This window comes from Photobacterium angustum, assembly GCF_003026365.1.
Taxonomy (GTDB): domain Bacteria; phylum Pseudomonadota; class Gammaproteobacteria; order Enterobacterales; family Vibrionaceae; genus Photobacterium; species Photobacterium angustum.
On sequence record NZ_PYOM01000006.1, the window covers coordinates 173015 to 230685 of the forward strand.

61 protein-coding genes (2 of these 61 running past the window's edge) are annotated in these 57671 nt (G+C 39.3%); 31 read left to right on the forward strand and 30 right to left on the reverse strand.

Annotated features, from left to right (window positions below):
• The 5 genes from CTN01_RS08280 to CTN01_RS08300 all read left to right on the forward strand — a co-directional run.
• Nucleotides 1-140 carry the 3' portion of a quaternary amine ABC transporter ATP-binding protein gene (locus CTN01_RS08280; protein WP_045149940.1) on the forward strand. It extends 1120 nt beyond the left edge of the window, so 140 of the gene's 1260 nt are visible here — the last part of the coding sequence; the start codon falls outside the window, past its left edge; it ends in the stop codon at nucleotides 138-140.
• Nucleotides 141-409: 269 nt separating this feature from the next.
• Nucleotides 410-1141, forward strand: a complete 732-nt coding sequence (locus CTN01_RS08285) for a response regulator (protein ID WP_006644202.1) — start codon at nucleotides 410-412, stop codon at nucleotides 1139-1141.
• Nucleotides 1142-1225: 84 nt separating this feature from the next.
• Nucleotides 1226-2671: an ATP-binding protein gene (locus tag CTN01_RS08290; protein ID WP_045149939.1), complete on the forward strand. Its 1446-nt coding sequence runs from the start codon at nucleotides 1226-1228 to the stop codon at nucleotides 2669-2671.
• A 25-nt stretch (nucleotides 2672-2696) separates the two neighbouring features.
• On the forward strand, nucleotides 2697-3968 hold the full coding sequence (locus CTN01_RS08295; protein WP_052666706.1) for an ABC transporter substrate-binding protein: 1272 nt from the start codon (nucleotides 2697-2699) through the stop codon (nucleotides 3966-3968).
• A 38-nt stretch (nucleotides 3969-4006) separates the two neighbouring features.
• On the forward strand, nucleotides 4007-4666 hold the full coding sequence (locus CTN01_RS08300; RefSeq protein ID WP_045149938.1) for an alpha/beta hydrolase: 660 nt from the start codon (nucleotides 4007-4009) through the stop codon (nucleotides 4664-4666).
• A gap of 98 nt (nucleotides 4667-4764) precedes the next feature.
• On the opposite strand, the gene CTN01_RS08305 is transcribed toward CTN01_RS08300, so the two are convergent.
• Nucleotides 4765-6141: an MATE family efflux transporter gene (locus CTN01_RS08305; RefSeq protein WP_045149937.1), complete on the reverse strand. Its 1377-nt coding sequence runs from the start codon at nucleotides 6139-6141 to the stop codon at nucleotides 4765-4767.
• A gap of 118 nt (nucleotides 6142-6259) precedes the next feature.
• Here CTN01_RS08305 and CTN01_RS08310 point away from each other — a divergent pair, with 118 nt between their 5' ends.
• The 7 genes from CTN01_RS08310 (at nucleotide 6260) to CTN01_RS08340 (ending at nucleotide 13136) form a co-directional block, all read left to right on the forward strand.
• Entirely contained in the window at nucleotides 6260-7138 is an 879-nt protein-coding gene (locus tag CTN01_RS08310; protein ID WP_045082470.1) for a LysR family transcriptional regulator, read from the forward strand.
• 80 nt (nucleotides 7139-7218) lie between these two features.
• The gene (locus CTN01_RS08315; RefSeq protein ID WP_107342136.1) at nucleotides 7219-9129 is read left to right on the forward strand and encodes an alkaline phosphatase D family protein; all 1911 of its coding nucleotides are present in this window, start codon (nucleotides 7219-7221) and stop codon (nucleotides 9127-9129) included.
• A 228-nt stretch (nucleotides 9130-9357) separates the two neighbouring features.
• Nucleotides 9358-9696 carry a hypothetical protein gene (locus CTN01_RS08320; protein WP_045130214.1) on the forward strand — a complete coding sequence of 113 codons (339 nt, stop codon included), beginning with the start codon at nucleotides 9358-9360 and terminating at the stop codon, nucleotides 9694-9696.
• A 652-nt stretch (nucleotides 9697-10348) separates the two neighbouring features.
• Nucleotides 10349-10924 (forward strand): hypothetical protein, encoded by a 576-nt coding sequence (locus CTN01_RS08325; protein WP_045149936.1) that lies wholly within the window; start codon nucleotides 10349-10351, stop codon nucleotides 10922-10924.
• A 414-nt stretch (nucleotides 10925-11338) separates the two neighbouring features.
• The gene (locus CTN01_RS08330; protein WP_045149934.1) at nucleotides 11339-12127 is read left to right on the forward strand and encodes a hypothetical protein; all 789 of its coding nucleotides are present in this window, start codon (nucleotides 11339-11341) and stop codon (nucleotides 12125-12127) included.
• A 90-nt stretch (nucleotides 12128-12217) separates the two neighbouring features.
• Nucleotides 12218-12589: a hypothetical protein gene (locus CTN01_RS08335; protein ID WP_045149932.1), complete on the forward strand. Its 372-nt coding sequence runs from the start codon at nucleotides 12218-12220 to the stop codon at nucleotides 12587-12589.
• An 82-nt stretch (nucleotides 12590-12671) separates the two neighbouring features.
• The gene (locus CTN01_RS08340) at nucleotides 12672-13136 is read left to right on the forward strand and encodes a copper resistance protein NlpE (RefSeq protein WP_005364248.1); all 465 of its coding nucleotides are present in this window, start codon (nucleotides 12672-12674) and stop codon (nucleotides 13134-13136) included.
• 102 nt (nucleotides 13137-13238) lie between these two features.
• Here the strand turns inward: CTN01_RS08340 and CTN01_RS08345 are convergent, their stop codons facing one another.
• A complete protein-coding gene (locus tag CTN01_RS08345) occupies nucleotides 13239-14144 on the reverse strand; it encodes a LysR family transcriptional regulator (RefSeq protein ID WP_005364250.1) in 906 nt (301 codons plus the stop codon).
• A gap of 179 nt (nucleotides 14145-14323) precedes the next feature.
• On the opposite strand from CTN01_RS08345, the gene CTN01_RS08350 reads away from it, so the two are divergent.
• Entirely contained in the window at nucleotides 14324-15580 is a 1257-nt protein-coding gene (locus CTN01_RS08350) for an adenylosuccinate synthase (RefSeq protein ID WP_005364252.1), read from the forward strand.
• A 73-nt stretch (nucleotides 15581-15653) separates the two neighbouring features.
• Here CTN01_RS08350 and dtpA (CTN01_RS08355) read toward each other — a convergent pair whose 3' ends face one another.
• The 6 genes from dtpA (CTN01_RS08355) to CTN01_RS08380 form a co-directional block, all read right to left on the reverse strand.
• The gene (gene dtpA / locus CTN01_RS08355; protein WP_107342137.1) at nucleotides 15654-17141 is read right to left on the reverse strand and encodes a dipeptide/tripeptide permease DtpA; all 1488 of its coding nucleotides are present in this window, start codon (nucleotides 17139-17141) and stop codon (nucleotides 15654-15656) included.
• A 700-nt stretch (nucleotides 17142-17841) separates the two neighbouring features.
• Entirely contained in the window at nucleotides 17842-18045 is a 204-nt protein-coding gene (locus CTN01_RS23010) for a SemiSWEET transporter (RefSeq protein ID WP_341844137.1), read from the reverse strand.
• A gap of 181 nt (nucleotides 18046-18226) precedes the next feature.
• Nucleotides 18227-19705: a dipeptide/tripeptide permease DtpA gene (gene dtpA / locus CTN01_RS08365; protein WP_045150638.1), complete on the reverse strand. Its 1479-nt coding sequence runs from the start codon at nucleotides 19703-19705 to the stop codon at nucleotides 18227-18229.
• 614 nt (nucleotides 19706-20319) lie between these two features.
• Entirely contained in the window at nucleotides 20320-21807 is a 1488-nt protein-coding gene (gene dtpA, locus CTN01_RS08370; RefSeq protein ID WP_107342138.1) for a dipeptide/tripeptide permease DtpA, read from the reverse strand.
• Between the two features lie 508 nt (nucleotides 21808-22315).
• Nucleotides 22316-22729, reverse strand: a complete 414-nt coding sequence (locus tag CTN01_RS08375; RefSeq protein ID WP_045150244.1) for an NUDIX hydrolase — start codon at nucleotides 22727-22729, stop codon at nucleotides 22316-22318.
• A 22-nt stretch (nucleotides 22730-22751) separates the two neighbouring features.
• Entirely contained in the window at nucleotides 22752-23447 is a 696-nt protein-coding gene (locus CTN01_RS08380) for a pseudouridine synthase (RefSeq protein WP_045150243.1), read from the reverse strand.
• Between the two features lie 252 nt (nucleotides 23448-23699).
• On the opposite strand from CTN01_RS08380, the gene CTN01_RS08385 reads away from it, so the two are divergent.
• Together CTN01_RS08385 and CTN01_RS08390 are read left to right on the forward strand one after the other, a co-directional pair.
• Complete coding sequence (locus tag CTN01_RS08385) at nucleotides 23700-24245, forward strand: cytochrome b (protein ID WP_045150254.1); 546 nt, start codon at nucleotides 23700-23702, stop codon at nucleotides 24243-24245.
• A 44-nt stretch (nucleotides 24246-24289) separates the two neighbouring features.
• Complete coding sequence (locus tag CTN01_RS08390) at nucleotides 24290-24877, forward strand: YceI family protein (RefSeq protein WP_045150242.1); 588 nt, start codon at nucleotides 24290-24292, stop codon at nucleotides 24875-24877.
• Between the two features lie 69 nt (nucleotides 24878-24946).
• Here CTN01_RS08390 and CTN01_RS08395 read toward each other — a convergent pair whose 3' ends face one another.
• Nucleotides 24947-25237, reverse strand: coding sequence for a YkgJ family cysteine cluster protein (locus CTN01_RS08395; RefSeq protein ID WP_006644183.1), 291 nt, complete (start codon nucleotides 25235-25237; stop codon nucleotides 24947-24949).
• Nucleotides 25238-25358: 121 nt separating this feature from the next.
• A complete protein-coding gene (locus CTN01_RS08400; protein ID WP_045150241.1) occupies nucleotides 25359-26168 on the reverse strand; it encodes a PhzF family phenazine biosynthesis protein in 810 nt (269 codons plus the stop codon).
• Between the two features lie 326 nt (nucleotides 26169-26494).
• On the opposite strand from CTN01_RS08400, the gene CTN01_RS22760 reads away from it, so the two are divergent.
• The gene (locus CTN01_RS22760; RefSeq protein ID WP_167335204.1) at nucleotides 26495-26647 is read left to right on the forward strand and encodes a hypothetical protein; all 153 of its coding nucleotides are present in this window, start codon (nucleotides 26495-26497) and stop codon (nucleotides 26645-26647) included.
• A gap of 272 nt (nucleotides 26648-26919) precedes the next feature.
• Here the strand turns inward: CTN01_RS22760 and CTN01_RS08410 are convergent, their stop codons facing one another.
• From CTN01_RS08410 to flgA, 5 genes are all read right to left on the reverse strand, one after another.
• Nucleotides 26920-27657, reverse strand: a complete 738-nt coding sequence (locus CTN01_RS08410; protein ID WP_045150253.1) for a lytic transglycosylase domain-containing protein — start codon at nucleotides 27655-27657, stop codon at nucleotides 26920-26922.
• Nucleotides 27658-27726: 69 nt separating this feature from the next.
• Nucleotides 27727-28194, reverse strand: a complete 468-nt coding sequence (gene flgN, locus CTN01_RS08415) for a flagellar protein FlgN (RefSeq protein WP_045150237.1) — start codon at nucleotides 28192-28194, stop codon at nucleotides 27727-27729.
• 30 nt (nucleotides 28195-28224) lie between these two features.
• Entirely contained in the window at nucleotides 28225-28506 is a 282-nt protein-coding gene (flgM, locus tag CTN01_RS08420) for a flagellar biosynthesis anti-sigma factor FlgM (RefSeq protein WP_045150252.1), read from the reverse strand.
• 392 nt (nucleotides 28507-28898) lie between these two features.
• Nucleotides 28899-33497 (reverse strand): SslE/AcfD family lipoprotein zinc metalloprotease, encoded by a 4599-nt coding sequence (locus CTN01_RS08425; protein WP_080896238.1) that lies wholly within the window; start codon nucleotides 33495-33497, stop codon nucleotides 28899-28901.
• Nucleotides 33498-33711: 214 nt separating this feature from the next.
• Nucleotides 33712-34455: a flagellar basal body P-ring formation chaperone FlgA gene (flgA, locus tag CTN01_RS08430; RefSeq protein ID WP_045150236.1), complete on the reverse strand. Its 744-nt coding sequence runs from the start codon at nucleotides 34453-34455 to the stop codon at nucleotides 33712-33714.
• 151 nt (nucleotides 34456-34606) lie between these two features.
• Here flgA and flgB point away from each other — a divergent pair, with 151 nt between their 5' ends.
• From flgB to CTN01_RS08490, 12 genes are all read left to right on the forward strand, one after another.
• The gene (flgB, locus tag CTN01_RS08435) at nucleotides 34607-34969 is read left to right on the forward strand and encodes a flagellar basal body rod protein FlgB (protein WP_005364287.1); all 363 of its coding nucleotides are present in this window, start codon (nucleotides 34607-34609) and stop codon (nucleotides 34967-34969) included.
• 2 nt (nucleotides 34970-34971) lie between these two features.
• Nucleotides 34972-35406, forward strand: a complete 435-nt coding sequence (gene flgC / locus CTN01_RS08440; RefSeq protein ID WP_005364289.1) for a flagellar basal body rod protein FlgC — start codon at nucleotides 34972-34974, stop codon at nucleotides 35404-35406.
• A complete protein-coding gene (gene flgD, locus CTN01_RS08445) occupies nucleotides 35406-36083 on the forward strand; it encodes a flagellar hook assembly protein FlgD (RefSeq protein ID WP_045150235.1) in 678 nt (225 codons plus the stop codon). Before flgC ends, flgD begins: the two co-directional genes overlap by 1 nt.
• Nucleotides 36084-36153: 70 nt before the next feature.
• Nucleotides 36154-37350 carry a flagellar hook protein FlgE gene (gene flgE / locus CTN01_RS08450; RefSeq protein WP_045082422.1) on the forward strand — a complete coding sequence of 399 codons (1197 nt, stop codon included), beginning with the start codon at nucleotides 36154-36156 and terminating at the stop codon, nucleotides 37348-37350.
• Between the two features lie 12 nt (nucleotides 37351-37362).
• A complete protein-coding gene (locus tag CTN01_RS08455) occupies nucleotides 37363-38094 on the forward strand; it encodes a flagellar basal body rod protein FlgF (protein ID WP_045082421.1) in 732 nt (243 codons plus the stop codon).
• A gap of 35 nt (nucleotides 38095-38129) precedes the next feature.
• Nucleotides 38130-38915: a flagellar basal-body rod protein FlgG gene (gene flgG / locus CTN01_RS08460; RefSeq protein WP_045082420.1), complete on the forward strand. Its 786-nt coding sequence runs from the start codon at nucleotides 38130-38132 to the stop codon at nucleotides 38913-38915.
• Nucleotides 38916-38924: 9 nt separating this feature from the next.
• Nucleotides 38925-39593, forward strand: coding sequence for a flagellar basal body L-ring protein FlgH (gene flgH, locus CTN01_RS08465; protein WP_005364296.1), 669 nt, complete (start codon nucleotides 38925-38927; stop codon nucleotides 39591-39593).
• A 53-nt stretch (nucleotides 39594-39646) separates the two neighbouring features.
• Nucleotides 39647-40714, forward strand: a complete 1068-nt coding sequence (locus tag CTN01_RS08470) for a flagellar basal body P-ring protein FlgI (protein WP_230627007.1) — start codon at nucleotides 39647-39649, stop codon at nucleotides 40712-40714.
• A 9-nt stretch (nucleotides 40715-40723) separates the two neighbouring features.
• Nucleotides 40724-41206, forward strand: a complete 483-nt coding sequence (locus CTN01_RS08475; protein WP_045128046.1) for a rod-binding protein — start codon at nucleotides 40724-40726, stop codon at nucleotides 41204-41206.
• Between the two features lie 5 nt (nucleotides 41207-41211).
• Nucleotides 41212-42579, forward strand: coding sequence for a flagellar hook-associated protein FlgK (gene flgK, locus CTN01_RS08480; RefSeq protein WP_045150234.1), 1368 nt, complete (start codon nucleotides 41212-41214; stop codon nucleotides 42577-42579).
• A gap of 10 nt (nucleotides 42580-42589) precedes the next feature.
• A complete protein-coding gene (flgL, locus tag CTN01_RS08485; RefSeq protein WP_045082418.1) occupies nucleotides 42590-43489 on the forward strand; it encodes a flagellar hook-associated protein FlgL in 900 nt (299 codons plus the stop codon).
• Between the two features lie 14 nt (nucleotides 43490-43503).
• Nucleotides 43504-44553, forward strand: a complete 1050-nt coding sequence (locus CTN01_RS08490) for a flagellin (RefSeq protein WP_107342139.1) — start codon at nucleotides 43504-43506, stop codon at nucleotides 44551-44553.
• A 17-nt stretch (nucleotides 44554-44570) separates the two neighbouring features.
• On the opposite strand, the gene CTN01_RS08495 is transcribed toward CTN01_RS08490, so the two are convergent.
• Nucleotides 44571-44867 (reverse strand): ArsR/SmtB family transcription factor, encoded by a 297-nt coding sequence (locus tag CTN01_RS08495; protein WP_005364307.1) that lies wholly within the window; start codon nucleotides 44865-44867, stop codon nucleotides 44571-44573.
• A gap of 110 nt (nucleotides 44868-44977) precedes the next feature.
• Between CTN01_RS08495 and CTN01_RS08500 the strand changes: the two genes are divergently transcribed.
• Nucleotides 44978-45874 (forward strand): permease, encoded by an 897-nt coding sequence (locus CTN01_RS08500; protein WP_005364309.1) that lies wholly within the window; start codon nucleotides 44978-44980, stop codon nucleotides 45872-45874.
• A gap of 3 nt (nucleotides 45875-45877) precedes the next feature.
• Here CTN01_RS08500 and CTN01_RS08505 read toward each other — a convergent pair whose 3' ends face one another.
• The gene (locus CTN01_RS08505; protein ID WP_045130202.1) at nucleotides 45878-46585 is read right to left on the reverse strand and encodes an SDR family NAD(P)-dependent oxidoreductase; all 708 of its coding nucleotides are present in this window, start codon (nucleotides 46583-46585) and stop codon (nucleotides 45878-45880) included.
• A 71-nt stretch (nucleotides 46586-46656) separates the two neighbouring features.
• The gene (locus CTN01_RS08510; RefSeq protein ID WP_045082415.1) at nucleotides 46657-46938 is read right to left on the reverse strand and encodes a hypothetical protein; all 282 of its coding nucleotides are present in this window, start codon (nucleotides 46936-46938) and stop codon (nucleotides 46657-46659) included.
• Between the two features lie 452 nt (nucleotides 46939-47390).
• On the opposite strand from CTN01_RS08510, the gene CTN01_RS08515 reads away from it, so the two are divergent.
• Together CTN01_RS08515 and CTN01_RS08520 are read left to right on the forward strand one after the other, a co-directional pair.
• Complete coding sequence (locus tag CTN01_RS08515) at nucleotides 47391-48086, forward strand: class I SAM-dependent DNA methyltransferase (RefSeq protein ID WP_196296835.1); 696 nt, start codon at nucleotides 47391-47393, stop codon at nucleotides 48084-48086.
• A gap of 172 nt (nucleotides 48087-48258) precedes the next feature.
• The gene (locus CTN01_RS08520; RefSeq protein ID WP_080896237.1) at nucleotides 48259-48534 is read left to right on the forward strand and encodes a hypothetical protein; all 276 of its coding nucleotides are present in this window, start codon (nucleotides 48259-48261) and stop codon (nucleotides 48532-48534) included.
• Here the strand turns inward: CTN01_RS08520 and CTN01_RS23015 are convergent.
• The 12 genes from CTN01_RS23015 to flhA all read right to left on the reverse strand — a co-directional run.
• Entirely contained in the window at nucleotides 48531-48824 is a 294-nt protein-coding gene (locus CTN01_RS23015) for a hypothetical protein (RefSeq protein WP_039871957.1), read from the reverse strand. The two genes, CTN01_RS08520 and CTN01_RS23015, sit on opposite strands and share 4 nt — an antisense overlap.
• A 65-nt stretch (nucleotides 48825-48889) precedes the next feature.
• On the reverse strand, nucleotides 48890-49888 hold the full coding sequence (locus tag CTN01_RS08530) for a flagellar motor protein MotB (protein WP_045150232.1): 999 nt from the start codon (nucleotides 49886-49888) through the stop codon (nucleotides 48890-48892).
• Nucleotides 49888-50745: a flagellar motor stator protein MotA gene (gene motA, locus CTN01_RS08535; protein ID WP_005364325.1), complete on the reverse strand. Its 858-nt coding sequence runs from the start codon at nucleotides 50743-50745 to the stop codon at nucleotides 49888-49890. Before motA ends, CTN01_RS08530 begins: the two co-directional genes overlap by 1 nt.
• 9 nt (nucleotides 50746-50754) lie before the next feature.
• Complete coding sequence (locus CTN01_RS08540; RefSeq protein ID WP_045130199.1) at nucleotides 50755-51483, reverse strand: FliA/WhiG family RNA polymerase sigma factor; 729 nt, start codon at nucleotides 51481-51483, stop codon at nucleotides 50755-50757.
• Nucleotides 51484-51493: 10 nt separating this feature from the next.
• Nucleotides 51494-51979 carry a flagellar basal body-associated FliL family protein gene (locus CTN01_RS08545; protein ID WP_045150229.1) on the reverse strand — a complete coding sequence of 162 codons (486 nt, stop codon included), beginning with the start codon at nucleotides 51977-51979 and terminating at the stop codon, nucleotides 51494-51496.
• A gap of 24 nt (nucleotides 51980-52003) precedes the next feature.
• Nucleotides 52004-53092, reverse strand: a complete 1089-nt coding sequence (locus tag CTN01_RS08550; protein WP_045150227.1) for a flagellar hook-length control protein FliK — start codon at nucleotides 53090-53092, stop codon at nucleotides 52004-52006.
• A 3-nt stretch (nucleotides 53093-53095) separates the two neighbouring features.
• Complete coding sequence (locus CTN01_RS08555; protein ID WP_045082407.1) at nucleotides 53096-53398, reverse strand: hypothetical protein; 303 nt, start codon at nucleotides 53396-53398, stop codon at nucleotides 53096-53098.
• Complete coding sequence (gene fliS / locus CTN01_RS08560) at nucleotides 53385-53780, reverse strand: flagellar export chaperone FliS (RefSeq protein ID WP_045082406.1); 396 nt, start codon at nucleotides 53778-53780, stop codon at nucleotides 53385-53387. Before fliS ends, CTN01_RS08555 begins: the two co-directional genes overlap by 14 nt.
• Nucleotides 53781-53793: 13 nt before the next feature.
• The gene (gene fliD, locus CTN01_RS08565; protein ID WP_045130195.1) at nucleotides 53794-55128 is read right to left on the reverse strand and encodes a flagellar filament capping protein FliD; all 1335 of its coding nucleotides are present in this window, start codon (nucleotides 55126-55128) and stop codon (nucleotides 53794-53796) included.
• Nucleotides 55129-55379: 251 nt separating this feature from the next.
• Entirely contained in the window at nucleotides 55380-56249 is an 870-nt protein-coding gene (lafA, locus tag CTN01_RS08570; RefSeq protein ID WP_045130194.1) for a lateral flagellin LafA, read from the reverse strand.
• Between the two features lie 239 nt (nucleotides 56250-56488).
• On the reverse strand, nucleotides 56489-57313 hold the full coding sequence (locus tag CTN01_RS08575) for an EAL domain-containing protein (protein ID WP_052957928.1): 825 nt from the start codon (nucleotides 57311-57313) through the stop codon (nucleotides 56489-56491).
• A gap of 32 nt (nucleotides 57314-57345) precedes the next feature.
• Nucleotides 57346-57671 carry the 3' portion of a flagellar biosynthesis protein FlhA gene (gene flhA / locus CTN01_RS08580; RefSeq protein ID WP_045150226.1) on the reverse strand. The gene runs 1768 nt beyond the window's last position, so only the last 326 of its 2094 coding nucleotides appear in the window; the start codon falls outside the window, past its right edge; it ends in the stop codon at nucleotides 57346-57348.

Genomic DNA, 57671 nt, shown 5'->3' on the forward strand with positions numbered 1-57671 from the left:
CAGTAGTGGATGCTGATGGACAGGTAACAGGGCGATTGTCTCGTTCAACATTGGCTGAAGTATTGAGTGATCATGCAAATGACGCGGCGTCAGAGAAAAATGTTGAAGTCATTAAAAAAGTAGAATCTAAAGTCGCTTAAGTAAGGTTTTCTTACCATTGCTTGGCGATAAAAATATAACCAGTGTGTTATTGCTTTTATTAGTAATTACCACTGGTTTTTTCGTTGTAAGGTATTAAATATGTTAACAAGGTACCGATAATGCGTCATGGATAGCGCAAATTGCTGACATTTTTTTTAAATAGTGGTCAAATACACGAAATAGTAAATAGCCTATATTCGCTCTATTTCTTAATGTATTCGCTGATTAAGAGCGAGAAATAGTCTAATGTCGTATGGTGAGCAAATACATGAGTATCTCTAAACAAATCCTCGTCGTTGATGATGATAAAGAAATCCGTGAACTACTGGAAGAGTACTTAACCAAGAACGGTTTTGAAGTCCAAACTGCCGCGGAAGGCGAGGAAATGAAACGTTGCCTTGCTGGTGGATATCCAGATTTGATTCTACTCGATATCATGATGCCGGGAGATGATGGGTTTACCTTATGTCAGCATATTCGCAAAACGTCAGATGTCCCTATTATTATGCTGACGGCTGTTTCTGAAGAGATGGATCAAATCATAGGACTTGAGATTGGGGCCGACGATTATATCGCAAAACCCTTTAGTCCTAGACAGCTGTTAGCTCGTATTAAAGCGATATTACGTCGTAGCAAAGTGTCAGATAACCAGCACTCTAACCCTAGTGCAAAATTTATTAGTTTTTCTAATTGGCGTTTAGATACCACAGCACATCGTTTAGTGAATGTACTGAATAATGAAGCGTTCGAGCTAACAAGTGGTGATTATTCATTGTTGATGCTGTTTCTATCGAGACCAAATCAAATTTTAGATCGCGATACTATTTCATGTGCGACTCGTGGAAGAGATGCGCAACCGTCAGAGCGTGGTATTGATGTCGCTTTAAGTCGTTTACGTAACCGTTTAGGCGACAAAGGTCGTACTCAGCGTTTAATTAAAACCAGTCGTGGTAACGGTTATATATTTACTGCCGATGTTCGTTATGACGACCATGTGTAAAGTTAGCAACATTATAGATAAACAAGATGAAGTGTGGTGACAGCCACACTTTTTTATTATCTTGAGATAGGTAGATATTGAATTATGAAATGGAAATCATTGTGGCCTAAGTCATTGGTTTCACGTACTTTATGGTTAACTTTGTTGGCCGTCTTTCTTGCTCAAGTGATCGCAACTGGCATTTGGTACACCCAATCAAAAAAACGAGATTTAGAGGGGTTGCAATCAACATCTGCGAGCATGGCAACCATGTTTGCATCGACAGTGAATTTCTTCCAATCATTGCCGCTAGAATATCGCCATATTGTATTAGAGCAGTTGCGCAATATGGGTGGGACACGTTTTTTTGTGTCGTTTAATGATCAAGAAATCAATATTAAGCCAATAAAAAATACTGAACAAAAAGAAATGGCAGTGTCAGTTTTTAAAACGGTGTTACATGAAAAATTACCTACCCTTAGTAATATTCATGTTGAGTTTTCACGTCCAGAAACGCTGCATGTATTAAAAAATGATATTTTGCTGTCAGATCTACCGCGTTCTTGGGTACATAATACGTTAAGTTTAGAGCCGCTTAATCCCCCCATTTTAGTGGTGCAAATAGAGCTTGATAAAGATCAGTGGTTATATATTGCAGCGCTATTGCCTGCCCCTTATATGATGTTAAAAGATGAGATTATTACGCGTCAGCAAATTATATTTCTCACCTTTAGTACCGTTTTATTACTGCTGTTTACTTACATCATGGTTAGACGACAAACACGACCATTAAAACAATTGGCGGATGCTGCTAACGCGTTAAGTCTTGATATTTACCAGCCGCCATTAAAAGAGCAAGGTGCGAGTGAACTAGTGATGGCAACACAAGCATTTAATCGAATGCAGTTGCGTTTAAGAAAATATATTGAAGATCGTGAACAACTATTTTCCGCTATATCACATGATTTAAAAACGCCAATTACTCGCTTACGCTTACGTGCAGAATTAATCGATGATGATGAAAAAATAGATAAATTTAATCACGATCTAGATGAACTCGAAATCATGGTGAAAGGGGCGTTACAGTGTGTAAAGGATACCGATTTACATGAGAATTTAGTGACCATTGATGTTGAACAGTTACTAAATAGTATTGCTGAACATCATAACCACAAAGATACAAAAGTTCGTTTACCTCAGCATCCTATTTTGCCGATTATGGCAAAACCGTTAGCCTTAAAACGCTGTTTAAGTAACTTAATTGATAATGGGGTGAAATATGGACATAGCGTGACGCTAAATGTCATTGATAGCCCAGATAAGCTGATCATCACTATTAGTGATAAGGGGCAAGGGATCCCTGATGCGAAGCTAAAAACGGTATTTGAACCCTATGTTCGCTTAGCAACGGATAATACGGGACATGGGCTTGGGATGGGGATTTCGCGTAATATAGTACGAGCTCACGGTGGTCAGTTAACGATCAAAAACAGCATTAAAGGTGGATTGTTAGTGATTGTTGTACTCCCTAGGTTATTAAAAAATGCTTAATGTTATTGTCGGATCTAAGGTGAAAATGAATATCAAGCTATGGAGTCTCTACGCCTTATTACTGCTTGTTTGTCAGCCAACTTTTGCTGTAGGGACTGTTGAAGTGCTGCATTGGTGGACATCAAAAGGCGAATCTAAAGCGGTTCAAGTTTTAAAAGATAAAATGGAAGCGAAAGGGCATCACTGGAAAGATTTCGCCATTGCTGGTGGTGGTGGTCAAAGTGCGATGACAGTGTTAAAAATGCGCGCAATATCGGGGAATCCACCTACAGCGGCACAGTTAAAAGGACAAGACATTCAAGAGTGGGGACGCTTAGGTTTTCTGACATCACTTAATAAGGTTGCAGAACAAGAGCACTGGGATAACGTACTGTTGCCTGAAGTGGAACAAATCGTTAATGATCTTCAATTGATAAAATATGACGGTCATTATGTGGCGGTACCTGTAACATTACATCGGGTCAATTGGTTATGGATCAATCCACATATCTTTAAACTTGCAGGCGCAAAAGTACCCACAACCTTAGCTGAATTTTATGTGGCGGCTGACAAAATCAAAGCGGCAGGTTATATCCCATTAGCTCACGGTGGGGAGTCTTGGCAAGATGCGACTTTGTTCGAAGCGGTGGCGCTAAGCGTACTGGGTGCAAAAGATTACGCGAAAGCGTTTGTTGATTTAGATTTAACCGAGCTTAGTAGCGATAAAATGGTTGAGGTTTTTCGTCAGTTCAAAAAGATGCGGCAGTATATAGATCCAAATGCCAAAGGGCGTCGTTGGAACCAAGCAACCGAAATGCTGATGCATGATCAGGCCGCAATGCAAATAATGGGAGATTGGGCAAAAGGTGAGTTTACTAGCGAGCACAAAGTCGCAGGTAAAGATTATTTATGTGTGCCTGTACCGGGAACCCAAGGTATGTTCTCTTATAATCTTGATACTATTACTTTTTTCAAATTAAAAAGTAATGAAGAAGATAAAAGAGCGCAACAAGATTTAGCGCAAATACTCTTAACTAAGCCATTTCAACGAGAATTTAGTTTAGATAAAGGCTCGATTCCGATCCGTAAGGATGTATCGTTAAAGGGATTTGACTCTTGTTCATTAGCCTCAATGAAAGCATTTAAGTTTGCAGCAAAAAACAATGCGCTTGTCCCCAGTTTTTCACATAATTTAGCTACATCCAGTGATGTTCAAAGTGCAATCATTGATGTTGTAAGTCGTTTCTTTGATGATCCAAGCGCGGATCCAAAAATGGCAGCTGTTCGCTTATCTCGCGCAGTAAAATCAGCAATGTAATAAGACGTATGTATTTGGAAAAGAATAAGGATAGGAAAATGGATTATTTAGCGAGTGTTGAAATAGAACCCAATGTCCCCGCGACAGCCAGTGTTATTTGGTTACATGGTTTAGGCTCAAATGGCCATGATTTTGAGGCATTGTTACCGCATTTACAGTTAGAAGAAACATCGCCAATACGTTTTATATTTCCTCATTCACCGACGTTGAATGTCACCATTAATGGTAATGCCTTAATGCCTGCATGGTATGACATCATTTCATTAGATACATCTCGTAAAATTAATGAAGCACAACTGATGGAATCTGCTCAAAAGGTAATAGATCTTGTCGAGCGTGAAATTAGTCGTGGCATTCCTTCTGAACGTATTGTTCTTGCGGGATTTTCACAAGGTGGTGCGGTAGTTTATCAAGCAGGATTAAGCTACTCCAAGCCATTAGCGGGAATATTAGCACTATCAACCTATTTCCCAACCGCAGAGATTATCCAATATAGCGATGTGAATCGTAATATGCCGATAGAAATTATGCATGGCTCTTATGATCCCGTTGTTATTCCTAAATTAGGTGAAATGGCACGAGATGATGTCATTAAAGCGGGATTTAAACCGCACTGGCGTACATACCCAATGGAGCATCAGGTTTGCATGCCTCAAATTGAAGATATTTCAGCATGGATAAAACAAACACTATCTTAAATCTAACCTTAAATGGGTTTAAAAATTTGTAGTTAAAAATAAAACGCATCAGAGCGGTTATCGATCTGATGCGTTTTTTATTGGCGATTACTTACTAATTAATCGATTAAGGGATCTTGATTATCAAGTGAATTGAGTGGCTTACAACGCTTATTGATATCACGCCAAACAATAACCGCAACAATACAGCTCAATACCATAGTAGATACTGGCATGGTTAGCCATACACCGACAACGCCAAGTAATTTCGGTAAGAAATACAAAAACGGCAGTTGTATTAGCATGTTACTAATTGAAATTACCAATGCTTTTGACGCTTGATTCACCGACATAAAGTACATTGTAGCCAAGACAATAAAGCCATCTAAAAACATTGCAAATAGGTGTAAACGAATACCTTGGGTTGCCTCTAACGTCAGTGCGCTGTTGCTGCTATTAAACAAACTGATCAAGGTTGATGGGAAGCTCGTCAGTAACAAGAACCAAGCGATACCAGCAATCACCGTCGTTTTCATTGCTAAAATTAATGTTTGTCGTATATGTTGAGGTTGTTTCGCCCCGTAATAGTAACTCACTGGTGGTTGTAAACCTTCACCAATACCTTCTGCTACCAAGTAGTACATTGTCATCATGTAGCCGACAATAGCAAAAGCGCCAACGGTTAATTCTGTGCCATATATAATGAATTGATAATTGTGTAATGCGACAACAAAACTACCATAGAGGTACATGATCAGTGCTGATGAGCCTAGCACCATGATCTTTTTACTTTCTGACAATGAAAAATCAGGCAGTGAAATTTTTAGCTTTAAAGTTGAGTATTGAGAGCAAAAATAGATTAAGCCACCAACACAGCTAATACCTTGTGCGATCAACGTTGCAATTGCGGCACCTTTTAATTCCCAACCCATTAACCCCAAAAACACATAATCAAGAAGAATATTGGTCAGTGCGCCTATTACTAATAACGTTGTTGCGATTTTCGGGCTGTCATCATTTCGGATCAACATTGGCATTGCGCCTGCTAAGACAGTAATAAAGGCAGCATTACCAAAAGTAGAAACATAGTCTAAAGCAAGGTGCTTAATGTTTTGTTGGGCACCTTGAAGTTGTAAAAAATAGTCGCCAAAAAATGTAAACGCAGTAAATGAAAGGCAGCTAATAATAAAAGTTAGGATCAAACCTGTATTAAAAGCGCGCTGAGCATTAATCTGATTTTGCTCACCGCGGGCGATTGAAATTAGCGTCCCGCTACCAATACCAATCATCAAGCCTAAACCTGATAATACGAATGTTATCGGCCATGCCATATTAATTGCGGCTAAGCCTTGGTAGCCAACGTAGTGGCCAACAAAGATCCCATCTACAATTTGATAGAGTCCATTAACCATCATTGCCGCAATAGAAGGGATGGTATAACGCCAAAAATTTTTAGATATATTGCTCGACGACGGCATAGGTTCATTACTGTGCATAAATATTCTCATAAAATGGTCGACCCACGACTATTCAGTTGGTGGGAATCGCTGTATTATCTCCGAATATTAGATTGCTCAAAGATATTATATATCTGATTATCGGATGGATTGATTTATGGATTGGACATTAGATCAACTCAATGCTTTTGTTATTTCAGTACAACAAGGCTCTTTTTCGGCAGCCGCTCGGCGGTTAGGAAAAGCACAGTCACGGATCAGTACTGCAATTAGTAACCTAGAAGCAGATTTAGGGTTTGAATTATTCGATCGAAGTGCAAGGTTACCGATCCTGACCCCCGAAGGTCAGCAAATGTATGAAGAAGCAAAGGTCGTATTAGCTCAATGTGAACGGTTACAATCTCGGGCATTGACGTTAACGCAAGGTGAAGAAGTAACCCTGACCATAGCAATGGATGAAGCATCACCATTAACCGCTTTTGAAGATTTCTTTCAACGCGTCTCTGAGACATTTCCATTATTGAAATTAACCATTATTAATGGCTCGAAAGATGATATAGCGACCCGCGTAGATGAAAAAATGGCAGATATCGGTATTTTATTTTTCAGTAAAACCTTGCCTAGTAGTTTAGAATTTACACCTATTTGTGAATTTAACTCATCACTGATTGTGGGTAAAAATCATCCATTAGCGCAAATTTCAGCGCCCACAGTGCAGCAGTTAAGCCAGCACCGTCAGCTATTAATTTGCGATCGAAGTGGACGCCACCACAGTGAAGCGTTATCAGCTAATTATTGGCAAATTGACAGCTACTATTCAATCACCTCCTTTGTGTTGAGAAATATGGGATGGGCATTTGTGCCTGATCATGTTTTTACGTATGACTTTTTCTCCGAAGGTGTTGTAAAACTGTCGATGGAAAATATTCCCGCTTCGCAATGGATTGAAATGGGCGTTGTTAAACGCCGTGATCGAGCGACAGGACCCGTTATAAAATGGATTCAGCAAGAACTAAAGAAAATGTTTACTCAATAGGTTAAGTCTGATTATCTATTGTTGTTTTGATGGTATCGCAGTGAGTGACACTGAATTATTACGCGCGAGTTGAGAAGTAAATGTCTAAAGAAGCACCAGCATCATCCTTACCACTTATTATTGCCGGTCCTATTTTACGTAAAGCGACAGCAACGCAATTAGTACTATGGTTTGTGACCACGGAACGATTGAATGCTACTTTTTACTTATATCAACAAGGTGATGATATCCCGTGCTATCAAGCCACTATTGCAGATGAACATCAAATTCAAATCGGTAAAAATGCTTGGGTTGTACTCGCACAGTTTGAGGGTGAATTTGCAGTTAATACTCCACTTGCTTATCAACTTGACACCCAGCAAGGGCTTTTAACCGATTTAATACCGTCACTGACCTACGATAATGAATCCATGATTAGCATTGTGATCAACACTAAAGCCGATTATGTGTTACATGGCTCTTGTCGTAACCCTCATTATCCAAGTAAAGACAGCTTAGTGATTGCAGATAGAAAAGTAGCTGAGCAACCTATTCTTGAACGCCCAAGTCTATTAATGATGAGTGGTGATCAAATTTACGCTGATCATGTTGCAGGCCCAACACTTGATGCTATTGAGCAAGTAATCCAACTGCTAGGCCTACCTACTGAAACGTTCGAACAGTCTAGCATTGCAGATACAGATGCCTTGTATCATAGTCCTTATCATTTATATGGACGAGATAAATTATTACCGACGTATATTGATACTCAAACGTGGTTAGGTAAATTATTGCCTGATCGTGTTGTGCCTATTTTTAGCTCGCGAGAATGTGAAAATCATCTGATCAGTTTTAGTGAATTTTTTGCGATGTATTTACTGGTATGGTCACCAACATTATGGGAATGGGTTGATCGTGAGCGTTTCGAGAAACAGAAATTCACCTGTGGTGGGGTACAAATTGCGCCTAAATGGCAGCAACAGTGGCACGAAGAAAGCCATATTATGGATGATTTCGTTCAAGGCCTGCCGCAAGTTCAACGTTTGTTTGCACATATTCCGACGTATATGATTTTCGATGATCATGATGTGACGGATGACTATATGCTTAATCGTCGCTGGGAAACCGCAGCGTTTAATAACTTATTTTCGCGTCGAATTATTGGTAATGCACTTATAAGCTACTGGCTATGTCAGGCTTGGGGCAATGCTCCCGAGAAATTTGAACAGCCTTTCCTTGATGACGCCAAGCGATACTTTGCTGAGCCCTGTAATCAAACACAAGATGCATTTATCGCGCGGTTAAATCAGTTTGAGCAATGGCACTATACCATTTCAACCACACCTAAAATGGTAGTATTAGATACGCGTACTCGACGTTGGCGTTCAGAATCGAATGATAACCGTCCATCAGGGTTAATGGATTGGGAAGCCATGATTGAGTTTCAGCAGGAATTACTCCATGAACCAGCGGTGATTATTGTTTCTGCTGCACCAATGTTCGGTGTAAAGTTTATTGAAACATTGCAACGAATGATGACATGGATAGGGCAACCATTACTCGTTGATGCAGAAAACTGGATGGCGCATCCGGGCTCTGCCAATACATTACTGAGTATTTTTACCCATACCAAAACACCGACCCAATTTATTATTTTATCTGGCGATGTCCATTATTCTTTTGCTTATGACATCACACTTCGTAACCATAAAGGTAAATTCCATATTTATCAGATCACTTGTAGTGGTTTAAAAAATGAATTCCCAAATCGCTTATTACGCTTTTGTGATGCAATGGATAGAGCACTATATAGTCCTCATTCTCCGTTAAACTGGTTTACCAAGCGTAAGAAATTGCTGATTGAAAAGCGTGATCCTGACATTGTAGGTGCACATCGATTGGTGAATCGAAGTGCAATAGGAGAGTTATATCTTGCATCAGATGGCACGCCGAAAGTGATAGAAATCTTAACTGCTGAAGGTGAAACTATCCATTTCCCAGTAAAAAAGTAAGGGTTATGTCAAACTGTGTTAACTTGGTGTAATTATTTTTTATCCTAGTTATAACAATGGGTTAAAGTAATGATGCTGATAGCTTTTGAGTGTTTTTTTCATTTATTTTCATTTTTTATAAGATCCTATACATAAAATAGCTTAATTTGAGGGCTCTAAAGTGCTAAATTATAGGGCATTGCTCAAAGTGAGTTTGCTATAGGATTAGGTATTTTGAGAAAACGATTGATGAGTCAGTTATACAATGAAAAGGTATTTGTTGCCTTTTTATTTTTATCTTTTACAGGTTTGGCTGGGGCTCTTTTTTTCGTTGGTGAAAAGACTTATGACATTGATTCTGTTGCAGGCGAAGTAACAGAAACGTTCTCAAAGTTTGAAACAGGAGAGCGAGAATTAGTTTTAAAAGTTATACCAGAAGACAGTGAAAAAGCAGTGAGTGTTCCTATCAAGTCGAGTGTTTTTTGTCCGGTAGGTTCTGATGTTATACTGTTTAAAAAAGAATGTAAGTTATTTGGACCTACAGAATATGAACTTATTTCATGTGGCTGTGATATTAATACTTATTAATATAAAATAAAGTAATAAATATTTATTTACATTAAAAAATTAACCTCTATTTTCCTATCAATAATACAATTTAGTTTTCCTTAGTGGTCCTTCACTTATTCAGGGTTTATAGTTAGATAGTTTTAAGTTTATCTATTAGCCTTTTGTTATAAGTCTCTATTAGATGTTTTTTATTCTGATTTTCTAGCAAGGACGATAAAAAGTCGTTAGCAAAATATTTAAAATATAGCGCTGAATACCCTTATCCACGCCACACATGGGCGTTTTTTATGCCTGTCGATAAAACATGGAACAGTAATAAATTATCTAACCACGAAGCGCACAGCCTCCCAAGGAATCTGTTACTGTGAGGTAAACACCACTATTCCTTCCCTCCCGCGCGCTGCATTTTAAAAAATATTTCAGTTTAATGATCTGTCGTTATTGCTAACCACGTGATTTTGTTGGTTGCTGTGTGTTTTTCGTGGCGTTTTTTATCAATTTAATGATCTCGTTAATGAATAACCACGGCAAGACAAAACCAGTAACGGCAAGGCTTGCAGCGGTATTTGGTTAAAAGAATAAACTGAAACGAAACAAGTAGTTGCGAGGTGTTGGTAGTAACGATATAAAGTGATAGATTTTTACTTTTATTAACCAAATTTGGGGCTTTATGGACAGTATTACTTTGATAACCAGTTTTGGAACTTTCCTATTGGGAGCCGCAAGTGCAGGTTTTATCTCATATATAACGTCAAGAAATAAAGAGGCTGGAAAAATTGATGCAATAGATGAGAAGTTAGAAAAAGTTGTAAGTCAGCAAAAATCACTAACAATCGTTACAGAAAAAATAAAATCTGATGTGGATATAAAAAATTGGATAAGTAAAGAAAATAGAATATTACGAAGAGAAAAAATAGAGCTTTTATATTCAAAGTTAGAAGAATTATATTTTCATAGAGGAGTCTATATATTTGAAAGAGAACAGGAAAATGCATTTCTTTTTCATAGGTTGGTTACTGATATAAAAGTAATAATTGAGTTATATTTTAATCATGACAATGAATTTGATTCAGATTTGGATGAATTTTTTAAAATTTATGAAGAAACAGTTGAAATAGCCTCAATAACTTGTGAGGAAGAAAAAGAAAAAGCAGCAATTTTATTTATGGAAAGATATAAAATACCACATTTAATTTTAATAAAGAAAATTCAAGGTTTAATGAGGGATGAACTGGAAGAATCATAGGTCATTAGTGATAATTATCATAAATACCTCATGTGCGCTAAAAGAGAAATTATTATTTGTTTTGGGTTTGAAATATAAAATTTAGTATTAATTGTAATAATTATTATGAATAATATTTTTATGCTGAATCAGCAATAACACTGAAAAATGATGTTGCCGCATGTTTTTTGTCGCCATTTTTAATGGTTGCTTTTTTAAGTTATTGTATTTATGTGTTTTTTATTTGATCTGTAATAATGTTACGTTATTTTCCATTTTTTATATTTTCCATCTTGAATTTAAAGAGATTTAATACCTAAAAGTAATAAATTGACCTATTATTGACTTGGAAATGACGTCGTTAAGACATAGGTTTATCTGGTAGATAGATACTGTCAGGGTCATATTAAAACAGTATTCGTTACAGGGGTTTGTATGAAAAAAACAATTATCGCGATGGCTATCGCAGGTTTATTTTTAGTTGGTTGTGATCAGGCAAAACAAGATACAGCTACAGATAGTACATCTGCTGCCCAACATTCAACCGTTGAAATGAAAGACAAAGTGACGGAACAATCTAGTACGGCGTTAGATGCAACTAAAGATACGGTGTCCGATGCTGCTGATGTAGTCAAAGATAAAACCAATAAAATGGTTGATAAAGCGTCTGAATTAAGTGATTCAGCGGTTCAAAAAGCGTCGGAGATGACAGACTCTGTAAAAGAGAAGACTGCTGATGTGGTTGATAAGTCAAAGCAAGCTGTTGATAATTCAGTTGATTCTATGAAAGAGAAAGCAAATGAATTGAAAGATTCTTTAACAAATTCATCAGCTGATGAAAAGACTTCTGCGGCAGTTGCAGAAATGAATAGTTCAGTATCAGAAGTAAAAGATACTGTTGCTGATGATTCAAAAGCGTTAATGGATGCGACAAAAGAAAAAGCAACTGAAGCGTCTGATGCAGTCAATAGCGCTAAAGGTGCCGCAGATCATTCAATGGATGAAATGAAACATTCAGCAACGGAAATGAAAGATGCTGCTATGGATAAAACAGCAGAGGCAGAAGATAACGTAAAAAGTGCCGCAAATGATGCAATGAAATCTGTCGATGACTCAGCTGAAGCTGCGCAAGACAAAGCCGCTGAAATGACCGATTCTGCCGTTGATAAAACAGAAAATGCTGCTGGTGATATAGAGAATAAAGCATCCGATTTATTAAATTAAACGCGCTAAAATTTCGAATTTTATAGCAAGATACCGTGAAACTCTTAGTTGTGAGTTTCAAGGTATCTTGTTTCTTCTAAGGAGATTAAGATGAAAAAAACACTATTAGTTGCTGCAATTCTTGGTTTAGCACTTGTTGGCTGTGACCAAAGCACAGATAAAACTGCGACAGATATGCAAAACAAGGCATCAGATACCGCAACACAAGTAATTGATTCAACCAAAGAAGCTGCCACTGATGCTGTTGATTCAACCAAAGCAGTTGCCAATGATGCTGTTGATTCAACTAAAGCAGCTGCCAATGACGCTGTTGATGCCACAAAGCAAGCGGCTGACGATACAGCAAAAGCGGCGAATGATGTTGCAGATAAAGCAGTTGATGCCACAAAAGAGATGGCTGATGATGCAGGTAAAGCTGCGGACAATATGAAAGACGCAGTTAAGGATGCAACTGCTGAGTAATTGATAACATAGTTTATTATGGTGTTCTGTTTTATGACGTGTACATATCCATAATATTTTGTGTTATTTCAAGGAGATTAAGATGAAAAAAACGCTTTTAGCTACAGCCCTTCTTGGTTTAGTGCTTGTGGGTTGTGATCAAGCTTCAGATAAAACCTCATCAACATCATCTGCGGCGAATGATCAAGTTACAGAATTATCACAGGCTGCTGATAATGCGAAGAACTCACTTGATTGGATGGGTGAGTATACAGGTATTGAGCCTTGTGCTGATTGTTCTGGGATTGAAACAAGCTTAACGCTAAAAGACGATGGCTCTTACATTTTAGATCAAACCTATCAAGGTAAAGAAACCAAACCTTTAACCACAGAAGGTAAGTTTGACTGGAATGATAAAGGCGATACGATCACCTTGAATTTAGGTGGTGGTCAAACAGCGCAGTATTTCGTGGGTGAACAACGTATCTTCCATCTAGATAAAGATGGTAAACGTGTCCAAGGTGATCTTGCTGATGCGTATACATTAAAAAAACAAGATCACAAATAACCCATTATGCTGGGAACACTTTGCTGTTAGCATATATATTAAGCCCTGATCACAGGGCTTAATTATATCTATTACTAGGATAGGCGATGCAGATAGCTAGCATTACTGAGAGCGTTGGATTTCATCATCTACCCAGCGTAAGAGTTGCTTAATGGCTCGTGAAAGCACTTGGTTTTGACGCACGATATAGCCCAAGCTGGTTGTCGGGAAATCAGGCAGTGGTGTTATTTGTGTTTGTAAGTGTGGTTTTGAATGTAAAGAAAAACTCGGTACTATCGCGACACCAAATCCTGCTTCTGCCCAATCAATCTGCGCATCTACACTGCCTACTTCCATCACATGGTACTTCTTTAAATTTAATAAAGGTAATGCCATATCAATTAATTCACGGGTTCGGGTATCGTGACCGAGCAAAATCAAGGTGGGTTCTTCTGCTGCGAGAGGTTCGACTGGAATGATCTGCGAAGGGTTAGCCGACAGTGCTTGCCAGCGTGATAAGCCATTACCTAATGCGCACCACTTCACTTGTCTTAATTCAGTAAAATGCAGTGGTTGACTCTCTTTCTGTGCAATAACGAATCCCAGATCCGCTTTCGCGCTTTTGACTAACTCGGTTGCTTGAGATGAAGTGGTATTAAAAAGAGACAGATCAATCCCCGGATATTCTTTCTTGAAAGACTGAAAAGGGCTAATTAATAACAAACGAGAAATAATATCACTGGCTGCTATGGTTAAAGTACCGCGATTAAGCTCATTAATAGCATTCAGATCGGCCTGACAGATTTGCAGTTCCATTAAAGTATTTTCTGCACTTTGTAACAGACGTTCACCGGCTTGAGTCAAACGAAAAGGGTTACGCTCAATTAACTTAACCCGTGTGGTTTGTTCTAATTGCTTGAGATGAAGGCTTACATTAGGTTGCGTCATATGTAGCGCAGCTGCAGTTTTACCAAAGTGTTGGTGCTTTGCCAAAGCGACAAAGGTATTGAGCCAGTGGATATCAATCATATTCGCAATGATTCCCTAAGCAGTAGATGATACTAATCATCATACATAACATATTGAGTAGATAAGATTAACCATACTCCAGATATGATATTCTTATCAAGTTAATAACGATTATTAATTATTCTTATTAATTGGATGAGCATAGGATAGTCGTCATTGCTTTTGAGGAGATTCAAATTATGTCGTCTATTGTTGTTGTTGGTGCTAACTGGGGTGATGAAGGTAAAGGTCGTATTGTTGATTATTTAGCAGACCAAGCTTCAGCAAGTATCCGTTTCCAAGGTGGTAATAACGCAGGTCACACTGTTGTTAACGATTTTGGTACGTTCAAATTGCACCAATTACCTAGCGGCGTATTTAATCCTGATTGTATTGCTGTGTTAGGCCCTGGCATGGTGATCAGCCCTGAAAAACTATCTTTAGAAATCGAAGAAGTGGCAACATCAGGGGTTGAAGTTAAACTTTGTATCTCAGATCGCGCAACACTATGCCTACCGCTTCACGCACTGGAAGATACCTTAGAAGAACAACGTCTAGGTGATGGTGCTTACGGTTCAACACGTCAAGGTATCGCACCTGCATACGGCGACCGTGTAATGAAAAAAGGTATTCTTGTTGGTTGGTTAAAACAACCTGCAGTGTTACGTGAGCGCATTCAATTCATGATGGATTGGAAACTTCCTCAACTTAAAGCGCTATACCCATCATTTGAATTCACGCAAACAGCGGAAGAAATGACAGAGTGGCTATTAGAGGTTTCTCAGCCTTGGCGTGATAGCATTTGTAACGTAACAGAGCCACTTAAAGCACTACAAAAAGAAGATAAAACGTTGTTGTTTGAAGCACAACTAGGTGCGGGTCGTGACTTAGTTTACGGTGAATACCCATGGACAACATCTTCTAACGTAACAGCAGCTTATGCTGGTATCGGTAGTGGTTTACCTGCTCTTCATCCTGAGCGTGTTATTGCAGTAGCAAAAGCATTCAGCTCTTCAGTAGGTACCGGTACGTTGATCACTGCAATGGAAGATCAAGACCAATTCCGTGAAGATGCAAAAGAATTCGGTGCAACAACCGGTCGCCCACGTGATATGGGTTACTTCGATGCAGTAGCGACTCGTAACGGTGTTGAACTACAAGCAGCAACTGAAATTGCACTAACTAAGATCGACTGCCTAACGGGTATGAAAGATCTGAAAATCTGTGTTGCTTACAACGGTGAGCATACTGAAAACCCAATTTGGCCTCAAACGGCATCACTAACGGCTGTATATGAGCAAATGACTGGTTGGGAAGAAGACATTACTGGTTGTCGTACATTTGAATCGCTACCTAAAGGTGCACAAGAGTACGTACTTCGCATTGAAGAGCTAATGGGCGTGCCAGTTAAAATGGTTTCTGTTGGTCCTGAGCGTGATCAAATGATCCTTCGCTAATATGCTTTAAAAGTAAAAAATAAAAACAGCGGGCGTGTTAATCATTAACACGCCCGCTGTTGTATTTGTTATTTTAAGCCGTAGCTGTTGCTGTTACTTTTTCTGTTGTATCTTTCGCATAAATAATACGCGTTAATTTAGGCGCAATAAGTAATGTGATCAATGCTATTGCGGCGGTACCAAAACCAATTTCATTAAACACTTTGCTGTAAATAATGAGTGTTTGGTGTGGGTCATCAATATTACTCGGTACTGCTGTTAATGATGCTACCCAGCCACCGATAACAGCCGCTGTTGCTGAGGTTAAGAACCACATACCCATAGCAAAGCCCATCATACGTTGTGGCACAAGCTGTGCCACCATAGCTAAACCAAGACCTGATACCAGCAATTCACCTAGAGACTGGAATAGGTAAGAGGCGACTAACCAACCTGAATTAATAATGCTTTGGCTGTTGGCAAACTTAGCACCTACAGGAAGGATTAAGAAAGCAAGACTACATAACACCATACCGAATGCGAATTTGAAAGGCATTGAAAAGCGTTCGCCTAACTTGTTGTAAAGAATAGCAAGGAGTGGGCTTGCAAGCATGATCCACATTGGGTTAAGTGCTTGGAATTGCTCTGGAGCAACGGATACTCCGAATATGCTATGTTCAACATTATGAATGGCAAAGAAGTTCAATGATGTCGGCATCTGGAAGTAAAGTACGAAGAACACAACACCTTGTAGCATAAGTATAAAAGCGACAAGCATTTTTGCTCGTTCGTTGCCTGATGTTGAAAAAGCTTCTTTAAAATACAACGAAACAATAGCAATACCTGCAACGACTAGAATGGCATGTGCGTAAAACAGGTGCTGTAGTAAGAATGAACTCACAAAGCTTAAAGCGAGCGTACCAATAACAACACATAAAAGGTAAAAGCTATTAATAGGCTTCATATCTGCTGGAGAACCAACATCCTGAACGGTTTTTTTGCTTACAATAAAGTTTGCAATGGTAATGATTAACCCGATAGCACTTACTGAAAACGCAAAGTCATAACCAAATTTGTCAGCAATCCATGGTGTTAAAAGCATTGAGAAAAATGAGCCTAAATTTACCGCCATGTAATACATGGTGAAAGCACCATCTAAGCGAGGGTCATTTTCACCGTATACTTTCGCCAATAAACTTGAAGGGTTAGCTTTAAATAAGCCATTACCCATAGCAATGAACCCCATCGCGATATAAATCATTGATGGACTGCCGTTACCATGACTCGCTGAAAGGCCAAGCAATACATAACCTATTGTCAGGACGATTGCACCAAGCGTAATTGTACGTTTGGTCCCTAAAACTTTATCACCAACCCAGCCGCCAAGTGCTACTGAACCATATATCAATGCTGTAAAAGCACCAAATAATGTAAATGAAGCAGACTCAGGCATATTAAGAATTTTGACCATATAAACAGTCAAAATTGCATTCATTCCATAAAAGCCAAAGCGCTCCCAAAATTCGATGGAAAATATCAAATAGAAGGGTTTCGGTTGTTTAAATATATTAACGTCAGACATTACATTCCCTTAGTTTGTATTGTTATTTTATTGTTTATTTGTTGTGATAAGGTTGCATTCTTAACGAAACTACTATTTTGAATAGTTATCATCAATTAGGTAAATATAAGTTATTATTTTTGGTTGGTTGCAGTTAATCGCCACCTACTTTTGTTTTGGGTTATAAAAACAATAGGTTATCTTTATTTTGGGTGGCTTTTTTATTTTGAAATACAATCACGAAAAAAAATTATAAATATCTATTGACTGAAAAATATTAATTTTACGATATTTAATCGATTGCGTATTACTTAAAAATTCAGCCAAAATGAATAAATATAAAACTTTGTTTTATATTGGGAGCGAGAGGAAAAGAAGGATAAGTGATAAGTTAAATATAGGTTAATTATAGGTTAAAATAATGGTGGGCTGATTTACTAATTAATGATTGCGATTAGCTAATATAAAGATATTTGTTTATTGCAACAAAGTTTGAATCGTTAGCAGTAATGGTACAAGAATATATTCTTCGCATTGAAGAGCCAATGGGCGTGTTAATTAGTTAAACAAGCGTTTTTCGTTATACCAATGAAAAGAAGGTAATATATTTCTTTCATTTTTATGAATAGCTAAAAGGTGATACCAGCCTTCATCACTATGCCTACTATCATGACAAAGTAAGCAAGAAACCCTAAAAAATTACCTATCCAAATTGTCGGGTTTATTTATGGTAGAGACCATAAATAAACCAGAGCAAAGAAATAAGTGCATACATAGACCACGTGGTTAACAATAGGCCATGGGCGTGATTGGGATGGGATATAAAAAGCTTATATAACTGAGGCATTGTTGCGATTGGGATTACTAACCCCATAAACAACATGAGCGGCTCAAGTTTCTTCCCTAGACTCTCCAATAGCGACATATGAATTCAACTCCAAAACAACGAATATTTTGATGAATAACATATTTAAAAGTTGGAATAGCATATAAAAATATACCCAAGTCACTTAAAACTACAGGGCTGTCGTATTATTAAAACCTGTTGTTTAAAGTTTCTTGGGTATATTGTTTTAACTTTAGTTAAAAGAAAACGTTAGAAAATATTATGCTGTAACGGTTTCTTTTGTTGTCTCTTTAGCGTAGATCACGCGTGTTAGTTTAGGCGCAATAATCAGAGTAAGTAGAGCAATAGCGGCAGTAACATAGCCAATTACCCCAAATACATGGCTATAAATGGCCAATGTTTGTTGTGGATCCACAATATTGCTTGAATCTGTTGTTAGTGTTGCTACCCAGCCAGCAAGAACTGCTGCCGTTGCTGATGTTAAGAACCACATACCCATTGCAAATCCCATCATACGTTGAGGAACAAGCTGAGCTACCATCGCTAATCCAAGACCAGATACCAGTAGTTCACCAATAGATTGGAAGAAGTAAGACAACACCAACCAGTTAGAGCTGATAACACTTTGACTATTGGCAAAATGCGCACCAAAAGTCAGTATCAAGAAAGAAAGGCTACAGAGCACCATGCCGAGTGCAAACTTAAACGGCATAGAGAAACGATCACCAAACTTATTATAAATAATGGCAAGGATAGGGCTAGCAATCATGATCCACAGTGGATTCAACGCTTGAAATTGTTCTGGCGCAACACTAATACCAAACAGATCATGAGAGATATTATGGATAGCAAAGAAATTAAGCGAGGTTGGCATTTGGAAATATAGTACGAAGAAAACAATGCCCTGTAACATTAATAAAAATGCCACCAACATTTTAGCGCGTTCAATATCAGATGTTTGTAATGCTTCTTTAAAATACAACACGACAATAGTGACCCCAACTACCACTAAAATAGCGTGTGCATAGAATAAATGTTGTAGCAAAATAGCGCTAACGAAGCTCAGAATAATAGCACCTACTACTACACTGATATAATGCATAACATTAACAGGTTTCATATCTGGTTTTGAACCAACATGTTTCACGGTAGAGTGACTGATTATAAAGTTCACAATCGTGATCACCAAACCAATAGCACTAACGGAGAATGCAAAGTCATAACCAAATTTTTCTGCAATCCAAGGTGTTAATAACATTGAGAAAAAAGAGCCTAAGTTAATCGCCATGTAATACAGGGTGAACGCACCGTCTAATCGGGGATCATTCTCTCCATACACTTTAGCTAATAAGCTCGATGGGTTTGCTTTAAATAAACCATTACCCATAGTAATAAAGCCCATTGCCATGTAAATCAGCATCGGACTGCTATTATCATGGCTTGCAGAAAGTCCAAGTAAAACATAACCTGCAGTAAGGATTATGGCACCAAGCGTAATTGTGCGCTTAGTTCCTAATATTTTATCACCTACCCAACCGCCAATTGCGACAGATCCATACACTAGTGCAGAAAAGGCACCAAATAAAGTAAATGATGCAGATTCCGACATACCAAGAATTTTAACCATATACACAGTTAAAATTGATTGCATGCCATAAAAGCCAAAGCGTTCCCAAAATTCAATTGAAAATATTAAATAGAAAGGTTTTGGTTGTTTAAATATATTCACTTCGGACATTGCGTTCCCTTAAATATTATAATTATTTTATTTTCTGTATTTTCTGTATTTTCTGTATTTTCTGTATTTTCTGTATTTTCTGTATTTTTAGCTATTTAGTGTTAGAAAAAGACACCTTTTTGGAAAAACTACTAGCATTATTTGGTATCAGCAATTGCTTAAATATAAGTAATTAATTTTGACTAGTTACCATTAATTGCTTTATGGGTTTATATTTAATCTAATCAATGTCTTATGTTTTATTGGTTCTTTATTTATTGTGAAAATACAATAAATAAAAAAGTTATAAATATTTAATGATTGATAGATATAAGAAAATAAATTGTGAAAAATAATAGCATGGTGATAGCGATTAGCTAATAGTGGATAAGAATCACCTAGGGTATTTACTTATATTTTCGAATATAAAGTTACTTGTTTTTTAACAAAGCTTGGTGAGCGACTAGTAGGTGTACAAGAATATATTCCTCGCATTGAAGAGCTAATGGACGCACCAGTTAACATGGCTTTTTAGAATCATAGCGGGACCAAGTGTTTATTGTTAATGTGCGTTAAAAGTTAAAAATACAATAGCGACGTGTTAATCATTAACACGCCGCTATTAAATTTTTACTTTAAGCCAAAGCTGTCTCTGTTACTTTTTCTGTTGTGTTTTTCGCATAAATAATACGAGTTAATGCCGGCGCAATAAGTAGTGTAATCAATGCTATTGCGGCGGTACCTACACCAATTTCATTAAACACTTTACTGTAAATGATGAGTGTTTGATGTGGATCGACAATATTACTCGGTACTGCTGTTAATGACGCTACCCAGCCAGCAATAACAGCCGCTGTTGCTGACGTTAAAAACCACATCCCCATAGTAAAGCCCATCATACGTTGTGGTACAAGCTTCGCCACCATGGCTAAACCAAGACCTGATATCAATAATTCACCAAGAGACTGGAATAGATAAGAGAGTACTAACCAACCAGAATTAATAATACTTTGGGTATTGGCAAACTTAGCACCTATTGGAAGAATTAAGAAAGCGAAACTACATAGCACCATACCGACTGCAAATTTGAAGGGCATTGAAAAGCGTTCGCCTAACTTGTTGTAAAGAATAGCAAGGAGTGGGCTTGTAAGCATGATCCACATTGGGTCTAGTGCTTGGAATTGCTCTGGAGCAACGGATACTCCGAATATGTTATCTTCAACATTGTGAAGTGCGAAAAAGTTCAGTGATGTCGGCATCTGGAAGTAAAGTACATAGAACACAACACCCTGCAGCATAAGTACAAATGCCACTAGCATTTTTGCTCGTTCGTTACCTGATGTTGACAAAGCTTCTTTAAAATACAACGAAACAATAGCAATACCAGTAACGACTAGAATGGCATGTGCGTAAAACAGATGCTGTAGTAAGAATGAACTCACAAAACTCAAAGCGAGCGTACCAATAACAACAGATAAAAGGTAAAAGCGATTAACAGGCTTCATATCTGCTGGAGAACCAACATTCTTAACTATTTTCTTACTCACAATAAAATTAGCAACGGTAATGATTAAGCCGATAGCACTTACTGAAAACGCAAAGCCATAACCGAATTTGTTAGCAATCCATGGTGTTAAAATCATTGAAAAGACCGCACCTAGGTTCATTGCCATGTAATACATGGTGAAAGCACCATCTAAGCGAGGGTCATTATCACCGTATACTTTCGACAGTAAGCTTGAAGGGTTGGCTTTAAATAAGCCATTACCCATAGCAATGAACCCCATCGCGATATAAATCATAGATGGACTACCGTTACCATGGCTAGCTGAAAGACCAAGTAACACATAACCTATCGTCAGGACGATTGCACCAAGTGTAATTGTGCGTTTAGTCCCTAGAATTTTATCGCCAACCCAACCGCCAATCGACACAGAAGCATACATTAATGCTGTAAAGGCACCATATAATGTAAATGAAGCAGACTCTGGCATATTAAGAATTTTGACCATATAAACAGTCAAAATTGCATTCATTCCATAAAAGCCAAAGCGCTCCCAAAATTCGATGGATAATACTAAATAGAAGGGTTTCGGTTGTTTAAATATATTTACTTCAGACATAACACTCCCAATGTTTGAATTATTTATGATTTTTGTATTTTTGCTGTGATAGGTTTGTATTCTTAACGAAACTACTATTTTGAATGGTTATCATCAATTAGGTAAATGTAAGTTTTTAATTTTGTCTAGTTGCAATTATTTGATTTTTGTTTTTCTTGTTAAAACAATACTTTACTTTGACACTTTTTGTGTCGTTAAAAAACAATAAGAAAAAAGAGTTTTAAATATCAAGTGACTACAAAATTTCAGGAGAGAAAATAGCAAGAAATATTAATTTTATAACGTATGATTTGTTGCATATTGATTAAAAAGCTAACGAAATGAGTAAATATACAAACCTTTTATATTAGCAGCCATGAATAAAGGAGGGGAGATAACAATTTTGAATATAGATTTAAAATAATAGCATAGTGATTTACTCTTCAATGATGGCGATTAGTTAATATAACAGTGATTGTTTATTTCAACATTTTAGAAAGATGCCGACTGAGCGACATCTATTTTTTTGTTAGACAAGTTTGCCTGTAATCAGTGACGTTTTTTCTAGCCACTTTAATACGGATAATGCTGCGGTAGAGCACAGGCTTTCATCATTACTATCAATGAATTTCTGCTCTTCGATTTCAGCGGCAGGGATGAGATCCCCTGAGTAATCAGAAAAGTAACACGTTAGTTTTACTGAGATACCTTCCGCCTTACCATCGGCCTGAGCCGTAAATGTTTTCATGTACTTAATACTACTTGGTATAAGATCAACGGATACCTCTTCTTTGATTTCACGAGTTAGTGCTTCAATGTCACTTTCACCAGCTTCACGTTTACCGCCAGGAAGGTAAAACAGTGCTTTGCCTTGAGATCTTACTACTAAAAATTTGCCGTCTTTAATTAAAACCCAAGCAAGCTTATCAATTACTTTATTCATTTATTTACTCTGTATTTTTTGATTAATTAGCTTTTATAAAAGAGGCGACTTCGTCTTTGGTTAGGTAACGCCATTGCCCGACTTCAAGATCAAGCCTCACCTCGCCAATCGCTTCGCGGTGAAGAGACACTACACGATTACCAACGGCGGCAAACATGCGCTTAACCTGATGAAACTTGCCTTCAGTAATCGTTAGTAATACTTCTTTCGCTGAAATAACTGTTAATAAGGCTGGTGCGGTTAGCTTTTGTTCGCCTTGTAATTTTATTCCCGCTTTAAATTTTTCGGCCACGTCTGCCGCAATCTCTCGAGATAAACTAACTCGATAAACTTTACTGCATTTTTGATTCGGTGATGTGATGTTAAATGACCAACGTCCATTATCAGTGATCAGTACCATTCCTGTGGTATCCGCATCTAGACGTCCTACAATATGTAATTCAGCGATATTTTCAATATCAAGATAGTTAAATAAAGAAGGGTAAACTTCATCAATATTTGAGCAGATAGTTCCCGCTGGTTTATGCATTAGGATATAGCGAAACTCACGCGCAATAAGCCTTTTGCCATCCATGATAACGGTATTACTCTCATGCACTTGTGTTGCTTCTTTGAAAATTACTGCATCGTTGACGCTAATATCACCATCGTGTATTCGCTCAATGGCCTCTGCTTTAGTGAGTTGGGTACTTTTACAAATAAATTTATCAAGGCGCATAACACTGAATACGAGTAAGGAAACAAGCGCGTTATTATCCGTTATCACTCATATTTAGCAATCATGAATACTGGTTTCGTGAGTGTTAGCTATGCGAAATAGCATTATCACTGTGTGGGGAAGTGTTTGTTTTTATCTTCTATGAGAATAAATATAGAGGTGTCATACACAATCCCTTACAAACTAAGTTAATAAATTGTTGTCGATATGTTTATTATGCTGATAGCAGATTTTGTTATCGAGTGTATCACCATGAAAAAAACACCAAATAAAAATTGGAATCCCATGATTATTTTACTTCACTGGTTGGTTGCGCTGGTTGTGGTTGGATTATTTGCGCTTGGCTGGTGGATGGTTGATTTAAATTATTATCATGCTTGGTATAAAACGGCACCTGATACCCATAAAAGCATCGGTTTGATCTTATTCTTTGTATTGATCGTAAGGTTGATATTAAAAACATTAACTGCTGCACCATCTCCCCTTTCTAGTCATGCTAAATGGGAGAAATGGCTCGCACAAAAAACACATTGGCTATTGTATCTGTTGTTATTTGTGGTGATGTTCAGTGGTTACTTGATCTCAACTGCAGATGGAAGAGCGATCAGTATTTTTGGTGTATTTGATATTCCAGCAACGCTTACAAGTATTCCAAATCAAGAAGATATTGCCGGTACTATCCACTTGTATGGCGCTTGTGTGTTGATTGGCTTTAGTCTTTTACATGCCATTGGCGCGTTAAAACATCACTTTATAGATAAAGATAACACGCTAAAACGCATGCTAGGCAAAGCATAATGACAAATTTGATAAGACGTATTACGACATAAACGGAGATTATGATGAAAAAACGCCTATTAAGATCTTTTATTCCTTGCACACTTTTAGCTGCGGCTAGTATGTCATCAGTAGCGCTAGCAGACGATTATAAAATCGATACTAATGGCTCACATGCATCGATTCAATTTCGGATCCAGCATCTTGGTTACAGTTGGTTGGTAGGGCGTTTTAACACCTTTGATGGTGAGTTTAGTTATGATGAAAAGCAGCCTGAAGCATCAAAAGTTAAAGTGAATATAGCAACGGCAAGTGTAGATTCAAACCATGCTGAACGTGATAAACATTTACGCAGCAGTGATTTTTTAAATGTTGATAAGTTTCCACAAGCAACGTTTGTTAGCAGCTCTTTTAAAGAGTTGGGTGATGGCAACGCTATTATGACAGGGGATTTAACGTTAAACGGCGTTACAAAGCCGGTTACGATTGATGTTAAACATGTTGGAGCCGGTAATGATCCGTGGGGCGGTTATCGTCGAGGGTTTGTTGGTACCACAATGATTACATTAAAAGATTATGATATTAAAACAAACTTAGGTCCCGCTTCTACAGAAGTAGAGTTAGAGCTCAATGTTGAAGGAATCCGTATTTAATTGAGTAAGATAGACGAGTTAGCATTTATAAAAGGTAAGGGCTAACTCGTTAGTGATAAATATTTAGGGCTATAGAAATTCAGTACGCTCATCAACACATTCGTAAGAGCCCATTTCAAATTCACGGCAAATCCAAGGACGGTTTTCATAAATCGTACACATGAAGGTCTCTCTATCAAGAGCAGAGCACCAACCATCAGCAAGTCGAAGCATAGTTTCACTTCCCCACATATCTCGTTTGATATGTCTTTCTGGTACTCCTGTATCTGAGATTATCATCACCTCTAAACGGCAGCAACATGCTTTACAGTTAGAGCAAGAGACTTCAGGCGTGGTTTCATTTTTAATCGGGATGTTCATAGCTTGAAAAACACAGTTATCTTTAAGTAACTCAATACCGCATCATACCTCAAAACGGCATTGCTATCTTATGTTTTCCAATCGTGTGCCGCCTACTAAATACCGTACATATCAGATATCGTTATATCTTAGGTAATTGCATTGTGCCTTTTATGGTAGTAATAGCAGAGCCGATGAGTTTTATACGTCCATTTGGTAATAACTCGGTGCTGACATATCCACCACGCGCTGATGCTTGATAGCCATTAAGTTTTACTTTATTGAGCTTTTCTGACCAGTAAAGTGTTAGGGCACAGTGCGCTGAACCTGTGACAGGATCTTCATTAACGCCAACCCAAGGGGCAAAAAAGCGAGAGATAAAATCAAGATCATCATGCTGGGTTGGTGCGGTAATTAACACGCCACGACCATCAATTTTTGTTAGGCGATCAAAGTTTGGAGCAAGATTTAATACAATCTCTTCGTCATCTACTTCAATGAATATTTTTGAATCAAAAATACCATAAGCAATAACATGTGTAGCTTCAATGCCTAAAGATGTTAATAGTTCTGTGGATGGTGTGATATTAAAATCAAGTATTGGCGCCGGAAAATCGAGTTCTATGGTTGATGGCCTTATTAAGGCGGTTAATGGTCCTGATAGAGTATTAAATGTCACGGTATCATTCACATTAAAAAGGTTTTTTTCTTTTAAAATGTGCGTAGCAGAAAGAGTACCATGACCGCATAACTTTACTTCCGCTTGTGGTGTAAACCATTTTAAGTTCATGTTATTTAATGATAAAAAAGCGGTTTCGGATACTGCCATTTCCGCTGCAATAGATAGCATTAAATCTTCTGATAATGTTTCTTTTGTAATGCAAACCCCCGCTGGGTTGCCTTTAAACGTTTCATTGGTAAAAGCATCTACTTGATAGATCTCGATATCCATTTATTACCTACTCTTCTTTATTTGATTTTTATTATTCACATAAGAGAACTACAAGAAACGAACCATATGATATTTTGTTAGAAAAATCAGTTTACAAATCCGAATGAAAATGTTTGTGTGGAAGTTATGCAATAATTTTGGTAATATGTAAACAAGTCTTTATATTACTTTTAATAAATTAAACAATTTTACTATCAATCCATATATTGACCTCGCAGTTTATCTATACCTTTCCATATCATGCACTTTTATTGCTTGATAACTGAAACATTTTAATTATCTACCGATATAGCTATTTACGATTATGTATTAACAGAGAGATATTCATGACAAAGCAAACTGACGACAAACGTACAACTACAGCGGCTAAAGCAAAGAAAAAAGTAGCACCAAAGACAACAGAAAGAAAAGTGAGTGTTCGTGAGCGAATTGAAAACTTAAAAATGCAGCGCGAGTGGGATAAAGAGTGGGAGCTATGATTAATAGCTCATTAATTGCTCAGAAGATTAATGATGCATTATTACTCTACTCTGAAAAATTAAGTAATCGGGAACGAGATTACCTTAGCAACTTATATCAAAGCCTCATAAATTTTGACCAAGTATCTGAGAAACAAATAACGTTATGCGCTCAGATTTTTGGGCGCCGCAAACTTCCTCTATTATTACCGTAATTTTATTATTTTTTTACTTTCTCATAACATTTGATTGCAACTAGACAAATTACTGATTAAGTATGTTTTATCTTTAGATTAGTTGGATAAAGATTTAAGCGTAATGATTGGCTTTATGGGTTTCATATTAATCACTGTTTTGGTTTCAAATAATTGTTTTAGAAACACAACATCATTATTAATAGATACTGCACTGATTGCGAAGGGAGAGTGAGTACTCGGTATTGAGCTTGCTAAAGCATTAAGATCGACTAATTTTTCTAAAGCATAAAACTTATGCACGTAATCAACGGTTTCATTCGGTAAGCGTAGAGCTGAAAAATGTTTATCCACGACCCGTTTTAATGCCCGTTGTACACGTCCTTCCCCTGAGTTATAAGCGGCTAAAGTTAGCTTTAAATCTTGATCAAATTTGTTATAGAGAAAGATCAGATATTGCATTGCAGCCTCGGTACTACGGGCAATATTGAATCTTTCATCTTTAGTCTTTGATACCGTTAAACCAAAACGCTTTGCTGTTGCGGGCATAAGCTGCCAAAGGCCAGCCGCCTTTGCATGAGAGACTGCATGGCGATCGAATGTCGATTCAATCATTGGTATTAATACCAGACTGCGCGGCAGCTTTTTAGCATCAAGCTGTTTGATGATATGTTGAACGGTGGTTTTATGGCGGGTGAACTGTTTATCGATCACTTTTTTATGGGGTGATAACCGTTGGTAGTGTTTGCTGACCTGTTGTTCAAACTTCGCTTTGTACTTGGTCGGTATTGGCGTGGCTGCTTGGTTAGGATTAGCAAACAATAACAAAATCAGCATGATTAACATACTGAGAGGTAGAGAGAGGATAGTGCATTTTTTATTGCCCAGATGATACCTCATTAGCTTTTAATACTGCATTAAATGCGGTGTGCTATAAGCGTTATTGTCATTTTGTTGGGGGATTTGAGCATACACTTGATTGAGTAATTCGCTGAAGTTAGCTGATAAGATCCCGTTACGCTGATTTAAGTCATGACACTGTTTTACTAGCGTTTCTAAGGTCTGCCATTGTTGCTGAAGTTTGCTTTGTATTGTATTTGGTAAAGCGTGGATCAGTTTATTCATGCTTTGATTATTAATCGGTAAGCCGAGATTGTGTAGTTGTTGTGCGCGTTGTTGGCTTCGTTGTGTAAGTTGACTTATCAGTGGCAGTTGTTGTGCCGTTAGTTGCGAAAGTAATACGCCATCAAATTTCAAATAGCATTGGTGCTGTTTTAGCATCAGTTGATAAAGCTGGCGGTAATCAACGATATCGCACTGAATGTCTTTTATAAGCACAGTGATCATTTGCTGTTTATTGGGTTTGTTAGGCATATTTTACTCCATATAACATTAGCAATGTGCTTATTCATGACCAGTATGAAATTGCAAAATCGCGCTTGAAAGCGCTTCGATATCTAAGTTTATCTCTCCACGATTTAGGGCGCTTTTGATCTGTTCAACTTTTGCCATATCAACATCAGGTAAGGCACTTAGCGGTTGCTGTGCTTGTGCTAAGCGTTGACTATCGATGGTGCTGGGTGAATTGATAGCGTTGTTTTTAACGCTGTGAGAGCTTGGCTGTTGCTCTGCTGATTTTAACTGGGCATGGGGAAACTGCGAAGTTGCAACTTTATCTATTTTCATCATTTTTATTCCTACACAAGACGCTTAATTTACTTGGGCGACCAGTCACATAGGAAGATTAAATAAAAAATAAGGATTTTATCGTTTTTATCAAAAATTGATTATTTAATATCAAAATGTTGCGAGCGTAGCAATATTGGCTTTCGGTTTTACTAAGTCTTATCCTAAACGGGAGACTATTGGTATTAGCATTAACAAAAATAGTGCTAGACCGTATGCGATAGATCAAATTCGTGGATATAGTAAGAGCATTGCCTCCGAAGAAACCTTAAAAAAGATTTTTCAGTGGTTCGATAAAGAAGTGAAAAAGTACAGGCCGTTATAATTATTTGAAAATAGAGGCCGCTATAGAGTATGACTTATAGCGGCTTTGTTATGATTAATATTTAAGCTTATCGATTTGTAATAGTGATTGCATTAATCGATAGTGGATCTAATGTTGGCTTTGGTAGCTTTAGTGCTTGTACTGCGCTTAAGCCTGTTGAAGTGATCCCACCTTCATATTGAGGCTTAGACTCACCTGGAACAAGGTAGGCTTTTGAACCTGGGTTCCATGCAGCAAAGAAATCCGACAGATCTTTTTGTGCAGCGTAAGAGGCACATAACATCAGTTGATCACCTTTGCTTAATCCACTTTGATCACGACAAACGTTATTGGTTGGTAATAGCGTGTTGTCTTCTTCATTGTTACGCGTTAAACGATGCATTAGCTTGATCAAATCCCAGCCTTTTAGCCCGGTTACAGTATTCGCGTAGTAAGATGGCAAAGGTGCTTTGATAGCGTTATTGATATCAAACTCTTGCTCTGCCCATTCTTTTAATTGAGCAAACATCAGTAAACGTTCACCGTTACCGCCAGCAGCCCATGCATGTCCTTGCTCTAGGCGGACAAAGTTAGGTGCCATTTTTATATCAGCTTCGACACGGGTCATTTTACCGAGGTATTTATCCTGCATGTAAAGTGCCAGCATGTTGTTCACCACTTCTGTAGCACCTTCCACATTAAATGGTGCTTCAGCGGCATTGTGACCAACCTCGTGCCATAACAACCAGTCATTTAGTGGCGTAGTTGATAGTGATGTTGATGTTTTATTAAAGCTGCCGTTCATCACTGGGTAGCCGGAGTGGGCTGCGCCAATAGAAATAGCGATATCGTTTACAAAGTGGTGCTTGTTATTCGATCGCGTGCTATCTGTCGCTTTGCCATTACGACCATTTCCTTCTCCGACCGCTTCATCACGAGCGTAGAAATCATTGACATCTGCGGAGAACATATCAAGTTCTGCTGCAAATTTGGTTCTATCCCCACCGTAATTGCTTGCTGTTAAATTCTCAGCGGCAGCGGTGTAAATAAAGGTATTCGATTCAATTTCACCAATAGGTGCTGGTGAGCTTTGAGCGTTAATCCATTTATCGACCTTAAACCAAGGGGCGTTCACTGTACCTGAGAAGTTTAATGTCACAGGATTGGTTTCATTACCTTGCACATATATGAGGCCACCATAAGGCGCTGTAAAATTAGCTGTTGCATTGGGTTGTAGAGTAAAAGTCTTGGTCATACGAGGCGGACGTTTTAAACCTAACTCATGTTTTTCACGACCCGTTAAATCATCTGCCAGTGCAACGGTTACTGTGATCGGATTACTATTACCTGATGCTGTGATTGTCATTGGTTCATGTGCAATTGCCCATTGACCCGTAGCTTGACGGCTTCCTGCAAACCAAGCGGCAGTGTTATTGCTTAAATCAACAGTGATGCTAGTGCTACCACCACTTGTTGTCACTTCACCTGGGTATTGGCGAACATCTGCTTTAATATCAAGATCGAAGTAAGTTCGACCCAACATCAAACGTGTTAGCGGTTTTTCCATGTAATTTAATGGGTAGCTTGGGTTCATCCAGCCAGCGTATTTACCTACGTTTTCTGAATCCACGCCATAAACCATGTTATTGGCTTCAAGACTTTGCTTTAGCGCATCACTACAGGTGGTTTGCCCTGCAGCGGTATCACCATAACAGTTTAGGAATTCAGTAAAGCGTTCAAAGCCAAGTTCGTCTTCTTTACCAGATTCAAAGCGATAATCGAGATCGTTCCATAACCATACTGTCATGTTTTGGTAGATCCGGTTAAGATCAACACTGCTTAAGCGTTCACCTTGGCTGCCTCTAGTTCTAAAATATAGCTCGTGTTGATATAAACGCTCGATATTAGTACCAAGATCTGCCGCTTTAATCATGGCCTTTGCTGTCGCTTCATCAAGTGGTAATTCTTTATAAAGCGCGCGATGCATACCACCAGATAGACGTATATCATTCCCCGGACGATACTCTAGGCAGTTAATCTCATAGTGATAATCCGTTAGCGTACATTCTTTAACATTGAACTCTTTAAGAATACGTTGTTTGTCTACTTCAATAGCTTCTGGCGCTCGTTCCTTACCTTCTTGGAAGGTATCAACGAAAGCTAACAGCTTAACGTTTTCACCGTGCTCGTTTTTAATTAGCTTATGTGCGACTTCTAAGTTTGGTTTATCGTCAGGCTTTTCGTTAGTAATAAAGTCCCAACTAACAGAACCATCAGAGTTAATGGTATAAGGCAGTTTAATATTACCTGTTGTTTCGTCTTTGCTACCAGCATAGCGCTCTAAGACCCAGTAACCGTGTTGACGTTGAGAACGTACGCGATCAGGGTAGCCATAACTTGGGCCATTACCACCTGCGATTGATTGACCATTAATTGCTAATCCTGCACCATCCAGTAGACGAGTAAAGTCATCGTTCACACGTTTAGTAATACTTTCCATGATCAAGATATTACCGCCACGCTCTACATAATTGAGTAGATCAGAAACATCTTGTTGAGTTAGTTTAGGTTGTTCGGTGTTGGCTAAAGAAGGGATCTCACCACTGATTGATACACTATTTTCGTAGCCATTTAGAATTAACAACGGCATATCAGCAGGATCGATACCACTAAAGCTTGAAAGCTGTTGAGCTGTCATATTAAAGCGAGGATCAATTACAAATGGTGCTTTATTACCAATGACTAGATGTCCTGAACGGCGGAAATAAACATCAGGAATATTGGTACCAATGTTGATTGGTTCTGCTGATGTAGTGTATTTATCACCAATTAAATAACGGAAGGTATTGGAGAAGAAATTCTCCATATCTTCGGAGTCTTGGGTGTTATTCCAACATGCCCCTTTGTCACTTACGCCGTTATCCCAACTATAGCTTTCAGGACACACCAGAATCGTGTTGTATTTACTGTTACCTAACAACATAACTTTACCTGCGCCTACTTCACCAATACTGATAAATGGCAGATTAAAGGTTGCAGTGTTACCACCTACTAAATCTGGCTTCACTGTTGATGGTGATTCAGTAATGTATGCAAGAGAATGTTCGTCCCATGCTTTCTTCTCACCAAAACGTAGCCAAAAGTTATTATCGTTACGCGGCATCAATACAGGAAATGCTGCATTTGAAATGTTGATTGCACCTTGTCCACGAGGATAACCTGGACTGCCGTAGTACCATGTTTCGTCACTAAATACGTGGAATTTTGTGACAGGTTTCCAGCCTTCTGACTGCGCATCAACACCGGCACCCCATAGCTTTAAAATATCCGCTTGAATGTTACCGCCAGCATCCATCACGCGAGGAAACGATAAGCTTGAGATACTGCGTGTGGCACTACATTTACCTTCACAAATCGCGGTGTCGATATCTAGTGCTAAACCTTGGTTAAATTGTTTATCAAACTCACCATCAATAGGGTTTTGAGTACCTGTGCCGTTATCAAGCATCACAGGCTCTGACAGTGATAGGTTAATCGCTTCATTAATGACGTTCGGGTACATGGCAAATACTTGGCGAACACGATCGTTGATCACAAGCTTTGAATCATCATGAGAGTAACGTTGTAATAAACGTTCAGCATTACGGCCTAGGTGCTCAGCGCCTAAATCTGTAATGGAAAACTCCGTTTTGTTGGCTTTGACTTCACCTAATTCAAAGGTATCGATACCAAAAGAGACAGTTTCACCCCAGTTGAATGAGAATTTGCCTTGCTCATCGGTAATGCCACGAGATGAATGGCTGTAGTACTCAATACCTTGTACTGGATTGTTGTGACTATCAACCAGCGTACCTTGAGATAGGATCACCTCTGTCGGTTGATAAACCAAGTTTGCTTCCGCATTGGCAGAAACAAAATTAGAATTTAGATCGTCACTTGTACCAGGAGTGACTTCTGGTTTTACATCCGGTTCATGAGTTGAAGGCTTGCTATCCGCTTCGGTATTTTCTTCGACTTTATCGACTAATAAATTGTTAAACTCATCTTTACTTAAGGTCTGCAATTCTGTGGAATGATACAAGCTGTTAAAACGTACTTGCTCAGCAGAAGATAATGACAGCTCAACTACGCCACCGATAGCAGTACCACTTTTAAGTAATAGGCTTCGAGTGTTATCTAACGCATTTTGCAGTTCAATAGCATCTGTGATCGCAACAAAGCGATCTGAATCGGCTAAGTTTAAGCGCTTAACTTTTTCCAGTGCTGTGTTTTTGGTGATTTTAAGCTCGATATTGCTAAATGTTGCAAGCTCAACAGCACCGTAATAACAACTGACAGTATCGCCATTGTTAATAATCAAGCTGTTTGCAGTTTCACCATCACATAAAACGCTGTTGCCAAAACTGAGATCGCTATCTAAAGCAAAAAGTGCAGTGGCGGTTGGATCTGGCTCTACTGGAGGGGGTACTTCTGGATCTCCTGTTTCAGGATCTACAACTGGTGGCGTGATTTCAGGCTCCGTTGGTGGTTCAACGGGTGGCGGCGTGATCTCAGGGTCGTCAAGATCTGGTTCACTCGGCAGAATTTCGGTAGGAGGAATAATGGTTGTGTTAGATGTATCGTCACCTTGACAACCCATCAATAAAATTGAGGAGCTAATAGCAACTGCAATAAGTTTTTTTTTCATGAAAGCATGACCTAAAATGGTAATTTATTGCTGTTGTATATTGTAAAAATAAAGGCTTAACAATGTTATTTATCTCTCATTAACATTTAGAAACGATATTGAGATAAAATTCTCATATTGATAAAAGGTATAAATTGTAACGATATAAATACCTAAAAAGCTGTCAAAATATTATTGCTTATTCTTAAGGTAAACGGCATCTTTTTGGCGTATTTTAAAATATTGTTTCAACTTTACCTTGAGCAGAAACTCGAGCATGAATGACTTTTTGAGTTGCCTTATTTTCCACTCTTATTTGTTCATGCATTTTTCCATGTTCTAACGCTACTCCTTTGGTTGATGCTTCAAACTTACCTTTTTTAGCGACAATCAGTACTTGATCCCCTTTATTAATTAGAAACGGCTTTTTTAACAAGTTTTCAGTGATTAGTTGTCCTTGGCGAATTCGACGGATGGCATGTAAGCCTATCACTTGCTCTGCATCAATGATGATATTTTTAGGTGCTTTAAGTTGCAGCATTTGGCTATCGAGCATGCCCCTCGTAATAAGCTCATCGCGATGAATTAACGTGCGAGCTACCATTACTGGAAGTGTTAATTGGACATAAACGGTTGCATTGAGTCGCCAGTTCACTGTTGGGCTTTCACACTTAACTTGTCTTTTTAATCTGCCTACGGGCTGCGATTGATTATCTTGGCTAGCAATGATGAAGGTAGTTGGACAAACAGGTAATGAGGCTGCTGCGGCTGGTAGTTGTACTTTAATTTTACTGACGACGTTCGACCAATGATGGCGCTCACTATATTGCTGGATATCTTTATTGACAGTTTCTTTTAGCTCTTGTGTTAATGCGTTGGTATCGAGTTTTTGTGCTTGAGACGTCAGATTTTGTTGCTCAGCGTTAGCCCAGCAAGAAAGTAGTAAACAAATTAATAAAGTAAGGCGTAAAAAAGTCACAGATTTCCCTTTCCGTACTGCTTCCCTAAGGGGGAAGTTCCTGTTCCGTTATGGTTTTAACTTATTGAATGTTAATGCTTATCTTTATGGCACGCATTTTGGATTAATCCATTCTATTACAATCTTGGTTGTACTGTCTAAGGAGTGGTTAATGGCAATAAGTTTTGAAAATGCACTCGGTGTTCATCCTCAAACGCTCGACTTTCGGGTGCAAAGAGCCAAGGTGCTTGCCAGTAATTTAGCAAATGTCGATACCCCTGGATACCTAGCAAAAGATATTCGCTTTGATGCCATTGTAAGTCAAATAGAGGTTGGAAAAGTACAAAAATCCCCGACTCAATTGGTGGTGTCTGATGGTTACGCTGTGCCTTACCAAAATTCGAAAGATGGCAACACGGTGGAGCTCAGTGTTGAACAGGCAAAGTTTACGAAAAATAACATGGATTTTCAGAGCAGCTTAACGTTTATGAATATGAAATTTAAGGGTTTAGCTGCCGTGATTAAAGGACGTTAATAATGGCATTTACTGATATTTATTCCATTGCGGGTTCCGCAATGAATGCGCAAACCATACGTTTAAATACTGTCGCAAGTAATTTAGCGAATGCCGATGCAGTTGCTGCCAATCCCAATGATGCTTACAAGGCGTTAAAACCTGTATTCGCCACAGTTTATAACAAAACTCAATTAACTGGAGATCAAGCAGACTATCCGAGTGCAGAAGTACGCATTATGGATGTGGTTCAACATGCTGGAGAGGCTGAAAAACGCTTTGAGCCAAGTAACCCACTGGCCAATGAAGAGGGGTATGTTTATTACCCTGATATAGATGTAGTCGCAGAAATGGCAGACATGATGTCAGCAACCCGCAGTTTTGAAACCAATGTTGAAGTGCTGAGTAATGTGAAAAGCATGCAGCAAGGGTTGCTTCGTTTAGGTGAGGGTAACTGATGACCATTGCACAATTTAACACACTGAGTACCGATGTGCCTGCGATTGAGTCGACCAATATGGCTGTCGCGGGTAACCCGAATAATGCTAACGATGCTAACTCATTAAAAAATGAATTCATTAATTTAATGGTGGCTCAAATCCAAAACCAAGATCCATTAAATCCGCTTGATGGTACTGAATACGTCGGGCAATTAGCGCAATTTTCTCAGGTTGAAAGTACCGAGAACATGGCGAAGTTGATGCAAAACAGCATGGTTTTACTCGATAACATGCAAGTTCTGTCAACGGCTGGGTTAGTAGGGCAAACCGTTTATGTTGAAGGCAGTGAGGTTGAATTAACGGATGCTAAGCAGCAAGGGCGAATTGAATTAGAACATGCATCAAGCACCGTCTCGATTGTTTTAACAGATCAACTTGGTAACAAGAAAACCATGCCGTTAGGCCCTAAAAATAAAGGTGAAGTGGAATTTACGATTGATCCTAACGCACTGGGTTTAGCTAAAGGGCAATATCAAATCAGTGTTGAGGTGGCGAAAGATTTACCACAACCCAGTGTTTTGCTCGCAGGAGAAGTGTCACAGGTTCGCGTGCCTTCTAATGGCGGAGCCGCGTTGGTAAATGTTGAAGGTATTGGTCGAGTACCGTTTTATCAAATTAGCCAGTTTGGCGAGTAAATCTATTTAAGCTTTCGCTTGGTTTTAACCATGAACGAAAGCAATCAAGGAATGAAGAAAAGAGGAAGTTATGAGTTTTGATATCGCATTAAGTGGATTAGACGCAACCAATGTTCAGTTAAATACTATTAGTAATAATATTGCCAATGTTTCTACCTCGGGCTTTAAGGAGTCACGTACTGAATTTTCAGCGGTATACAATGGTATGCAAGCAGGAGGGGTTGAAGTAGCAGCTATTTCGCAGAATTTTGATAAAACAGGTTCAATTACCGGGACCGGTCGACCGTTAGATTTGGCGATTTCGGGAAGCGGATTTTTTGTTACTAAAGATCATACTGGGCAAACCTTATATACCCGATCCGGTGTGTTTGGTTCTGATAAAGATAACAACATTGTTAGTAATAATGGTGCCAAACTTCAAGGCTATACCGTTGATGCGAATAACAATTTACAAGCAGGCGCGGTAGGGAATTTAAAAATCACTACCGCTTCACTGCCGGCAAAAGCGACAGATGAGCTTGCTTTTGTGGCTAACTTAGATGCCCGTTCTAGTGTGATTGATCCTGCTATTAATCCTTTCGATCCTAATGCGACTGACAGCTTTAACTCGTCTTATACCTCTAAAGTTTATGATTCTTTAGGTAATCCTCACACCGTTACACAGTACTTCACTAAAACTAATGCTAATGAATGGCAAGTGAATGTGGTCGTTGATGGCGCGGCTACCCCGACGCAAACCCAAAATGTTGTTTTTAATACCGACGGAACATTGCAATCACCAACGGCTCCTTTTGCAGTGAATTTTAACCCTGCAGGCGCGGATGCGGCGAATATCAATATTGATATAGCTGGGACGACTCAGTTTGGTGCGGATTTTGGCGTGAGCACTAATGCACCCAATGGGTATACTTCTGGTGAGCTTGCTGGTGTGCGTGTTGAAGACAACGGGATGGTATTCGCCACTTACACGAATGGGCAATCTCAGTTACAAGGTCAGGTGATGCTGGCTGATTTTGCCAACCCTCAAGGATTGGTAAAAACCAATGGTACTTCTTGGATTCAAAGCTTCAGTTCGGGGGCTCCTGTTAATGGTGCGCCAAGTACGGGTACTTTAGGTGGATTAGTTGCTGGCGCATTAGAAGGGTCAAATGTTGACCTTACCAGCGAACTGGTAAGCCTAATGACCGCTCAGCGCAACTATCAGGCCAATGCCAAAACTATTTCGACGTCAGATAAATTAACTCAATCACTCTTTAACGCGGTGTAGTGAGAGGCTGTTATGGATAGTTTTTTATATACCGCAACCAGTGGTGCAAGCCGAGTGATGAAAGCGCAACATGTGCGATCAAATAACTTATCAAATGCAGATACCGCTGGCTTTCGTGCGGATATGGAGCGAGTGAAAAGCATCCCTTTACAGGGCGCGGGTTTTGATGGTCGCACCATGGTTGTGACTAACTCAGCAGCGACACGCTTTGATGCAGGGGATGTAATTAAAACGGGGCGTGCACTGGATATTGCGATTAATGGTGATGGCTTTTTTACCGTACAAACTGTCGCTGGTAATGAAGCCTACACTCGTGCTGGTAACATTCGTGTTGATGAGCAAGGCATGATGCGCGTTAACGGTTTTCCATTGATGTCAGAAGGGGAAGCCTTAGTGCTACCAGAATATCAAAATGTGGAAATCAGCGATAAGGGTGTCGTGTCAATCGTGCCGCTAGGTGGTGGTGCTGAACTTGAAGTTGGACAATTAAAGTTGGTTAATCCGGACTTTAATCAATTGCAAAAACAAAGTGATGGCTTGCTTCACCCAGTGAATGATCAAGTTTTTGCTCAAGACCCGAGTGTGGCGATGACGGCAGGACATTTAGAAGGCAGTAACGTATCTGCGATCAATGAGCTCGTTAGTGTGATGTCGCTGACTCGTAACTTTGAAATGCAAGTGCGAATGATGAAAACCGCAGAAACATTAGCACAAGCAGGAACCCGCTTAATGAACCCACGTTAATGACGTAGGTAGCAATAATTACAAGGAGAGTCATCATGCATTCAGCACTTTGGGTCAGTAAAACAGGAATGGCAGCACAAGATACAAAAATGACTGCGATTTCAAACAACCTTGCCAATGTTAATACGGTAGGTTTTAAACGTGATCGTGTTGTTTTTGAAGATTTGTTTTACAGCATTCAACGTCAACCAGGCGCGCAAGTCGATCAGTTAAATCAATTACCGAGTGGAGTACAGCTTGGTAGTGGTGTACGTGTAGTCGGCACACAAAAAGTATTTACGCAAGGGAATTCACAAAATACCCAACAACAGTTGGATCTTGCTGTTATGGGCTCGGGTTTTTTCCAAATAGAGAATTCCGATGGTGAAGTGATGTTTAGCCGAAATGGACAGTTTCACGTTAACTCTGAAGGTTTAATGGTGAACGGACAAGGTCTACCACTTCAACCGCAAATTCAAATACCTGAAGAAGCGAATACGATATCCATTGGCGTAGATGGCATTGTAACGGCAACGCTTGCAGGGGATCCTCAGCCGCAAGAGTTGGGGCAAATTACCTTGGCGAAATTTATTAATCCAGCAGGTTTAGAAGCGATTGGCGGTAACCTTTATAAAGAGACACAAGCCAGTGGTCAGCCGCAAGAGATGATTGCAGGCACTGATGGAGCAGGCAGTTTGAAACAAGGGGCGCTAGAAGGCTCAAACGTGCAAGTAGTTGAAGAAATGGTTGATATGATCACCACTCAACGCGCTTATGAAATGAATGCCAAAGTAGTGTCTGCCGCTGATGACATGCTGAAATTTGTCGCTCAAGCCGTGTAAGGAGTGAGGATGAAGACGCTTTTAATGCTGCTATGTTTTCTCTCTTTTGTATCAGGTTGTGCAGTGCGTGAAGAATTTATTCCGCCTGAACCTAATGATGCTGCATTTGCGCCACCGGATCTTGATTACAGCTTACCTGAAGCCAAGCATGGCAGCTTGTATCGCCATAATTATTCGATGACTTTGTTTCAAGATCGCCGTGCCTATAGGGTCGGCGATGTATTAACGGTAGAGTTGGATGAGCAAACGCAGTCAAGCAAAAAAGCCAATACCAAGTTTGGTAAATCCTCCTCAATTGAATTTGCAGCGCCGACATTAGGCAATAAAACCTTTGATGATCTCTCTGCCAGTGTCAGCGGTGATCGTGGTTTTGATGGTACTGCTGCAAGCACTCAAGGCAATAAGTTACAAGGGGCAATCACTGTCACTGTACATAAAGTATTACCTAATGGCGTGCTGATGATCCGTGGTGAAAAGTGGATTCGACTTAACCAAGGGGATGAATACATACGCTTAACGGGCGTGGTTCGGGTTGATGATGTTAATCGTCATAACCAAGTATCTTCTCAACGTATTGGTGATGCGAGGATCACTTATTCTGGCAGAGGCGCACTGGCTGATAGCAATGCTGCAGGCTGGTTAACACAATTTTTCACTAGCCCATGGATGCCTTTCTAATGAAAAAAATGGTTTATTTTATCCTGTCTTTTTTGTGTGTGACGTTTGGTTGGATGCCGCTTAACGTTAGCGCTAAAACAGCAGTACCTATGATGGATTTAGTGGATGTGCAAGGCATACGCTCAAATCAGCTGGTGGGTTATGGTTTGGTGGTTGGTCTTGATGGCTCAGGAGATCGAAATCAAGTGAAATTTACCAGCCAGTCTATTACCAATATGCTGCGTCAATTTGGGGTACAAATTGGCGATAGGATCGATCCAAAGCTTAAAAATGTCGCTTCAGTGAGTGTGACGGCTACCGTTGAAGCGATGGCGGGACCCGGCCAAGAGCTCAATGTTGTTGTTTCATCTATTGGTGATGCAAAAAGCCTACGTGGCGGTACTTTATTATTGACGCCACTTAGAGGTATCGATGGTGAAGTTTATGCTGTTGCACAGGGAAATGTTGTTGTTGGAGGGGTAAAAGCAGAAGGGCAAAGTGGCTCAAAAATCACGGTCAATACACCTACAACAGGACGCATTCCTAATGGTGCAACGTTAGAGCGAGAAATACCGACAGACTTTAATAACAGCAGTATCGTCACGTTAAATTTACGCCAACCGAGCTTTACTACAGCGAAAAATATTTCCCGTGCAATAAACGCGACTTTCGGCCCAAAAGTTGCGACTGCGATCAGTAAAGGTCGAGTGGAAATGCGCGCGCCACAAGACTTACAACAGCGGGTGACTTTTATGTCGATGTTGGAAGACTTAAAAGTGATGACAGGGAGAAAAGCTGCGCGGGTGGTATTTAATGCGAGAACAGGAACGGTTGTGGTTGGCAAAAATGTCCGTGTTAGTGAAGCGGCTGTGAGCCACGGTAATCTTACAGTGACGATTTCAGAAAGTGATCAAATCAGCCAGCCCAATGCCTTTAGTCAAGGCACAACAGAGCGAGTTAATAATTCTAAAGTTGATATCAACCAAGATGAGGCACAAATGTATATTTGGCCTGAAGGGACTGAGCTTAATACTATCGTAAATGCCGTGAACAGTTTAGGTGCGTCACCTGATGATCTTATGTCTATTTTGCAGGCGCTACATGAAGCAGGCGCATTGAATGCAGAGCTGGTAGTGATTTAGGAGAGTTAGATGAAGATCGACGACAATATCAGCACAATTAACAAAAATAATGTTCTATACCATGATAATAATGGTTTGCAGCAAATCAAACATTCGCTATCTGATGAGCAAGGTTTAGAAGTGGTTGCTGGGCAATTTGAAGCGATGTTTTTACAAATGGTTTTACGTCAAATGCGAAGTAGTAGTGATGTCTTGGCTGATGAAGATAATCCATTTTCCAGCAAACAACAGAGTGTCTATCGCGATTTTTATGATGGTCAGTTGGCAATTGAAATGGCGAAACAACAGCAAACAGGCATTAAAGAAATGTTGATGAAACAGTTAAATCCTAACCAAGGATTTAATGATGTTCAAAATAGTGCCGCATTAACTCATCAAGCACTGGAAAAACAAGTCACACCAAAGCCTGTTAATAATGAAGCGGCCGATCAATTGGCAATGCGAACGTGTACTGCTTTTCAACAATCATTGCAATCTTACAAGGAGCAGTAATCGCTATGAATATGATTAATATTGGTTTAACAGGATTAAATGCCAATAAAACGGCGCTTGATGTTACTGCTCATAATATTGCTAATGTTAATACGCCTGGATTTAGTCGACAGCAGGCGATGATGAGCGCTCTTGCTGGCAACGATATATTAAGTGCGGGAAGTGGTGTTGAAATTGCCAGTATTCGACGTATATCAGATCAATTCATTGTAAAACAAACATGGGCAGCAACCAGCCAACAGGCAGCAAGCAATGCGAATTTAGACAATATGACGATGCTCGAAAGCCTATTAGGTGGAGAGGGCTTTAATATTAGTGCAGGTCTTGATTCTTTATATTCAGCGTTAAATGACGCGACACTTAAACCGGAATCTACCCCTAATCGCCAGCAAATTATTAATGAAGCTAAAGCGTTATCTCGTCGCTTTAATACCTTGTCTGAATCTTTACATGGCCAGGGTAAGCGTATTAGTGACAAGGCTACGGCGTCTATTGAGCATGTTAACAGCTTAATGAACAATATTGCAGATATAAACCACCGCGTTGTAGAGACACAAGCGACAGGCGGTAATCCTTCTCAGCTTATTGATGAACGTGATGTATTAATTAAACAACTTTCTGAAGTGGTTGAGATCAGTTCAACTCAGCAACCAGATGGTAGCCTACAAGTTACTCTGGCATCTGGTCAGCCTTTGATTTTAGGTAGTGATGCTGCGCAATTAAAATCGACTCCGATAGTTAATGAGCCGTTTATTAAGAACATCGAAATTAATTTTTCTGGGCAAACCTTTGCTGTTACAGGTGAGTTAGGAGGGCAGTTAGGATCATTTGATAACTATCTCAAAGACACCTTAAAACCGACCCAACAAGCCCTTGATGAGATGGCACAAAACCTAGCAACCGAATTTAATCAGGTATTAGCGACGGGTTTTGATTTAAATGGTAATCCAGGCCAAGCATTGTTTTCATTCGATCCTAATTCACCAGCGGGCAGTCTTGATATCACAGCGATCACACCTGCTGAGCTGGCATTATCTTCAGATGGGACACCGGGTAACAGTGATACGTTACAAGCCTTGATCGATTTGTCGACAAAACCAATGGCGATCACTGGGTTAGGTAGTGTGACCTTGAATGATGCATTTGCTTCTATGGTGGGTAAAACGGCAATAGAAACGAGACAAGCCGCCGTTGATCAAAAAGCCGCAGAAACCTTATTTAGTCAAGCTAACGCAGCACGAGATAATTTAAGTGCGGTTAACAGTGATGAAGAAGCGGCAAACCTAATGACATTTACTAATGCTTATCAAGCAAACATGAAAGTGATCAGTACAGCCAATGAACTGTTCGACTCAGTATTACGATTATTGTAAGGGATGAATGATGAGAGTCAGTGATACGCAATTTAGCCAGCTAATGTTAACCAGCCTATCAAAAAATAACCAAGGCTTAGGTGAAGTGTTAGCGCAGATGTCAACAGGTCAGCGCTTACTCAAATTATCTGATAACCCAATTGATTCTATTAATTTATTGAATTTAGACCGTGAAAATAGCGCGATAAATCAGTACCAAGATAACATTAGTAATGTGAAAACCGCGCTATCTTCGCAAGAAGTTCATTTAATGGCCGCAAGTGATACGTTAAAGGATATGCGAGATACGTTGTTATTAGCGTCAAATGGTGCCATATCAGATGCTGATAGAGAAAGTTATGCGAATAAATTAGTCAGCTTACGTGATGCTTTTATGTCTTCATTTAACGTTCAAGATGAAGAGGGTAATTACCTTTTTTCCGGTACTCAAAGTGATGTCCCAGCGATTACAGCACAACCTGCTGGTGGCTATATTTTTGAAGGTAATAGCGATAAGCGCGTAGTGACGGTAGCCAAAGGCGTTACGATGGAAGCAAATTTTGCTTCACAAGAAATGCTCGATCTTGGCGGTAATAATATCTTAAATCAGATTGACGCAGCGATAACCGAGTTACAAGCCCCGACAGCAAATCTCAATAACACCTTACAAGCAACGTTAAATACTCTAGATATAACGCATGATAATGTTTTAGCAGCAGTAACCGATATTGGTGGGCGCCATAATAATTTAGATTTAATGGAAACCAGCCATGGTGATAATAAGTTATTTGTTGAAGCCGTAACCAATGATCTAGAAGCGTTGGATTATGGTGAAGCATCGGTTCGTTTAAATAATTATATGGCTGCGCTTCAGGCTACACAGGCAAGCTACATGAAAATTAACGACCTTTCATTGTTTAATCGATTGTAAGGTAGCAAAGAACTATGGTTACAAGTACATCGGAAGTTAGAACTCAGAGTATAAATTTTGCTAATGCGAGCAAGAAAGCTGCCATTGTTCCGTCTGCCGCAGACACAATCGATACCAAGAAAATCGCTGGTTCGAACTTAAAACAATTAAGCTATCAGCAAGATGGATACACGGTTTCCAAAACCTTACTCGCCAAGGGTCAGCAGCAAGTAACATCGGTACAAATAGCAAAACAAGCTTTAGGTGTTGTAGGGCGGGACTTACAAGCAATAAAGAAGATCTTAAGTACTGAGCTTATTGCTCAACGCGCTGTTTCTCCGTCAGCTCAAAACAATGCTAATCATCATCTTGATTCGATAAAACACACATTGAATAACGCTAAGAGCGACGGACTTCGTGTTATTGATGCAGAGCTAAAAGTTAATATTGATAGACCAATAACACGTACATTTTCTGTTCCCGGTCTGAATGTTCAGCGTCAGCGAGAGCACAGTGAGCTTATTAAATTAAGCTTTCAACAGTTGGGAACGGTTGTTGTGAATATGGATGCGAAACTAAGTGATAAAGCCTTAGTTTCGCAAATAGATCGTCATGTGATCCCTTTTGGTCTTCGAGCATCGCAACAAGATAACGGCGATATTGTATTTCGAACCAATGAGCAAGGCTTTCAAGGGGTGGAAGGAAAAGTACAGGTAATTGGTCAAGGGCATCGATACCCTGCAGGGCAGGCCAATACCCTGACGATTAAGCCTGAGCCTGAAGGTATTGAAGATAGTCAATTTACTTTTAATAACCGTGAGCAAATTCGCGATACTTTAGTTAAAGTGAACCAACATTTACGGCAAGTGCAACAAAGCCTTGATGATATCAAAGCTTATCAGGCGGTATTGGCTAAACAAATGGCAGATGCGAAAGCAAACACGTCGCTGGGCGATGTTAAGCAAGTAGAAGAAAAGCTTAGCCAACTCTCGGGGGCTGGAAACCAGCAATTTAGTGCAACGTATCGCTCTTTAGCAGCACAAGCGAATGTACATCGTCATACCGTTGTCGCTTTATTGAAATAATGTCACTGACTACATGTTTATTTCTGACTTTCGTCTGCACAACATTCATCTTGAAGGTACGCAATCACTGAATCCAGTTTCTGATATTCCGCGACACAAAACAAAGTTCGTCCTTCTCTGCGTTGTGAAATGAGCCCCGCAGAGGCCAGCCCGGCAATATGATGAGAGAGGGTTGAACCTGGAACAGAAAGCTTTTCTTGTAACCCCCCAACAGCAATACCTTGATGACCCGCTCTAATCACTGTTTTGTAAATCATCAATCGTGTCGGATGTCCTAATTCTTTCAATGCCTTAGCAATGATTTCTGTATTCATTGTGAGTGCCCTTACTGATTTTATATTTCGATATTACTAGAAATGTCTTGATCTATCCAATAAAGATCAATTATATTTCTATTATTCTAGAAATATAGATTGGTGCTGTGATGTTAAAAGATACGTTAGAGATGTTCCTCTTTTTGGCGACTGAGTTAACGCTACTGTTTTTGTTGATTAGTTTTTTGGTTGGTGTATTACAAAGCTATATTCCACCGGCAAAAATTCAGAGAATATTAAGTGGAAAGAAAGGTAAGGGTTATGTTGTTGCTGCATTATTAGCAGCTATTACTCCGTTTTGTTCTTGTTCAACAATCCCGTTTTTAAAAGGATTACTTAGAGCTAAAGCGGGCTTTGGAACCATGATGGTGTTCCTTTTAGCAAGTCCTCTGCTTAACCCCGTTATCATTGGTTTATTTGTCGTAACCTTTGGTATCAAAGTTGCTGCATTCTATTTTGTGATGGCGATGGGTGTATCTGTTATTGCCGGCGTGCTATTAGAAAAGCTCAACTTTGAACGCTTTGTAAAACCAGAAGCCTATATCGAACCTGAATCATCATGTGGTGCTAAAAGCTGTGGCGGAGCGAAAGTTGAAACAAATAAATGGAAAAAAATCTGGAACACAACATGGAAAGACTTTAAAAAAGTACTGCCATACTTAATCGGTGGTATTGCTATTGGCTCATTGATTTATGGTTTTATGCCAACTGAGTTCATTGCGAAAATCGCAAGTGATAACAATCCATTTGCGATTCCGGTAGCGGCTGTCATTGGTATTCCATTATATATTCGTGCAGAAGCCGTCATTCCATTGAGTGCCGCATTAGCTGCAAAAGGAATGGGATTAGGGGCGGTGATGGCATTAATTATTGGTAGTGCTGGCGCAAGTTTAACAGAAGTCATCTTATTAAAATCGATATTTAAAACACCAATGATTATTGCTTTTGTTACGGTTGTTTTAACCATGGCTATGAGTTCAGGTTACTTATATAGCTGGATTTTTTAGCCCTTACCATGGAATTTCAGTGCCATCGTAACTGAAGAATTTTCCATTATCTTTTAAGCTCAGTCGCTGTAGCAAGTTAATTAATGCTGCAGCGACTTTTTCTGGCGTTTGTAAATTACCTTCTGGCACGTTGCGCTGAAAAGGCTTTGATAAGTTTGTGTCTGTAGTACCGGGGTGAAAAGCGAATACACAGGTATTAAATTTTTTATTTTTCCATTCAATACTAATCGTTTTCAAAGCCATATTTAATGCTGCTTTTGAACTTCGGTAACTTATCCATCCACCTATATTATTGTCTTCAATACTGCCAATTTTTGCCGAAACAGTAACAAAGTAATTCAATGTTTTTGATTTTAATTTAGGAGATAAGTGCTTAGCGATTAGCAGTGTAGGTAATACGTTCGTTGAGATATTTTGATTAAAAAAATCACTATCAAATTGAGTAATCGTTTTTTCTGGCATCATATCGCCACTGTGTAACATGCCAACCGCATTGATCACGATATCCAGCTGGCCAACTGTTTCTGATAATTTAGCCACATCAGAATCTTTGCTGACATCAGTACGATGCCAAGTGAGTTGAGGGTGTTCAATAGTTGGATGGCTGTTGTGGTATGTCGCATGGATATGATTGACTGCACCTTGGCTTAGATATGTTTTTATTAAGGCTGAACCAATGCCACCTGTGCCACCTAATATCAATATATGCATAAAGAGAAACTCATCGTATTGAAATAACAAAGTATCTATACGATGAGTTTAGCTAAATAGTTTTGTTTTAATTACTTACGCTTAAAGTAATCTCGAATAGATTCGAAAATGAGTAATACACTATAAAAGGGATTATCAGCTTTGTTATATTCTTCTAATACGTAGATGAAGTTCGACTTATAGTGCTCTACTGCTTCTTCACTTGTTTCTGCATAAATCACATCATCTAACACTTCAAAGCCTTGAGACAGTAATTCTTCTTTCTCTTTCAGAAATGTCGAAGATGACATATCTATAAAAGTGTATTGTTTTCTGTCGTTGTTAAGCGTAAAGAACTGAAATTTAATCGCCATAATTATTCCCCTATATTTCACCAAGCGTATAAAAATTGAAAACAAAAGTTTGAGTAATACGTCTTTGGTTCTGCAAATACATTGAAATAATATTTAGCTATAGCGTTCTGATTAAATTTAGCTGTAAAAGTATGCTTTTATCCTATGTGATCAATAACTAGACAAACAAGGGAAAGCTTCTCAGTTTTATTTGTAAGAGGATGTAAATCCCTTAGCGATGATCATCTACATAGCGTGTTGTTAGCACTCTTATTAAAGGGATGCGCTCAATTCATATTACTTTTAAAGTATTTTGGTAAATAAAATTTATCGTAATGATAAAAATCCGTGTTTTTGAACGGGCGTCAATTACTATACTATCCGCGCCAGTTAATAAACCTACACGGTATAAGATATTGGCAACAACCACTTCTACAGCGCTGTATACAGATCTATCTTCTTACTACGATTTAATGTGTGCTGATATTAATTATCAAGCTCAAGCCGAGTGTATTCGTCGCCTTCACCAGCTTTTTGGTAATAAAGGTACGCGACATCTAGATCTAGCCTGTGGTACAGGCCCTCATGTTCGTCATTTTATTGATAATGGCTTTCAAAGTGCTGGTTTAGATATCAATCAGCCAATGCTGGATCTAGCAAAGCTTCGCTGTCCAGAAGCCGACTTTGTTTTGCAGAATATGTGTGAATTTAAAGTTGATCAGCCATTGGATTTGATCACCTGTTTCTTGTATTCCATTCATTACAGCGACGGTCTTGCCAATTTAACGCGTTGTATTGAAAGTGCACATGCGGCGTTAAAAGAAGATGGTATATTTTGTTTCAATGCGGTTGAAAAGAACTTAATCAACAACAGTTACTTTGTCAGCCACAGTGTTGAACATGATAGCTGTCGCTTTACTTTCAGCTCTGGTTGGTATTATCAAGGTGAAGGTGAAAAACAAGCGCTGAAATTGAGTATTGAAAAAGCGGATACACTCAATACTGAAATTTGGCATGATGAGCATCCAATGGTTGCGGTGAGCTTTATTGAACTTCAAGCGCTACTTGAACCATATTTTGATGTTCATATGTTTGAGCATGACTACGAGAAACTTATTCCTTGGAATGGGGAATCAGGTAATGCAATCGTAGTGTGTGTGAAGAAGTAACAACAAAAGGGTCATCCAACGGTTATTAATGGTTACAGTTGGGTGATCCGTTTTAGATGTTACCCGTTTGTATTTTTCTATTTATTTAATTGTTTTGCCACAATTAATAATGAAGTCATTCTATGGTAATTTACATATTCGTTTATAAAGCACAATAACGAATACAGAGCTGATGAATAAAATGAAGCATGTCGAAAATAAACTGGGCTTATGTATTGCCTGTATTGTTTTAGTTTGTGTGGTTGCAACAATAGGAAGTTCTACCAATACGCCATGGTTACAGATGCCGTTTGAAGCATTTAATGGCATTGCATTTAGCTTTGGTTATTTTTTTCGTTTATCTGCTACGTGGGCGTACGTATGTAGTAGTGTCTTTTTTATCTCATTGTTTGCGGTTAGCTTTTGGCTGGGGAAAATAGTGGTAAGATTTTTTTGTCGTCAACGTTAAGCTACTAAAAAGAAGAAATATAAAAAGCAGACGAAAGCGAGCAATATAGCTGAGATGATAGGGTAAATAATGTAGCTGTCATCTGTTCTATTCGCGCGATGAAAACAAAAAAACGCTAATAAACCATTATAAAAGATCAATAACAGGCTGATCATTGTGCCAGTACGTAAGTCGAGCGAGCCTAGCTGAAATAGAAAAAAAGACAGCAGAATATAATCTATGACGATCAGCCATAGAAAAGTCTTTTGTAAATTATCAGCTTTACGCTGTTTTATTTGTGTATGAGTCATTGGGCACACATCCACTAAAATCTCACCAAAACCAAGCATTGTATTCAATATTTATAAAATATAGCTTATAAATTAGACACGACGGGCTGTATTTCTTTTGGCTGGGTGACTGAATGGTTTATATAGTCGCTTCTTAGCACTGGTTGATTAAAACGCGCTTTTTCGTAAGCTTTATCAATAATGTTATCAGGATTTCCGGTACCAAAAAGAGCATCTACAACGCTTGCTGCTGGGGTAGTTAAGATAAATAATTCAATCCGACGATTTTCACTGGCGTTAGGGGATTGTTTGTTCAGTAGGGCGCGTTCTGCCATTGCTGCAACTTGAAGTACTCGATTGCTTGGCATGCCGCCAGCAATCAGCGTCTGTCTTGCGACATTGGCACGGGAAGAGGAGAGTTCCCAGTTTGATCTATTACTAAACTGGCGTTTAAACGGAGTCGCATCAGTATGGCCACTGATGATCAGTGAATTGCTGATTTGTTTAAAAATAGGGGCAATACTTAATAATACATCTTCAAAAAAGGGCGTTAAATTAGCACTGCCACGATGAAACATATTTTGTTTGAAGTCATCTTGTAAAATGATCCTCAACCCTTGCGGTGTAACATCAACCGAAATATTACCTTGAGCTGATACTTGCTTAGCGGTTTCTTCAACGACCGAAGCAAGGATCGCTAATTGCTCTTGGGTTTCAAAACTACCTGGAATTAACGCATCACGCTCTGGGCCATCACCGTTACCATCAAAAAACGATTTTATTGTCATCGCTGCATTGTGAGAGCTTAGATCGGCAGCTTCGCCGCCGAAATCAATAGGGGATAAGCTGTTGGCGGTATCAAAAGGATTGCCAGCCCCTTCGTCAAAAACGCTGGCACTATTTACGTAAGCGACAATGGCTTTACGTTCTTTTTGATCAACTACTTGCATCAGCCAAAGCACTAAAAATAGTGCCATAAGAGCAATCATAAAATCAGCAAAAGCGACTTTCCATGCGCCACCGTGTTGTTGATGTGAATGTCGTTTTGCTGCACGTTTAAAGACGATCTGCTCTGTGTTCTGCATTATCCCTCCTGTTCAGTTAGCCACCTCTCCATTTCGTTAAATGTAGGTTTAATGTCTAGCTGAATATGTTTTCTTCCTGCGTCAATAGCTAATAAGGTTGGCTTTTTAGCGACATAGGCGACAAGTGTTGCTCTTATACATTCAAATGCTGACATATTGCGTTTAACGCGCTGTGCCATGGCATTACTGGCAGGATCTAGAATGCAATAACAGCCAAAAATCCCAAGAAAAGTACCGACTAATGCGGCAGCAACGTGATAGCCGATCATGGCGATAGAGCCATCAATGGCTTGCATGGTAATGATAATCCCCATGACCGCTGCCAAAATACCAAATCCAGGTAAGGCTTCTGCGGTACGTTGCATAGAACGTGAAGGCAAGAGTAAGTCTTCTTCTATTGCACTGATTTCTTGTTCTAATAACCCTTCAAGTTCATAAGGCGACATTTGTCCCATTGCCATTAAACGTAAATTGTCTGTAATGAAAGAAATAACATGATGATCATGCTTAATGAGAGGATAACGATTAAAAATTGTGCTGCTTTGAGGCGACTCAATATGCTCATCGAGTGCTTTAAAGCCTTTATTACGAACGGTATCAAGCAAGGTTTGCAGTAATGCCATCAATTCCATGTAGTACTGAGCCTCATTATTACGAGGCGAGAGTACTTGACGAAATTGTTGGCGCATTTCTTTTAATACATGCGGTGGATTACCAATGATCAACGAGCCTAATGTAGCTCCGGCAATAATTAAAAATTCAGCAGGTTGCCAAATCGCACGTAAATTTCCGCCAGCCCAAACGTAGCCACCAAAAACACAAATAATAATGATGATGGCACCGATAAACTTTTGCATATACAGCTCCTAAGCCGATAAATAGTGATTGAGGGATTTCAGTGCTTGTTTATGCAGCTGACAAATACGCGGTGGAGTAAGGTTAAGCACTAACGCGATCTCATGCAGATTGAGCTCATGTTGATAAAACAGGGTCAGCAACAACTGCTCTCGTTTTGATAATTGCGTTAAAGCGTATTCCAATGTCCGACGCATATGTTCATGTTCAACACCGTTATATTCCAACGGTGAATCTAGTTCTTTTCCAGCCTCTAGCAATTGGTCAAGGCTTTGCATTTCACTTGCCATACTGGCTTGTAAACGCAGTTGATAATTTTCACTATCAATCCCAAGCGCAGATGTGATCTCAGCTTCTGTGGGTTGTCGGCCAAGTTGCTTCATTAAGTCACGGGTAATGTCGTTAAGCTCATGGGCTTGCTGGCGTGTATGACGAGAACGCCAATCTAGTCGTCGCAGCTCGTCTAAAATCGCACCACGAATACGACATATAGCAAACGCTGGAAATTGAGGATCCTCGACATCGCCATAACGTCGCGCTGCTTCTAACAGCCCAATTAGTCCAATTTGTTGCATGTCTTCATAACTGCAATATGAGCTAGTATGGTGACGAAGTTGATTAACCACGCGTTTAACTAAAACAAGGTGATTACGGATTAATAAATCTTCATCAATATGATTCTGTTGCGACGATGGAGCTGTGTCGGGTTCATAGTGAGTGGTTGGGTTGTGATCAAGCATACTCACCTCATTATTGAATGACGTATTTGGTAAAAAGCACATCATCGATATCACGAGCGATCGTGGTATTGGCAAAGGCTGCGGTCAGGGTTTGTTTTACTTCTTGCTGTAATTGATCGATAGATTGCTGGTTTTGTAACTCTTCATACTTTTTCTTACTGAACATTTTGAGTAATGCATTGCGAACGAGCGGCATATAGCTATCGATTTGTTTTATTCGTTCGGGATAGTGGGTTTGGACTGCTAGCTCAATCATCACATAATGAGTTTGGCGTTCGCCTTTTACACTGACAACGACCTTATCGAGAGGATGAAAAGCAGGCTGTGCCGTGGCTTCTGGCTCTGATTGAAAGACTTTTGTGATCCATGAATTTATGTTTGGAGTGGACGTATTCTGTTGGCTATACCATAGGGTAGCGCTAAAAGTGGCAACAGCAACAATAATGCTGATCAGCAATATGATAAAGAGGTTAGAAATCGTTTTTTTATTAGTCATCATCCTGATCCTAAATAAGAAAAATTATGCGAGCGTGGATAGCCAATGCTCATTAGTTGTCGATGTTTCAACGTCTGCTGATGACGAGGAAGTGATTACCCTATGATCGTTATCATCTTGGGTTGAATGTTGTGCGTTTTGATCTGAATGGGAATGTTGCTTACCTTGACTGATGTTGACATCGACACTGACAAACTGCTGCTGGAGATCATGACGTAAACGTTCAGATACTTGGTTAAGTGCATCACGTACAGCAGTGTTATTAGCATTGATTTGAACATTCAACTTATCGCCATCCATTTTGACGATCAGATCAAGTTTGCCAAGATCCGGTGGATCTAAACGAATACGTGCTTCTTGCATGTTTTGTGTCGCTTGAAGAGAAACGCGATCTTGTAGAATATTCAGCATTTTCTCACCCCATTGTGGAGATTGAGGATCAACACTTATAGGAGCCCAATTCACACGATTAACCGTTATGTTAGTTTGTGTTTGTGTTTGAGCAGATAAAACTTGTTCGACTGCTGTAAGATTTTGAACCGATTGTGCAACGGGCATTTCACTATTGAAAACCGGTGTTTTTACCACGTTCAACGATGACATTTGCTCTAAGGCTGAACTTGGTTGTGAAGTTATGGTTAGTGGTGCTATTACTCCCTTAGTAGGATTGTTTGCATGGTTGATCGCTGATGTATTAACACCGTCTAGAATCTGATGAGAACTTGATAATGCACTCTTAAGATCTGGTTGCTGCGTAAATGAAGCAGAGGACAGTGTGCTTGTGGTTGACGGTGTAGCTAAGTGATTAAGTGAAAAATCACCTATGATTGGTGTAGTTACGGTTGTTTCAATTTCACTTGGCGCTACCGGCAGCAATGTTTGGTGTTGCGATACTGTTGCAGAGTCTATCTTTTCAAGATCTGTTGCATTAGCATTTCCTAATAGCAGCTCTGGTAAGGTACTTTCGCTTTGCTGGGAAAATGTTTGTAATGTTTTCGAGAAACCTTCTTGTCCTACTGTAGCGTCTGAGCTTTCAACAAGCATCCCAGCTTGTTTGATATCAGATGATGACGATACATTGTCAATTTTGGTGAGCGCAGTATTAATTAACATTGTTCACTCCATACTGTTGGCTGACTGATAAGCATCAAGGCGTTCTTTTTCCTTGTCAGCAGTTGCTATTTTTTGTTGCAGTATTTGTTGTGCTTGTTGTAACGCAAGATATGCTTGGCGATGTGCAGCCATTAACGCCGTTATTTGTACTTGCTGTTGCGCTGTTTTAGGTTTCGATTTAAGCGGTAGTAACAGCGTACGTAACACATCATCAAGCTGCTGTAAGCGAGACCAGTTTTCAGTCTCAGCAGCTTGCTGAATTTTTGCTGTGAGTACTTTTAGCGATATGGAATTATTTGGCTGCATGCTGCCCAAACCCTTGCCAGCCTTCTCGAATGTTGTTCATCACTAATGTGACATTATCGAGGTGGGAGATATCGTTTTTGACACTTGCTTGGTAAAGTTCAAGCTGACAAAATTCATAAAGATCATGCAAATTAGCTGCAACTTCACCTCCAAGCTCTAAATCTAACGCACTATCTAGCCCTATTAAGATATTCATGCATTTATTAATGCTGATCCCCTTGGCATCGAGTCGTTTTGCTTCGATATGTCCTTGTGCACGGATCAGTTCATTTTGAAAGCCATCAATGAGCATCAAGACTAATTGATGAGGGGAGGCTGAAGCGGCTTGTGCATCCAAGTCGACTTGTTTATATGAATTAAAACCTGCATCTTGCATTAACATTGTTGTACTCCTTTTAACCAAATAATCCTTGGGTTTGCTGCATTTGTGTCATGATTTGATTCATCTGGGTGAATTGTTTGAGGTAGCGGGTATAAGCCATTTCGTATTTACGATCGAGGGCGACTTGTTTATCGTCGATACGGTCGATGTTGCTCCGTAATGCTTCTTTGCGAGAAGTGAATATCCCTGAAGAGAACTGAAGAAAAGGTTTAAGTGAATCTTCTAATGAATCGAGTAAATTTCCGTCGCCGTTAAACATGGACTCAATAGTTGCCCCCATGGTTTGTTGTGCGTTTTTAAAGCTATCTTTATCGACTTCAAGTTTGCCTTCGCGATTAAGGCTAATCCCAATTTCTGACAATCTTTTTCCTTCAAATTGATCGCGTAATAAATTGTTTAATTGCGATTCAATAGATCGAAGGGTGGGGTCATTGGCTAGTGCGCCGCGTTGAGTGTCTGCTGATCCTGTTTGAGTATAACTATCAAGGGTACTCATCACCTTGTTATAGCTTTCAATAAAAGCGTTAACTTGCTCTAAAGTAGCATCTTGATCGGTATCGATAGCCATAGAAAGAGCGGGATCACCAGAGGTTTGTGCTTTGGTTGCAGTGATATCAATACCATCAATGACATTTGAAAAGGTATTACTGCTGTTGGTCAGTTTTAAGCCGGTAGTTTCAGCACCGAGCCAAATCACTGCGTCTTGTGGCGTACTTATTTCAGTTAAGTTAGTAAAAGCATCATCAAACCATGCTGTACCTGTGCTTGCGTTAACACTTAAAGTATTTGCTAGGCCCGTTTCGGTGCTCGATAGCATAAAGTGAGTTTGCCCACTGGTACGAACTAGCGTGGCATTGACTCCGGGGTTATCGGGGTGATTATTAATCGCCGTTGTGAGCTCTGATATCGTGGATTGCCCATCACCATCGCTATCTATTGTCGACAGATCGAGATCAAGGGTTTGACCATCAATAGTGAATGAAAGTGTTCCTGTGTTAGGTACTGACGTTGTTGAATCTAAATTCGCTGGCATCCCTGTTTTAACCTGGTGTGCACTGGCAATTTGTTCAACAAAGATCTGATAACTGCCACTTAACGCTTGAGCATTCGCATTAACCGTAAAATGATTGTCGTCACTCAACGTGGCTTTATTCTGAATAATACTGGTTGTTGAACTGTTGATGCTTTGAATTGTTGAGCGAAAATCACGTAGGGCAGATTCTACTTTTCCCAGTGCAGTTAATTGGCTTTGGTATTTATCTGCTTGAAATTGGGCGCGTTGTTGGAATTTTTGTGTATCTGCCGTTGCAAGGTTACGTGCCATTTGCGCTGGATCAATTGTATTCATCTAATGCTCCTTAAGTGACTAGCTATATTCGCAAGAGCCATGCCAAAAAATCTTCTGTATAAATCATTTAAAAACAGTTGGTTATGGTTGTTAGGTTAGATGGCGGAAAAGTGACTTCCGTTTGTTATTTCCTGCTTTATTCCTATGTTCCGTCAACCAACAGTTTGATTTACTAAATTCCGATTTATTGACATCTACTGGTTACAAAAAAGCCTCCACGAAGGAGGCTTAGGAAAAAGAAACCACATTGTTTAGCGAAGTAATGACATTGCCATACCCGGTAACTGGTTAGTTTGGGAAAGTACCGTTGTGCCCGCTTGCATTAACATTTGGTTTTTAGTCATGCTTGAAGATTCCACTGCAAAGTCAGCATCAACAATACGACCTTTGGCTGCAGATACATTTTCAACCATGTTGCCTAGGTTAGTGATAGTGTGGTCAAGACGGTTAATGTTGGCACCCAGTGCAGAACGTGCATCACCAATTTCTTTCAGTAAACCTGCTTCACCGTTTGCGCCAGTCAGGGTATCTAGTGCTGTTTGTGCGTTACCTGCAGAAGTCAAATCACCTAAAGCTAATGAGCCTGAAGTACCAATGGTTGCATTCACTGCTTGTACTTCAGTAGATACATCAACCGCAAGTTGATCACCTGCTTGAGTACCAATTTGGAAATTAACCGCAGCAGCACCAAATGAGCCGGCATCGGTTAGTATATCTTGTCCACCGAAGCTGGTTGAGGCCATTACGTTGGCAAGCTCTTCACCAAGCTGTTGGAATTCTGCATCAAGCGCTGTTCGGTCGTTTGCTGATACTGTGCCGTTTGATGCCTGTGTTGCAAGGTCATTCATGCGGTAGACGATGTTAGTCATTTCATCAAATGCACCTTCAGCGGTTTGCATCATTGAAATACCGTCTTGCGAGTTACGCATAGCTACTGACATGCCACGAGTTTGCGCATCAAGACGAGTTGCGATTTGAAGACCAGCAGCATCATCTGCGGCTGAATTTACACGGTAACCAGTACTTAAACGTTCCATTGCTGTGTTTAACAAATTGCTAGTATTGCTCAGTGTATTTTGTGTAACCAGTGATGCGTAATTGGTGTGCATAGATAGAGCCATGATAGTTCTCCTTGTAATCAATCTATCGAGGTATTTCCTGCTCAATGTATCTATGCGGTCAGTTGGAAAAGATCATTAATTTTTATTTTTAATATTTTCAAAAAATAACAGAATAGGGAAATAAATTTGATATTGAGCCAAATAAATGAGGTTTTCTTATTAACTATTCATACTATTAGATAAGAAAACCTCATTAATTTATATGGGGCTGTAGAGATATAAAAGTCATGATTTTTTATTTAATTATTATTCGCTACTTGTTTTTTCATTGATACTGATATCGGTATATCACTAACGTAACCGAAATAATATTGCGCACCAAGTAGTCGATATTGCTTTAATTCATGCTGGCTACCCACCCGTCCCGCAATAAATAATGTGTTGTTTTTACGTATAAAGCGAATAACGGGAATTAGACCTGAGCGCTTATGATCATCATTAAGAATATGAGACGTTTTAATTGCGTCAGGTTTAATGTTATTTATTGTCTCTAAATAGCGGGTGGGTGGGATAATATCTACCCAGAGTTTTACCGCTTTCTTTTTTAATGATTCTAAATTTGCATTTAACGTCATCATGTTATGGCATTCACTATTATCCATGTCATGAAGTTGAACACAGGGAATAATGTACTGCATTGCAACGGAATGATGTTGAAAGACCTGATTAATAAAGCCTTGTCCAATAGGCCATGATAGCGTTTCTGAATTTATCGGAACCACCAAGGGGTTAATAATATCTTTATGGAAAGTCGATAGCTGAAACTCGATATGGCGGATGGCTAAATATAAGCTGTAGAGATCAAATAGAAACTGTACAGGTTTAGAGACATCAAATTGGTAAACACTTTGTTCGTTATTGCTACCAAAACGTAATGTTAGGTGTTGGTAGGTTACTTGATTAGTGGTGGTTTCTCGAATTGCCTGACACACATGACTAATATCGTTTTGATCAAATGCGTCAAGTAGGATTGCATCGTCGTTATTACGGGTTAACGATGGGATAATACCTTGAATGTAACTGTAAAGTTCGTCCATGGTGTGTAATGTGTGTTGAGTTGTCATAGCTCGTCCTCGTTCAATTTCACGGGAATGAATTAACCTAAGTTGCCAATGATATTGATATTCTTATTTTCAGGAACTTCGTTATAAGACAATACTGCTAAGCCTTGGGCGAAAGTACGCGCATAGCGAGATAGCAGTGGTCGTAATTGTGGCATTACTAGTAAAACAGGGGCTGCGCCTTGCTGTTTTAATTGTTGCTTCGCAAGCGGCATATTTTGTTGAAATTGGCTTAAAATATTTGGCTCAATTGGAAAACTATCTAGCATCACATTGCCACTCGCTTGTGCTTGTTGGAGCGATGTTAATAACATCTGTTCAAGTTCATCGGATAGGGCATAGACGTTAAGATCTTTCTTAT

Coding starts and splice junctions, on each gene's coding strand:
- CTN01_RS08490 (WP_107342139.1), top strand. CDS start 43,504: ATGGTTACAAGTACATCGGAAGTTAGAACTCAGAGTATAAATTTTGCT.
- CTN01_RS08315 (WP_107342136.1), top strand. CDS start 7,219: ATGTCTAAAGAAGCACCAGCATCATCCTTACCACTTATTATTGCCGGT.
- flgK (WP_045150234.1), top strand. CDS start 41,212: ATGAATATGATTAATATTGGTTTAACAGGATTAAATGCCAATAAAACG.
- CTN01_RS08540 (WP_045130199.1), bottom strand. CDS start 51,483: ATGCTTGATCACAACCCAACCACTCACTATGAACCCGACACAGCTCCA.
- flgH (WP_005364296.1), top strand. CDS start 38,925: ATGAAGACGCTTTTAATGCTGCTATGTTTTCTCTCTTTTGTATCAGGT.
- CTN01_RS08395 (WP_006644183.1), bottom strand. CDS start 25,237: ATGAACATCCCGATTAAAAATGAAACCACGCCTGAAGTCTCTTGCTCT.
- flgD (WP_045150235.1), top strand. CDS start 35,406: ATGACCATTGCACAATTTAACACACTGAGTACCGATGTGCCTGCGATT.
- CTN01_RS08510 (WP_045082415.1), bottom strand. CDS start 46,938: ATGGCGATTAAATTTCAGTTCTTTACGCTTAACAACGACAGAAAACAA.
- CTN01_RS08310 (WP_045082470.1), top strand. CDS start 6,260: ATGGATTGGACATTAGATCAACTCAATGCTTTTGTTATTTCAGTACAA.
- flgG (WP_045082420.1), top strand. CDS start 38,130: ATGCATTCAGCACTTTGGGTCAGTAAAACAGGAATGGCAGCACAAGAT.
- CTN01_RS08550 (WP_045150227.1), bottom strand. CDS start 53,092: ATGTTAATTAATACTGCGCTCACCAAAATTGACAATGTATCGTCATCA.
- CTN01_RS08375 (WP_045150244.1), bottom strand. CDS start 22,729: ATGAATAAAGTAATTGATAAGCTTGCTTGGGTTTTAATTAAAGACGGC.
- CTN01_RS08350 (WP_005364252.1), top strand. CDS start 14,324: ATGTCGTCTATTGTTGTTGTTGGTGCTAACTGGGGTGATGAAGGTAAA.
- dtpA (WP_045150638.1), bottom strand. CDS start 19,705: ATGTCCGAAGTGAATATATTTAAACAACCAAAACCTTTCTATTTAATA.
- flgC (WP_005364289.1), top strand. CDS start 34,972: ATGGCATTTACTGATATTTATTCCATTGCGGGTTCCGCAATGAATGCG.
- motA (WP_005364325.1), bottom strand. CDS start 50,745: ATGCAAAAGTTTATCGGTGCCATCATCATTATTATTTGTGTTTTTGGT.
- flgB (WP_005364287.1), top strand. CDS start 34,607: ATGGCAATAAGTTTTGAAAATGCACTCGGTGTTCATCCTCAAACGCTC.
- CTN01_RS08340 (WP_005364248.1), top strand. CDS start 12,672: ATGAAAAAAACGCTTTTAGCTACAGCCCTTCTTGGTTTAGTGCTTGTG.
- flgL (WP_045082418.1), top strand. CDS start 42,590: ATGAGAGTCAGTGATACGCAATTTAGCCAGCTAATGTTAACCAGCCTA.
- CTN01_RS08530 (WP_045150232.1), bottom strand. CDS start 49,888: ATGCAGAACACAGAGCAGATCGTCTTTAAACGTGCAGCAAAACGACAT.
- lafA (WP_045130194.1), bottom strand. CDS start 56,249: ATGGCTCTATCTATGCACACCAATTACGCATCACTGGTTACACAAAAT.
- CTN01_RS08305 (WP_045149937.1), bottom strand. CDS start 6,141: ATGCACAGTAATGAACCTATGCCGTCGTCGAGCAATATATCTAAAAAT.
- CTN01_RS08295 (WP_052666706.1), top strand. CDS start 2,697: ATGAATATCAAGCTATGGAGTCTCTACGCCTTATTACTGCTTGTTTGT.
- CTN01_RS23010 (WP_341844137.1), bottom strand. CDS start 18,045: ATGTCGCTATTGGAGAGTCTAGGGAAGAAACTTGAGCCGCTCATGTTG.
- fliD (WP_045130195.1), bottom strand. CDS start 55,128: ATGAATACAATTGATCCAGCGCAAATGGCACGTAACCTTGCAACGGCA.
- CTN01_RS08390 (WP_045150242.1), top strand. CDS start 24,290: ATGAAAAAACGCCTATTAAGATCTTTTATTCCTTGCACACTTTTAGCT.
- CTN01_RS23015 (WP_039871957.1), bottom strand. CDS start 48,824: ATGACTCATACACAAATAAAACAGCGTAAAGCTGATAATTTACAAAAG.
- dtpA (WP_107342138.1), bottom strand. CDS start 21,807: ATGTCTGAAGTAAATATATTTAAACAACCGAAACCCTTCTATTTAGTA.
- CTN01_RS08475 (WP_045128046.1), top strand. CDS start 40,724: ATGAAGATCGACGACAATATCAGCACAATTAACAAAAATAATGTTCTA.
- CTN01_RS08555 (WP_045082407.1), bottom strand. CDS start 53,398: ATGCAGCCAAATAATTCCATATCGCTAAAAGTACTCACAGCAAAAATT.
- CTN01_RS08545 (WP_045150229.1), bottom strand. CDS start 51,979: ATGACTAATAAAAAAACGATTTCTAACCTCTTTATCATATTGCTGATC.
- fliS (WP_045082406.1), bottom strand. CDS start 53,780: ATGTTAATGCAAGATGCAGGTTTTAATTCATATAAACAAGTCGACTTG.
- CTN01_RS08330 (WP_045149934.1), top strand. CDS start 11,339: ATGAAAAAAACAATTATCGCGATGGCTATCGCAGGTTTATTTTTAGTT.
- CTN01_RS08290 (WP_045149939.1), top strand. CDS start 1,226: ATGAAATGGAAATCATTGTGGCCTAAGTCATTGGTTTCACGTACTTTA.
- CTN01_RS08400 (WP_045150241.1), bottom strand. CDS start 26,168: ATGGATATCGAGATCTATCAAGTAGATGCTTTTACCAATGAAACGTTT.
- CTN01_RS08505 (WP_045130202.1), bottom strand. CDS start 46,585: ATGCATATATTGATATTAGGTGGCACAGGTGGCATTGGTTCAGCCTTA.
- CTN01_RS08520 (WP_080896237.1), top strand. CDS start 48,259: ATGAATAAAATGAAGCATGTCGAAAATAAACTGGGCTTATGTATTGCC.
- CTN01_RS08515 (WP_196296835.1), top strand. CDS start 47,391: ATGTGTGCTGATATTAATTATCAAGCTCAAGCCGAGTGTATTCGTCGC.
- CTN01_RS22760 (WP_167335204.1), top strand. CDS start 26,495: ATGACAAAGCAAACTGACGACAAACGTACAACTACAGCGGCTAAAGCA.
- CTN01_RS08380 (WP_045150243.1), bottom strand. CDS start 23,447: ATGCGCCTTGATAAATTTATTTGTAAAAGTACCCAACTCACTAAAGCA.
- flgE (WP_045082422.1), top strand. CDS start 36,154: ATGAGTTTTGATATCGCATTAAGTGGATTAGACGCAACCAATGTTCAG.
- flgN (WP_045150237.1), bottom strand. CDS start 28,194: ATGCCTAACAAACCCAATAAACAGCAAATGATCACTGTGCTTATAAAA.
- CTN01_RS08575 (WP_052957928.1), bottom strand. CDS start 57,313: ATGACAACTCAACACACATTACACACCATGGACGAACTTTACAGTTAC.
- CTN01_RS08470 (WP_230627007.1), top strand. CDS start 39,647: ATGCCGCTTAACGTTAGCGCTAAAACAGCAGTACCTATGATGGATTTA.
- CTN01_RS08385 (WP_045150254.1), top strand. CDS start 23,700: ATGAAAAAAACACCAAATAAAAATTGGAATCCCATGATTATTTTACTT.
- CTN01_RS08285 (WP_006644202.1), top strand. CDS start 410: ATGAGTATCTCTAAACAAATCCTCGTCGTTGATGATGATAAAGAAATC.
- CTN01_RS08320 (WP_045130214.1), top strand. CDS start 9,358: ATGAGTCAGTTATACAATGAAAAGGTATTTGTTGCCTTTTTATTTTTA.
- CTN01_RS08325 (WP_045149936.1), top strand. CDS start 10,349: ATGGACAGTATTACTTTGATAACCAGTTTTGGAACTTTCCTATTGGGA.
- CTN01_RS08500 (WP_005364309.1), top strand. CDS start 44,978: ATGTTAAAAGATACGTTAGAGATGTTCCTCTTTTTGGCGACTGAGTTA.
- CTN01_RS08335 (WP_045149932.1), top strand. CDS start 12,218: ATGAAAAAAACACTATTAGTTGCTGCAATTCTTGGTTTAGCACTTGTT.
- CTN01_RS08300 (WP_045149938.1), top strand. CDS start 4,007: ATGGATTATTTAGCGAGTGTTGAAATAGAACCCAATGTCCCCGCGACA.
- CTN01_RS08410 (WP_045150253.1), bottom strand. CDS start 27,657: ATGCTGATTTTGTTATTGTTTGCTAATCCTAACCAAGCAGCCACGCCA.
- CTN01_RS08455 (WP_045082421.1), top strand. CDS start 37,363: ATGGATAGTTTTTTATATACCGCAACCAGTGGTGCAAGCCGAGTGATG.
- CTN01_RS08345 (WP_005364250.1), bottom strand. CDS start 14,144: ATGATTGATATCCACTGGCTCAATACCTTTGTCGCTTTGGCAAAGCAC.
- CTN01_RS08495 (WP_005364307.1), bottom strand. CDS start 44,867: ATGAATACAGAAATCATTGCTAAGGCATTGAAAGAATTAGGACATCCG.
- dtpA (WP_107342137.1), bottom strand. CDS start 17,141: ATGTCTGACGTTAATATATTTAAACAACCGAAACCCTTCTATTTGATA.
- CTN01_RS08425 (WP_080896238.1), bottom strand. CDS start 33,497: ATGAAAAAAAAACTTATTGCAGTTGCTATTAGCTCCTCAATTTTATTG.
- flgM (WP_045150252.1), bottom strand. CDS start 28,506: ATGAAAATAGATAAAGTTGCAACTTCGCAGTTTCCCCATGCCCAGTTA.